Below are 57,671 nucleotides of genomic sequence, written 5' to 3'. Positions count from 1 at the left end.
TTTTTTAATGATAAAATACACCAATAATCAGAGTAACAATTATTGGTATTAAGATTGGAATAGCAACTATAAGTCCCCACTTACCAAACTTAATTTCCTCACCCTCAGATTTGAGAAATGCAATCCAACCTACAACTCCCATCAAAACCCAAATAAATCCAAAGGCAAGAAATATAACAAATACTGAATCGTCCATTTTTTTACCAAATTTTATTAAATTGTAACTAATTACTACTAATTAACTTTGCTAAACTTTCCCGAAACTGGCTAAAATCAAAAGTTTGAATAGTTTTTTGTTGTAAGTATTCTGGTTGGTAAATTACTGGATTAGAGCAATCACCTTGCAGGATTTGAATTAGATTATCGGCAATTTCTTCAACATTATCAGGATCGACCAAACATCCCAACTTCCCCTCAGCCAAGGGATCTATAGAACCATCTTGATTACCTGCCAATACAGGTTTACCACAAGCTAAAGCTTCTAGAAAAACAATCCCAAATCCTTCTCCTTTACTAGGCAGAGCAAAAACATCGCAGAGATTGTAATGATCGCACAATTCTTTATCTGGAACAAATCCGGCAATTGTCACACAATCTTGGAGATTTAAGTTGGTAACTAAAATTTTAATTCGAGGTATATCATCTCCTTTCCCTGCAAGAATAAAGTGAACATTAGGAAGATGCGATCGCACTTTAACTAAAGCATGAAGGATTTGGTCATAACCCTTGTATTTGGCCGTGCTTCCTAGTCGCGTTACTGTTAGAATTACAGGCTGTTCATCTGTTAAGTTATATCGTTTGAGTAAGTAGGTAGGTTTAGAATTTATTGGAAACTTACTAGCATCAAATGTATTAGGCAAAATAACTATTTTTTCTGAATCAATATTTGGATTTTGAAGCAAGCGCTGGCGAGTATAATTGCTAACACTAATGATTTTATCTGCTTTTTCTAAAGCAAATTTTGTTGCCTTATTTTCGATATCCCAAACTTCTAAGCCATGAGCGACGACCCAGTAAGGAGTTCCAGTAACAAATTTGACAATATAACAAACAATTGCATAGTTAACATGAGTGGAAATCACTATAACGGGATGTTGAAGAATAGCTAAAATAATTATTTTCGTGGCAAATAAAATTGGTTGCAATAATTTGGGTAAATCTCCAAAATAATGAAATATTGTTGAACTTAAAAACTGCAATTTATCTGGCTGTTTTAAACTATACTTATCATATTTGAGAAACACATTATAATCAGCTTCAGGATATATATCTTGTAAAGCTTTCAGCAAAAATTTTGAGTAAACTTGAATACCTCCCTTGAAATCAAATATATTCGGAAATATTAAGTAAAGACGAGGTTTAGCACTCATAGTGTTTTGGCATTTTCAATAATTTCAGGTTTTAATTGCGTGACAACATCTTTTCGAGAATTGATAGCCGCTGCTATAAAATAAAACTCAATAGTTGTAAAAGTATAATCTTCAGTAAACACATCTGGAATTTGAGACGCTAAAAACATAATAATTGGAACAGTAATTAAAGGATTAGCATATTTAACTTTCAATGCTATTCTCACTAAAAAATTAGTAAATAGCAATAATCCAGGAATTCCTTGCTCTGCTGACACATTTAAAAATATATTATGTGCGTGATAGCTTTTCTTTCCCCAAACTTTAACTCCTATCTGGTCTGGAAAAACTCCTATGCCTATACCAGTAAATGGTCTTTTAATAGTTTCATTAATAGCTGCCTGCCACATTTGAAACCTAGAAAAACCTGTTCCCATAAGAGTAGGAATTTTTTTTTGATTTGGATTGACCGAACTTGAATTTTCTAAGAATAGATTAGTTAATGGAAATATTTTACTATCTGCCAAACCAATTCTTCGTGTAGAAACTGGTGCAGTTACAATGAATAAAAACAACAAGCTGATTAGATAAATCATTTTTCTCAAACTAATAATTTTATATATCAGCAAAAGAAACATCCCAATTATAAAAATTACCCAACCATTCCCACTGGCAGATAATGCTAAGGGAATTATAAAAATGAATTCGCTTATATGTAATTCAATTTTAGAAATTTTATTCTGCTTTTCTAAAATCAGGCTTAAACATAATCCAATGGCGACTATGACCCCAAACTGATTAGGGTTTTGCATAATCGAACCAATCTCAGGATAAAAGCTAGGAAACTTTAATAATTTAAAAATCCAGTTATTAGGAAGTAAAACCTCTAAAAAACCCAAACCTGCAATTATCTGTAGGAAGTATAATATGCAACGGTAATAAAATGTTAAAGATGGTGCGGTTAGATTCTTAAAAGTTAATACTAAAAAAGCAAAAAATAATATGTAATAAGTTGAGTATTTTAGACTATAAATAATAGCAATATTTGGAAAGTTGCTCATTAATGAGGAAAGCCACATCCACAAATACATCAGACCTATAGATATCATAATTATTTTATGTTTTTTAACAACTTTTGGTATAGATTTTAAAGATAAACTAATGATTCCCAAACTAAATATAGGAAGTAATAAATAATGAATACCAATATTTACTCCTGGAAATTTAATTCGCCCTAAAATTGAAGAAAATAGTACGAGTAGAAAAAATATATTAATCATAGCTTTTTATTTAAAGATATTTTTTCACAGGAGAAAATTTATCTAATCCACTTTTGTAGGTTTCAGGATAGATTTTGAGATTTTTTTTCAAGCTATAATCCCAAACACGTACAGAATATTACCATAATACAGTCTTCGCCAATATCATCTTTTGAAGCTAGATTAATTTGGTATTTTTGCACAGCTAAATGTTCTTTTTCAGGTAGAATCCAAAAAAGTCGCAATGTATTCTGAATGTACGCTATCAAATATTTTTAATTAATCATCTGCCAAATTTTGAGAATGTTTTCACCACTTCCACCACCGGCAATGGTTTGTCCATCTGGACTAATGGCAACAGCATAAATATATCCAGAACCTGTCTCCAAAGTGCGAATTTCCGTTCCGGTGACTGGGTTCCAAAGTTTGATTGTCTTGTCACTACTGCCACTTACAAGGGTGATACCATTTGAACCTACGCTTCGCAAAAAGGCGACAGAATTAACTTTATCATTATGTCCTTTTAAGGTGTGGATTAACTTTCCTGTTTTCAGATTCCACAATTTAATTGTCTTGTCTTTACTGCCACTGGCAAGGATGACGCCATCGGGAGCAAAAGCGACTGAGAGAATCGACTCTGCATTTCCCTCTAAGGTGCGGATTAACTTTCCTGTCCCTAGATTCCACAATTTAATTGTTTTATCCCAGCTACCGCTGGCAAGGGTTTTACCATCAGGACTGAAAACTACAGATGCAACACCACTGGTATGTCCCTCTAAGGTGCGGATTAACTTTCCTGTCTCCAGATTCCACAGTTTGATTTTCATATCCTTACTAGCACTGCCACTGGCAAGGGTTTTGCCATCAGGACTGAAAGCTACAGAAGTAACTCCATCGCTATTTCCCTGTAAGGTGCGGATTAACTTTCCTGTTTCCACATTCCACAGTTTGATTGTCTTGTCCGCACTGCCACTAGCGAGGATTTTGCTATCAGGACTGAAAGCTATAGTCCAAATCCAATTAGAATGTCCTTCTAAAGTGCGGATTTCCTGTCCACCTGTCAGATTCCATAGCTTGATTGTCTTATCATCACTGGCACTGCCAAGGGTTGTACCATCAGGACTGAAAGCTACGGAATTCACGTCACTAGAATGCCCCTTGAAGGGTTTGGGTGAATAAGAATTTTCTGAGACGTTTTTTTGGGGCTGAATAGGCTGAGAAACAGGCTGAGAAATAGGTTGAGGAGCCTCGCTGACTATCTGGGGACGAGACTGAAAATACCAAACTCCCCCTAATCCCAACACTAAAATGCTAGAACCTAACAGCAGTTGACTTTTCAGATTGTTATTTGATTTTGGTGAAACTAGCACCTTGTTTGCTGGGGGAGCTGCAAATGTTGTTGTCAGTATAGTTGGGGGCACTGATGACAAGGATGGTATTTGAGGTGTCAAGTCATTGATGACTTCATCAGCCGATTGATAACGCTTTTGGATGTCTAATTGCAACAGCTTATCCAAAACTTCACCCAACTTTACAGATATAGAAATCCCGTCCCTACCTGAACTGGTTAAATGTTGCCGCCAAGATGCAACCCAACCATAACCCTGGTGTATCCACAGTTGAGATGGGCGAACCCCAGTCAGGAGATGAAAACAAGTAGCCCCCAAACTGAATAAATCACTGGCTGGGTAAGCTTTTCCCTCTTGCATCTGTTCAAGTGCAGTGTAACCGTGTGAGCCAATCACAGTGCCCATTCTAGTATGCACTGTTGCTGTCAACAGTTTGGAAGCTCCAAAATCAATGAGGATTAATCGCCCGTCACTTTGACGGCGAATAATATTCTGTGGCTTGATATCTCGGTGAATCACTCCCCGCAGATGGATAAACTTCAGTACTGGCAGTAAATCTAGCAAAAGTTGGCGAATCTCCGTTTCGTTATAGTTTGCCCGCGTTTCCGATTCTTTGAGCAAGTTTTGCCCATCGATAAACTGCTGCACCAAAAAGAGATAGCTATTTTGCTCAAAATAAGCCAATAAAGTTGGAATTTGTGGATGTTCTGCCAGTTCTTGCAGTCGGCTCGCTTCTTGTTTAAATAGTTCAACGGCCTTAGTTAGCGGCCCAGTTCCCTGAAGTTTTGGCGCAAATTGCTTAACAACACAGCATTCATTCAGTTTGTGTATATCTTTGGCTAGATAGGTTCTACCAAATCCACCCTCGTCTGATAAAACCTGAGTGGGACGATAGCGACCTCCTAACAGGGGTATCAATTCCGCTCTACAACTGTGGCAATAGTTGTTTTTATCAGGATTTAAGGGTTTTTGGCAATCGGGATTCACACAACAGAGCATACTGGGAATCCATTTCAGTTGGGGTATATATTCATCTTAAGTCATGCAGTATAATCTCTGTTGTTAGTAAATATCACTGAGACAACATACAAATCCTCAATTTCCTTACCTCATCAGGTATTGAACAATTTAGATAAATTGCAAAAAATTGTGTTTGAGCGATGCCTTTTGACGAATTGATGGGCGTCAGGCCTGCTTGTGTATTACATCTGTATGAGCAATTTAGTCAGGTTTACAAAAATATCTGGGCAAAATTCCGAAAAGCAGCAATTTAAGTTTGTAGCTCAGTATATACCTACGAAATTGAGATTTCCTCTAGTAGTCTAAATTGAAAATACAATTTTTCAGATTTGATTGTGGCAAACATTTGGGTATGTAAGATATACGAATTCATTTGATTACAGGCGATGCCTTTAGCAAGCCGCTAAAGTATATACGCTAAATTTCCCTTTACATTTACATAACTGCTGTGGCTAAAACAGCAACTAGTATTAATTTTGTCTTTCAGAAAGAGACAAAATTATCAGCAAAATTAGGAGCGTAATTATGCTATTAGACAACAAAAACTATCGTTGCAAATTAAGTCATGTTTTAATTGGTTGCGTGAGTTGTAGTTTGTTAATTACAAGTAATGTGCTGCCTATAAGTGCTTTGGTGAAATCTCAAAGTTCTCAAGATTTCATAATTGCTAAATCACCAGATGAGAGACAACCAGAAGCTGTAAAAAAAGGAATTGAGCAAATTCCTGCTTCTCAGGCATCAATATCTCCAAGACGGAAGATATCTATTGAGTCACCAGTACAAAAGGCTCCTCGTGTATCTTCTCATAGAGAAACTTCTCAGCGAACTTCCAGGGTTTCAGATAATAGCTCTACTCCTAGAGCATCTAGACGTAGGACTGCTAACTCAAATTCTAATCGTTCCAATGGTGGTAGCTCTGCATCTAGATCGTCTAGAGCTAGAATTGCTAACTCAAACGCCAATCGTTCTAATGGTGGCTCTGGGAGAGTTCGCAAGTCAAGTTATAATGTCGCTACAGGGAACCAAAATCTCAATAATTCAGCGATTTCTTCACCAGCAACACCAACTTACAAAGAGATTAACTTTGTAGATGTTGCATTAGGTATTCTGAGTAAAGGTGACTTTCAATCTGAAGGTAGATATTTTCATTTCTATGAGTTTGAGGGCAGAGAAAATCAATTAGTTCAAATTAGGCTGATTGGCAGTAATGATACACGCAGATCCAATAACTTGAGTTTAAAACCGTTGTTGTTTCTGCACGATCCTGATAACAATATCATTGTTAAAAAAGGCGCTTTGGATAAAAACAGTGGTGGTGATGATGCATTTATTTTTGCGCGACTGCCTAAGAATGGTATTTATAAGATTGCAGTTACTAGCCAAGATCCTGGAGATACAGGCCGCTATAGTTTGGCTCTCAGGAATGATAGAGCTAGCTATACTTTAGATGAATCAGATCAACTAACTGCCAAAAGCTCAACCTTGAAACAAAATGGAGGCGCTTATAATGTTTCTAATTTTCAAGGTAGAAAAAATCAGCTGATAAGTATTCGTGTTGATAGTGTTGATGAAGAGTTTTCTCCTTATGTAGCTTTGCTAAATTCTAAAGGACAGACGATCGCGATTGATAAAGACAAAGACAAAAGTGGTGTCTACAGTGCTTTAATTGACCGAGCTAGGTTGCCTGAAGATGATACATACTATATAGTTATTACTTCCAAAAATCCACAGGAACACGGTAAATATAGATTGACTATTTTCTGAAGTAATTACCAATTCTGGTATCGAGACTATTGCTATGAGTAGGATATAATCCGGAATGTTTTTTTATTTACCGTAATAGTCTCGATATCATTGCACAAAGTTAAGTTAAGGGTTATTGGTCTTTTAAGACGCGATAAATCGCCTCTCTATATGAGGGTTTTGTTGCTCATTCTGAACTGTCTTGATGACTGTGGGAATTGCTTGTTTTCCTCATCCTCCATAATTTATTTTTTGGAGTTCCCGAATTGAAAGGGACACAGCCTAACTGTGTCCCTAAAAGCTACTTCAAGATGTTAGGACTGGCGATAGCAGGCAAATTCCATTGAGAAAGTAGCCATACCAGAAGTAAGCGATCGCAATTCTGTAGAATACCCAAACATTCGTGCCAGCGGTACTTCTGCCCGAATCACCGTGTACCCCTGCATTGTCTCGGAACCCAACAACAAACCTCGACGAGAGGAAAAGTCACCCTGAACTCTTCCCATAAACTCGTTGGGTGTTTCCACCTCTACAAGCATGATGGGTTCCAGGACGTATGGTTTGGCTTTAGCGATCGCACCTTCAATTGCTTGATGAGATGCTGACCGGAAAGCCAATTCTGAAGAGTCAATTGGGTGATAAGAACCACCATCCAAAACGACTTTCACCCCAGTTACCGGATAGCCTTCCAGTTGTCCTGATTCCATCGCCTCACGGCAACCTTTCTCACAAGCCGGGATGTATTCTTTAGGAATCGCACCCCCAACTACCCGATTCTCAAAGACAAACGGCTCATCTGTAGGTTCAATCCACCCAGTAATATGGGCGTACTGACCGGGGCCGCCTGATTGTTTCTTGAATCGGTAGTCAAAGGTAGCTTGTTGTGCAATGGTTTCGCGGTACGCCACGGCGGGATTACCAACGTAGACCTCAGCATTATATTCTCGTTGAATGCGTTCGAGATAGATTTCTAAGTGGAGTTCGCCCATCCCAGAAATTAGAGTTGCGCCTGATTCGGGATCGATGCTCAACCGGAAGGTAGGATCTTCCCTTTGAAAGCGATTGAGTGCCTTGGAAAGGCGATCGCTATCTTCCTGTTTTTTGGGCGTAATCGCCAGCGTAATCACTGGTTCCGGCACAAACATTTTTTCTAGAGATACCAGTGGTTCCCCAGAACAGAATGTATCACCAGAAGCACAATCCACACCCAACAGAGCCACAATATCCCCAGCAACGGCAACTTTTACCTCTTCTCGCTTATTGGCGTGCATTCTCACCAAACGACCGATTTGCACTCGCTGTTCAGTCCGTGAGTTGTAGACGGTATCGCCGGGTTTGAGTGTCCCAGAGTAAATCCGGGTATAAGTCAATTGCCCAAAAGATTCAACGGTGAGTTTAAATGCCAATGCTACCAAGGAAGCATCGGGGTTAGGGTAGACACTCACCGACTCTGCGGTTTTGACCACTTCTCTATCTACGGGAGATGGTAGATACAGTGCAACTGCATCTAATAAGTTTTGCACTCCTTTATTTTTGAATGCCGAACCCAGCAGTACAGGTGTGAATTCTAGACTCAAGGTTGCCTGTCGAATGGTTTGCCAAATTAATGCTTTGGGAATTTCCTCACCCGCCAGTAGCATCTCGGTCATCGGTTCTGAGAACAGCGACAAAGTATCTAGCAGTTTCTCCCGTGCTTGTTGCGCCTCATCCCTAAGAGGTTCAGGAATTGGCTTTTTCACGCAGTTTTCCCCGTTTTCACCTTCAAAGTAGTTAGCAGTCATTTCTATCAGGTCAATGACTCCCTGGAATTGATCTTCACTGCCGATAGGGTACTGGAGCAACATTGCATTTAGTTGCAAGCGATCGCGTATTCCTTGTACTACACGAAATGGATCTGCTCCCGTCCGATCCATTTTGTTGATGAACGCCAAACGCGGCACACGGTAGCGCTTCATTTGCCGATCCACAGTAATGGACTGGGACTGCACACCCGCCACAGCACACAGCACCATCACTGCTCCATCCAATACCCGCAGGGCGCGTTCTACTTCAATTGTGAAATCTACGTGTCCAGGTGTATCAATCAAGTTAATTTGAGTATCGTGCCACTGACAGGTTGTAGCAGCGGAAGTGATGGTTATACCATGCAGCTTTTCTTCTGGCATAAAATCCATCGTTGCACCCTTACCGCCTCCCCGCACTTCCTCAATAGCGTGGATTCTGCCCGTGTAGAAGAGAATTCGCTCTGATAGCGTAGTTTTACCAGAGTCGATGTGGGCAGAGATACCAATATTTCGGATGCGTGTTCGGGGAATCATAAAATTTCCTTTTGTTTAAGCGACAAACAGCCACCACTTATGTGGTAATACGTTTTGTATTATATGTGTAGTATAAATAAAAGACAAGGCTGATAATACAGAAAAACCGTTGATTATTGCCCTAGCTGACGTTTAAAATAGGTATTCAAGCGGAGGAAATAAAAGCTTGAAATTGATATTGGTAGCTCCCGACTCTTTGTTGTGTGCAGCCTTTGAACAGCATTTTAATTATTTACCCAATGTAGAAATAGTGAATAACTATTTCGAGTGGTTGCCAGATTTTGATTGTATGGTCAGCCCTGCTAACTCTTTCGGCATGATGGATGGTGGCATTGATGCGGCAATTATCCGTTTTTTCGGTCGTTCCTTAATGGCAAAAGTCCAGCAGCACATTCTTGAGGATTATTTGGGCGAACAGCCTGTGGGAACATCTATGATTGTGAAAACAGGTCATCACAAACATCCTTTTTTGGCTCATACACCCACTATGCGAGTTCCCATGATTATTGCTGGGACAGATATTCCTCATATCGCAATGTGGGCGATGCTGTTAGCAGTTCGCCAGCATAATCAACACGCTGGGCAAAAAATTAACACCATTGCCTGTCCTGGATTGGGTACAGGAATAGGACGAGTGCCATACACTGAAGCTGCTAGACAGATGGCATTAGCTTACGATCATTTTCTCTATCCACCCAAATATCTCAATTGCATAGTTGCGGCTGAAAGACAACTTCAGATATGGGAAGGAGGAGATTTTAGGTAAAGCAGGAGTTACGAATTTAAAATCTGAAACCTGGTACGCTTCGCACATTCCCTCCTAATTTACGCCAACTGCTCCATTTGGGGATATCGCAAGTGGAGCAAGTGGCTTCCCTTAAATATATAAGAAAAAAATGACTGGTCAAATTAGCGATCAATTAATTTATAAAAGTCAAATATTCTGTATTGCAAGTGTTGATGGTGTGGGATTATTTGAGCCAACGCAACACGGTTTTTCTCCTCAATGGGGTACAACAGCTTGTTGGCGAGGCTATTGTTGTACTTATAAGGTAATAAAACAGACACTTTGCTTAAAAGAATTAATTATCTATCTCAGCCTCAAAGAAAAACTTATGATAAAACACGGTAGAGGTAGAGCAAAAGATTTTATAGGTGTCTTCCCTTCTCTTCGAGATACACCTGTAGGTCATCCTAGTGCTATTTATGACGATCTCAATCATCTCGTGGAATTTACAGGAAGCTTATTAGTAGTCAATAATTTTATTAATAACCTATATGTTCATCTTGGCTTTCAAGCTGCTTATAAATATGAGGAAGTTCATGAACTTATCTTTGAGAGTGGTTATCTGATGCAAAGTATTGACCGCTCTGAAGAAATGGCACAAATTCGCAAAAAGATTATTCCACCGTTTTATTTATATGACCAATGGCATCTTACATGGAAAGGTAAAAACGGTTCGTAAATAAAATAATCCAAAATCTAAAATTTAATGCCAAATAAACACTTCTATCACATTGACTTTGGGCAAGATGATTTAGGTTCATCGCCTCCCAGCATTGCTCTATTATCTGGCGATCCAGAGCGATCGCGCTTAATTGCCCAAACTTATTTACAAGATGTACGCGTGTTGTCAGAAAATCGCGGACTCAATAGCTATGTAGGATACTTACCGAATGGTCGCACCATCTTATCAGCTACAAGTGGTATGGGTGCGCCTTCATTAAGTATTGTTGTCAACGAGTTGATACAAGTAGGAATCCGGCAAATTATTCGCATTGGAACTTGCGGCTCGATTCAACCTTATATACCAGTTGGTAGCATTGTTATTAGCAGTGCAGCATTATGTCGTCAAGGTGCAGCAAATGACATTGCGCCTGTGGAATATCCAGCCGCAGCCGATCCTTTTCTCACAGTTGCTTTAGTTAAAGCCGCACGAGAATTAAAGGTTGAACATTATATCGGAATTACGGCATCAGTTGATACTTTTTACGAAGGACAAGAACGCACTGATTCAGCCAATCCAAATTTAATGCGATCGCTGCATGGCATTACAGAAGAATATCGGCGCTTGAATATCTTGAATTATGAGATGGAATGCGGCACGCTATTTAAGATGGCAGGAGTATATAATTTTGCCGCAGCGGCTATTTGCGGTGTAGTTGCTTCGCGTACTGAAAGTGAAAATATCATTTTAGAACAAAAAGACATTGCTGTTAAAAATGCGATCGCAACTGCTGTAAATACAGCAGCAACCTTTGAGTAAGTTAACAAATTTATCTTATCCAACTTCTTAGTATGTCAGATTTCGTCTGCTCTAAGTATTTTTATCATGTCTTTACCTAATCTTTAATTTATCAATCAGTAATTCTAGGTAAAATTTATTGAGTAAAATGCAAATTCATTTTCATTGAAACACATTAGATAAAAAACTTTATCGGTTAAATAAAACTACAAAAATTGGGCAAAAATATCTAGTTGTAAACAGATAAAAATTGAATTTCTATTTTAAATTAATAAATACTAAATTTTTATATTATAAATTTGTGCTTTTAATATCATGTTTTACAGCCGCCATGATGAGTTTAGCTATTAAGAGTAATCACAAAAATTGGAGAGCAGTATAACATGAAGAATGCTTGGAAGCGTTGGATTACGACCGTTAACCTTGTGATGTCTATGACGGTCTACGCCTACGCACTAATGCCGACGCTGATATTTTTAGCATTCTCTCATCGGGCAATAGCAGACGATCCAGGAGCGTGTTACATGATAACTCCTTCTGGTAAAATTGTTGGATTAGAAAGGATTTGTGGCAATATCATCGCCGCACCTTCAGATAACAAAGTTTTTCGAGTCTCAATCAAACGCCGTTTTGGTGGAACTCCTGTGATTGATGTCACCTTCAACGACAAAAAAACCTTTGAAATGATTGTAGATACAGGTGCTAGTGGAACCATTATCACTCAAGATATGGCGAATACACTTAATCTTCAGGCTACAGGTACAATGCAAGCCCAAATTGCTGATGGTAGTGAAGTAAAATTTTCAACCAGTAAGGTAAAATCTATTGCAGTAGGTGGAGTTACAGCCAATAATCTTCAAGTAGCGATCGCACCAAAAGCAAGCATCGGGCTACTAGGTCACGATTTCTTTGGCAACTATGACATCAGGATTTTGGAGAAAGAGGTGGAATTTCATCACCGCTAATGCTTGCAGCTTGTAACTTCTTGAGGTTTTTATCTTGAAATATTAAAAGGAATCTGAGCCAAGGTACTCAGCACTCCTGAAGCAGCTTAAGAGCGTTATAGAATAGAAATAAACCTGACATAACATTACGCTGATTCAGCAGAATTGCCCATGACCACTTCTAAACGCCAATACCACATTACTACTTTCGGTTGTCAGATGAATAAAGCTGACTCAGAGCGCATGGCTGGCGTTTTGGAAGACATGGGCTTTGAGTGGTGCCAAGACCCGAATCATGCAGATGTGATTCTCTACAATACCTGCACCATTCGGGATAATGCCGAACAAAAGGTATATTCCTATCTTGGCAGACAAGCAAAGCGCAAACACGAGCAGCCTGATTTAACTCTTATCGTTGCTGGTTGTGTTGCCCAGCAAGAAGGAGAAGCGCTGTTGCGGCGAGTGCCAGAACTAGATTTGGTAATGGGGCCACAACACGCCAATCGTCTCAAAGACTTGTTGGAGTCAGTATTTGAAGGCAATCAAGTTGTAGCAACCGAGGCAGTTCACATTATTGAAGATATTACCCAGCCGCGACGAGATAGTACAGTGACCGCTTGGGTAAATGTGATTTACGGCTGTAACGAACGTTGCACCTATTGCGTGGTTCCCAATGTGCGCGGTGTCGAACAATCTCGCACACCATCAGCTATCCGGGCTGAAATGGAAGAATTAGGACGGCAAGGTTACAAAGAAATTACTCTACTCGGTCAAAATATTGATGCTTACGGCAGAGATTTACCTGGAGTCACACCAGAAGGTCGGCATCTGCACAACTTTACAGATTTGCTTTATTACGTGCATGATGTACCGGGGATTGAAAGGCTAAGATTTGCTACTAGCCATCCCCGTTATTTTACTGAGAGATTAATTCAGGCTTGTGCTGAATTGCCCAAGGTGTGCGAACACTTCCACATTCCCTTTCAATCTGGAGATAATGAACTTTTAAAGGCGATGGCGCGGGGTTATACCCAGGAGAAATATCGCCGGATTATCGATACCATTCGTCGGTATATGCCAGATGCCTCGATTAGTGCCGATGTAATAGTTGGTTTTCCTGGAGAGACAGAAGCACAGTTTGAAAATACCCTAAAACTGGTGGAAGATATTGGCTTTGATATGTTGAATACAGCAGCATATTCACCGCGTCCGGGGACACCAGCCGCTTTGTGGGACAATCAACTGAGTGAAGAAATTAAAAGCGATCGCCTACAACGACTCAATCATCTGGGAAACTTGAAAGTAGCAGAGCGATCGCAACGTTACTTTGGACGCATTGAAGAAGTTTTAGTAGAAGACCAAAATCCTAAAGATTCAACCCAGGTGATGGGACGTACTGGCGGTAATCGTTTGACCTTTTTTAGCGGCAACATCAAAGAACTCAAAGGGCAGTTAGTGAAGGTAAAAATTACCGAAGTTAGACCTTTTAGTTTGACGGGTGAACCAGTTGAAGTGAGGCAAACTGTTTTGCAGTAAGAACCATTTGAAGATTATACCCCTGATTTATTTATGATGAAGTTACCGCAAACGATTCCAGTTCTTCTTTTTGGGGCTAGCTTGGCTGTAATTTCCCCTCAACATTGTGCTGCTTTCACTGTTCAACAAATAGCTATTCTTGCTCAAGCATCAAGCGATTTGCCAACGGTCAAATCGGCTGGACTGTCCCCCGATATGGATGTGCCTTGGTCAAAAACCGTAAAAATTGTTGACCCTTTTGAAGGGGAGTTTCTTGGGGTTTTCGACCGCAATTCTTTAGGTGGCTATTTGTACCGTGGGGGTTCAACGCAAGTTATTAGTTTGTGGACACCTTCGAGTATTCGAGTACTCGTAACAGTAAATTCGGGTCAAGCAATGTCTTCTTTCTACACCGCCGGTCGTGTCTATCCTAGACCTGACTATCTTAGATTTGTCACGACTAAAAAAGTCGATAAGCTTTTGCTCAAGGTCAGAGAAAAAGTTTTTCAATTAGACGGTCCAATCGGCACGTTTGTTGTCAGTCAAGAATTAGCCGCTGCTTTGAAAAATGCTCCAGATGAGAACTTAGATATCAGACTAGTCTTGGAAGGAGGTCAAACTGTTGATAGCGAAATTGGTAAAGGGACGGTAAAAGCTTGGCGAAGTGTTTATTAAACTCTTATATTTTTCAGCCAAGTATTTTCTCAAAAGTTGACTGATAAAACTTTTTTACAGATTTAATAAGAACGAACATTGTTAGAAGTAAGCCTGATTAATTCTTCAACATTGTTGGAGATTGTATTGCAAATAGTATTTAAAGGCAAGTCATTAGGATCAAAGCCAAAAGGTTCTTCGATTTCTGAGCCAATTTGTTCAATACTTAATAATGTAAAACTTACAAAAGCCATTACTATACCAGTCCACCAATTTAAAAAGCTCACAATTTCCAAAGGTAATATAAGACAAAAAATTAATAACAGTTGTCTGAGTTTAATAGTATATATCAAAGGCAGCGGTGTTTTTAAAATGCGTTCGCAACCACCTAAAATATCGACTAAATCATCTACACAATTATGTAAAGTAGTTAGTTGATAGACATTTAGACAATTTCGGTCATGCTGGTACTGCAAGTAATCTCCTATCCAATAAGCAATTTGTAGTGGAGGATGATCGCTATGTTGGAGGTGTAAATATTGTTTTTCAGACATTAATGATGCCAACTGACTGTCTAAAGGCACCGATCTTAGATGTAACTTCATTGCAACTGCAAAAGCAGTTACTAACCGAAGCATTGCTTCCTTTTCTAATTTATCTTGTGGTGTCTTCTCTTTAACTATTATCGCGATTCCCCGAGTTAAATTACGCGATGTATTAACTAAAGCTCCCCATAGTTGACGACCTTCCCAAAATCTATCATGGGCTGTATTCGTCCGAAATACTAATAGTAATGTAAAGCCAATATTAAAGCTTAAAACAGCATTGGTAAGAATATTACTAGAATCTGAAAATGCTATTGGTAATCCTAAATGATATAAAAATGATATAAAAGTACCATATATACTACAAAATATTACCCAAGGAAGAATAATAGAGATAATTGACCTTTCAAGCCGAAGAGCTACTTGAAGCCAGTTCAGCTTTTCGCCTTTATAAAGATGGTACTTTTCTTTTAAAGAGTTTTTAGAATTATTTTGAAAATAGTTAGGTTGTTTCATGTTGTTAAGGTTTCAGGATTACATCAATTAGCAAACTAACTTTTTTAGCTCAATATATCTTGTTTAAGCAAGATATATGCAAGATGTAGGTTTCCATATAGTCACTGTAGTGTAACTAAAATAAACATAAATTATAGTTTTAACATTGAAATTTATTTCTGTGAACCATCTTTAGATAGGGAAATTCAATATTGTCTTTTAATTCTTCACCACAAACCTGATTTTCTGCTTATATTGATTAAACGTTGTGGTATTTCACTGATTTATGAGATAATTAGACGAAATTTCCAGCTATTTATAGTAAATATTTACTTTTTCTCATCAGCAAACCGATGCCTACGACAGACTACACCTAAACATTTGGGTTAATAACAGTGTAGCGAATGCGTAACTCTCAAGCTACAAAAGGAGATAAACCCAATGAAATTTGATATTAAGCCAGGAAATTACCCGATTTTGGATGTCCGTTTTGAGAAAAAGCATTATTAGGCGAAGGGTTATGCAAATACTTTTTCAAAGGACAGAACTATGTCATTACTAGATGATTTAACCGAGACTTATTTTAATAAAGATTTAGCAACAGTATTTACACAAGTTGGCATTTAAAGTATCAAAGTTATCGAAATCAATAGGCAAATTCTCAAAAAAGTATCCTTGCTCAATAGTTACTAGAGTCTGCTGGAGGTAAAAGCGATCTTGCTATCAATAAAGCTGATAATATTAAAACTATTAAGGCGCGATCGCATTAGCTAGGCTAGGCAATCTTAACAGTGCTGACAGAAATAGAGGACTATTTGACGCGATCAAATTATTTCAATCAATTATTACTGGTTGCAGTACTGTTAATGGTGATAGATGAGTTTAATCTTTAAACTCCCCTCAATCAGATAGTGAGTTAAAAAATTTATAGTTTCTGTCCTGCATAAATCGATCGCACTTCGCCGTTACGTCGGACAACTGCTTCGCCATTACTGACATCTACTAGTGTCCAACCGCTTGAGCCGATACTTTCACCCATATTGATGCGGCGAGTCACACCATCAATTTTAAACAAAGCGGCAGATTTGTTGCCCAACTCCAGCAATCCCTCTAAGGTATTACTCGGAGCAACTGCGATCGCAGTTGCCGGATATACTTGTTCTTGGGTAATAGTTGGTTCTGACTCTGGTGCGAGTGCAGCACGCAATGGAACTACTGGTAATGCAGGCAGAGGTTTGGGTGTTTGGCGCACGGTAATGGGTGCAGTTTTGGCTGCCACCGGTTTGAGTTCGGCTCGTACAGCCGCAGCCATCATATTTACAGTTACAGGCTTGGCAGCTTGTCGCACTGTATTCAGGGCAGTTTTCACAACATTAGGTTGAGATACCCGTAACGCACTGGCAACTTGTGGTAAAAGTGTGGGAGTCCCCGGAATGGCTGGAAGGGCGTAGCGCATTGGTGACGGCGCTTGATAAACGGGGACATAGATGCGCTCAACAACGCTTCCAGAACGATTAGGGGCTGGTGGTGTATTATTAGCTAGAAGTGGAAGTGCTGGTAGATTACCAGTTGCTTGCTGGCGACCAAAGGCTATTTGGTTAGTATTTGCCTGACTGGAGAATCCTGGATTGAAAGATTTTTGATTGCTTTTTGCTCCTTGCTTGTCTATAACAGCCAGCGCTTGGAGCATATAGTCAACTAACTCTGCCTCAATTTCTGTTTTTACGGGCAACCGTGACTGCGATTGCGGCAATAGAAGCGCTGACTCAGGCAATTTGTTATTTAAAAGATATACGACTCCAGACTGCACCAAGTAGATCGTACTAGCGATCGCCACGCCTAAAGTTGTTCCGACAATCAGCAGTTTGCCCAAAACCGAACTAGTTTTTTGACGCTTTCTACTAACTGGTTTAACAGTAGAGGTGCCAAATACAACGGTACTCAATTGCTTGTGCCGATCTTGAGCAACTGACTGTACTCCTTGGTTTAAAGTAATCTGTGGGATCGTAACTGTTTGCAGAGGCACGTATTCTGGAGGCGATTGGCGTTGAGCTTGGGCGGAAACTCCAGCAACAGAGTGGCTCCATCTGTTCTGACTACTGTGCCTAACAGTTTGAGAAGGCAGATTACCACTAGCATCCAGAATGTAGTCGATATCGGCAAAGAGTTCATCCATTAAGCCATCAGCATAGTTTTCTATCGACCAAGGCTCGTTGGTGATTAAGTCTTCTGATGGTTCTGGTACTATGAGACGGGTGCTGGCTTCTTGTAACATAGACGTTCTGGGTTGTTGCTTGGACGAGGAAACGCCACCCCTACGCCTGAAAATTAGGATTATCAGAGGAGGCAGTAGGTCGAGGGCAGTTCTTACTGAAGGAAATAAGTATGAATAAAAACTTTATTCCTGGGTGATTACCCTGTTTAAAAAGAAGAATTGTATTGAGATGTATCGGGCAAGATACAAACAGAGGAGCCGCTTTGCCTCCGGTCTTGCGCCAATCCTATGCAGTTGTGCGTGGGTTACTCCTGCGTGGTTGTTGAGCGTAGTCGAAACACTGCCTCCTGAATAATGAAACATCCAATCCCCCATCTGATTGAGATAAGTTGATTGAGTGTTGGTATTAAACTCAACTTGCATCTGGGGATTGTTGATGATGCCACTATTAATCTTTATGTCATCTATCATACCAATCTCTCTCCCTACTACTATACTCAGTCTTTATCAAGCTTGTATTAAGCTAACGCTGGAAACTCAGACTGGCTCTTGGTTCTACGCAATTCTAGATATAATAATAAGGCGTTAATATCCGCTGGGTTTACACCACCTATACGTGCAGCTTGACCAAGGGTGAGTGGTTTTATGTGAGTCAGCTTTTCCCGTGCCTCTTTAGAAAGAGTATCAATTGTTGTGTAGTCTAAATCCCCAGGTAACTGGCGGTGCGCTTGGCGGGCAATTTGGTCAATTTGATTTTGTTGCCTTGCGAGATAGCCAGAATACTTGATGTCAATTTCTGCGCCTTCTTTCTCGACCCGGTTGAGGTTGGGGTTTCCTAGTCCGAACCTGTCGAGGTCAACGTAATGTAATCCTGGACGCCGCAACAAGTCGTTGAGGGTAATCGAACCTTTAATTGCTTGTTGGGTATCAGATGCGATCGCTATTCCAATTTCATCATGTTCTTTAACTCGTGTGGCTTGCAATCTTTGTTTTTCTGTGGTGATATTACCCTGTTTTTGAGTAAATATATCCCAGCGGCGATCGTCAATTAAACCAATCTCCCTTCCCAAGGGTGTCAGACGTTGGTCGGCATTGTCAGAACGCAATAGCAATCGGTACTCTGACCTACTGGTGAGCATCCGGTAAGGTTCTCGCAGGTCTTTTGTACACAGGTCATCAACTAGCGTCCCAATGTAACTTTGCTCGCGGGCAAAGACAATCATTTCTTGAGAGCAAACAAATCGAGCGGCATTAATTCCCGCCACCAGCCCTTGAGCAGCAGCTTCTTCGTAACCTGTGGTGCCGTTAATCTGCCCAGCACAAAACAGCCCCGCAATCTTTTTAGTCATTAGTGTGGGGTAACACTGAGTTGCTGGTAAATAGTCATATTCCACTGCATAAGCGGGACGCAGCATCACACATTTTTCCAAACCAGGGAGAGTCCGCAACATTTGCAGTTGCAAATTTTCTGGCAACCCTGTAGAAAACCCTTGGATATACAGTTCGGGTATATCCCTTCCTTCTGGTTCAATAAAGATTTGGTGGCTTTCCTTGTCGGCAAACCGGACAATCTTATCTTCGATACTGGGACAATAGCGCGGCCCTTTGGCTTCCACCCAACCACCATAAACTGGCGACAGGTGCAAATTTTCTTGAATCAGGCGATGGGTTTCGGGGGTTGTGCGGGTGATGTAGCAAGGCATCTGTTCCCGTTCTATCCACACATCTGGGTCAAAGCTAAACCAGCGCACATCTTCATCTCCTGGCTGGATGAGCATTTTACTATAATCTACCGATCGCTTATCTACTCGCGCTGGAGTTCCAGTTTTAAGTCTGCCGGTTTCAAATCCCAGGCGATTTAGGGTTTGTGTCAATCCTTCAGCCGCAAATTCCCCAGCACGTCCGGCTGGCATTGATTTGTTACCAACCCAAATTTTGCCTCCCAGGAAGGTGCCGGTTGTCAAGATGACTGCTTTACATTGGAATCCTACACCAAAATATGTTTCAACGCCGATGACTTCATCATTAGCGCCCAGCACCAAATCTGTTGCCATACTTTCGCGGATTGTCAAGTTTTCTTGATTCTCAACAACATTTTTCATCACCGCTGCATATTCGCGCTTGTCCGTCTGGGCGCGTAATGCCCAAACAGCAGGTCCCCGTGAAGAGTTGAGGATACGTTTTTGCAAGTAGGTGCGATCTGCTACTTTACCAATTTCGCCGCCGAGTGCATCTACCTCATGAGTCAACTGAGATTTAGCTGGGCCACCTACTGCTGGGTTACAAGGTTGCCAAGCGATTTTATCCAAGTTGAGCGTCAATAGCAGGGTACGACAACCGAGGCGTGCAGAGGCAAGAGCTGCTTCGCAACCGGAGTGACCTGCACCGACGACTATGACATCAAAAGCGTCTTGGAATTCAACGGAATTGTGCATGGTCATACTTACAGGATCGGCAAGCTTAGAGTTCTTTTCAATTTTAACTGTTCCAGTGGTTTCATGGATGTAACTTTCTGATAAAAAAGTTATCAAACTTACTAGTACTCAATTAAAAACAAGGTTCCATTTTTTAAGTTTAGTAATAAGTGAAAATTCTCATCTTTTTAAAATTTGTGACAACATTCCGGTTTTTCGCTCGCAGTTGTTGTTCAGAGCGTTAACCCAGCACAAATTAATTGACAGCTGGTATATATTAGATGTTTTATCGAATTTGAATTTAACGATAATTCAGTGTCGATAAACTATCTGCGACTTTAATTCATCAATAATCAATATTCCCAAAAAAAGTATTAACTTTATTCTCGATCGCTAATTAATTATTTAGAATGAAACTTACCCTCAAAAATCAAAGAAATCTTACTAGGTTTATTAGAAAGACAAGTTTCATCAGTATCGTTATATTGATGATTTTTGTATTAGTAGCTAGCAATGAGATTAGCCACCACAAAGTTGCTATAACTGCTCAACCATTACAAGAATGCTTGATTAATAATTCATTACCTTGTATAGATACCTCTAAAAATCCAAGCTCGGAACCATTTATTCCCGATCCCAAATTAGATGCTAAACAGCGTTTTTTATCTGCGATCGCTAGAAAATTACCTACAATTCCCCAGCTTGGTACTTATGAATATACTTTGCTACGAAGCTATGGTGCAGTATTCGTAAATCCCGATATTGGAATTAAACTACCACCAAAAAATATTTTTGTTAATGAACAAGAAACCCAAGAGTTTCAAGCTAGTTTAACAATGGGTCATGTTGATGGCACTAACGATTGTTATTTACAAAAATCGGCGGCTGATGCTTTAAATAAAGCGCGAGTCCAACAACAAATTCCGCTAAAATCTGGTTATGGCTCTGGTGATTGCACTCGCACTTTCAACACGAATTTAAGATTTTGGCACAAGTATGCTGACGATCGAGTTTTAGCAAAAGTTCAACAAGGTAAAGAAACAAAAATTCTCGGTTTAGTTGCCCCTCCCGGAACTTCACAACATCTCTGGGGATTAGCCATTGATTTACGCGTAGGTAGTAAAGAGCAAAGAAAAGCTCTTAATCAAAATGGTTGGTTTCAAACTGTAGAAAACGATGTTCCACATTGGACTTATGTGGGTTTATCTGAAGATAATTTATCTTTGTATGGTTTTAAAAAACAAGCTATTAGAGGCATTACTTATTGGATTACACCGCTTTAATTGTTCAATAGCATGAAAACTTGGGAATACTAAATTTAAATGTGTATTGTCAGGGATTTAGCTATGCCAAATGAAGCTGCTAACCAGGAGCAAGACTTTCTAATTGATTTATTGAGAGCAACTTATCAAAATCAGGAAGTATATCCAATTCTGCAACATAACCTAAGTAAACTCAACGATGATTTAGCTTTAAAGTTGCGAAAATGGGTAAGCGATCGCTTTGCTAAAGAACCTGCCATTGCTATTAATTTAGCTAGAGTTATTGTCAAACTAAGTACAATTATTCAAGAGTTTGAACAAGGGAATATTGCTAGTAATTTAGAAATTGCGATTGCAGGTTATGAAACAGTTTTACAAGTGTGTACCCGTGAAGCTTTTCCCAAAGAATGTGATATCGTTCAACAAGCTTTAGTAACAGCTTATCAGCAACGCCAGTATATTCTCTCCAGAACCATTGGGGAACTTCGGGAGCAGACTGTCCAAACCCAGAGTCAGATTAATACATTAACTGAGCAGTTACAAGAAGAATTACAACAAGCAAAATTACAAGTTAATGACTTAACAACAACAATTACGGAGTTAAAACAGGAAACGAGTAGTTCAGAGTCAGCGCCAGAAATAACGTCTTTAATTGCTGAGTTAAAAGAGTTAAAGCAGCGTCAGATTCGTGTAGAGCAGTTTACTTCCATGGCTCATACTTCACCTAATATTGGGCAGTTCAATACAGCTATTTTTTATGATATTGAAAATTTAACAATGGGTAGAAGCAACCCTAATCTAAATTTTTCTCTGAAACAAATTCAAACAAATCTAGAAAATACTAACTTAGTTAATAAAATTGCTATCCAATGTGCTTATGCCGACTGGAGTGATTCTCGATTAAGGCTACTCAAGAATGAAATTCAAGAACTTGGCATCGAAGCAATTCAAATTTTTGATTACAGCCATAAACGGAATGCAGCAGATATGCAACTAGCCATTGATGTTATGGAATTAGCCCAGAGTCGTCCTACGTTGCAAGTTTTCGTTATTGTATCAGGCGATGGTGCATTTGCCGCTTTAGCTAAAAAGCTCCATGAGTATGGAAAAACTGTAATTGGATGTGCTTACGAAGGACAAATTAATCGTATTCTCAAGTCTGTTTGCGATCGCTTTATACCTATACCTGCTCCCCAGGTAAAAATAGAGAATATTCCAACTAATGAAGTAATTAGCGAGAGTTCATTAAATGATGATGATATTTTAGTAGTAACGAAGAAAGCTTTAGAAGAATTGAAGCAGAATATTGAGCAATTAAGTCAGTTGAAACAAGGTGGTATTCCTATATCTCAAATTCACAAAATATTGAGAGAGAAAATTCCAGCCTTTGACCAAAAAAGAGAAAAGCATGTTGAAAAACTGACAATTTTTTTGAAAAAAATTATTGAAGAAACAAATATTTGTTTATCGATTGAGAACAATAAATTAATTTTGAGAGAAACGTTAACTATAGGCTCTAATGGCTCATCAAATAAAACTTTGAATAGTGATAGCTCTTATTTAATGACTAAAGTGCTTACTACAAACTCAGTTAATCGGTCATAATCCCGCTTGGCACTTTTTTATCCTTAGCTCCGTTCTTCAACTCTTGCAAAAGTACTTTTTACAAGAGTTGAAGAAAGAGTATGCTATTGACGACTGTTATTCATTAACAATCGTAAAGCCTTCATAATCAACGACTCCACTCACAGCATTTGGTAAATTAACGTTACCAAGTAAGGTGGCGGTTGCAAAGCCAGCGCCATTAGTACCTGTGGCACTACCTAAACCTAGACCTGATGCAGCAAGTTCATCTTGGTAGCCTGTGATCTCATAGACAGCGCCAGTTTCCAGCCAACCCAGCAATCTTTGAGAACCGAAGTTAGTAAATGACAACCCAGAATCTGCGTTGACATTCAGAGCTTGTCCTGAAGGAGTTCTTAGAGTAATCGGTGCAGATAGTTCACCAGTAAGCAAATCGACTTTGTAAAGCTGGTTTCCATCTCCATCATTAGTCCTGAAATCGCTAGCAAGAGCGCGAGTTCTACCAGGATTGAGATTGTCGATAGCTAATCCATCGGCAAATTTTCCAGGATTGGTAGGTTGAGTTCCTTGTCTTTGTGCAGTAGTAGTAGGTGCGCCAAAGCCGTCTACAAGGCTAACAGTTCCAGGGGTAGCTGTAGTAATTTTATAAAGAGAGCTTCCTACTGGCCCATTTGCGGGATTCGGATTCCCTGAAATGTTGTATAGAACAATTGGTTGAGCAGCTACTGAATAGTCACGTCCAAAGTCAGCACCTGACTCAAATCCAAAACGACGTAGGTCAGATGATGTACGGGTTGGTGAGGTCGTGGCTGGAGCAAAAGGCTGATCTACATTATTAACGACAGTAACAGTTGGATCGATTGGTGTTGTAGCACCAGTAACGCGTGCTTCGTTAACCGCACCTACCCTTCCGGTACGAGGGTTAGTTCCCAAACCTTCTAGATCGGCGGTAGTAGCAGTAGCTGGAAGATTGACTGTACCTACTCTTGTAGGAGTAATAGAACCTCCAGGTCCAGAAGGGATCAAAAAGCGGTAAACGTCAAGTTGCTTGCCATTACTAGCGTTTGAGTCGCGATCTTCTCCAATGGTATAGCCATAGAGAGCCATAAGAATTTTCCTTTTATTCAAGCTGTAAAACGTTTGGGAACACTCCAAATATGCAAACTGCTACCTGACTAAAAGCCAGTACGATACAAACAAAGCTAATTTTGCTAGGTTGAGATTTAAGATTAGTTTGCGTTATCTTACTTTGCTTATATAGCCGAGAAGTTTGCAAAACTGAAATACTAATTACTAAACTTTTGACTGTAAATAGGCTAAAAAAACTTAACTCAAGATTGTTGTAATTACTATTTGCTCAAGTTTTGAAATTAGGATATGTGAGAACTTGATGTCAGATGTAGAAATCTCAAAACTACATCTAGCTACACTTCCACACATTTTTTTGGAACCCATTATTTCCAATTTTGATTACAATGAACCGAGAATTAAGCATCTTTTATTCGCCCATTAAAAGTCAAAACCTAAGATTGTAATCTGTATTTGGAGTTATCTTAGCAAGAGTGTATTTGAATAATGTTAAGAATATTTTTCCTAATCATTAAGATTGAATAGCATCTTGGTTAAGGTTTAGTTTTTGCTGATTTTTTTGACTGGATTATATAATTTTTATATTTTTTCAAAAAAGGAAAATCATTGACTACATTAATCTGGAACTGCTACCGATTATCTATGTGAGGTAGCATAGAATAATTGCTTTAATAGCTATTAAACAATTTTTGTTCGCAAGCGATCACTTTTAAAAACCTCATTGTAAAATACCTAGAACGAAAATAATTAAATAAGAGTTTAAGGGCAAAAAGTATCATATTTTAACTTTTATATTTGACCCGATATTTCAGAAACTTAATAATTTTTGGAGAAGGACTAAATCAGACTTTTGTTCAAGCATAAATGCACAGCATAAAGCCGGAGACGTTTTTGTGACTCCGGGCTTTTCTTCATATATTGCAACCTAGATGCAATCAAATCGCTCCTCTAGTGTCAGCAAAATATTAATTAGAAAGTGGATTTATGATTACTTGACTTCGTTGGGTTCAAATTTAGTTACCTTACCTTTCCTAATGGCAACAATCACATCATAATGCGAACAGTAAGCGAATGTGACATCATTAGCTTTGTTATAAAGGTTAACTACATGACCTGCACCACCTACCTGGATACCGATTGGTTCCAAGTCACCAAAAAAGAAACGACGTAGTTGATCGCCACTACCAACTTGACCCTTACTCTTAGTAAGCAAATCTAATTTTTGTGCTACAGACATTTCTTCGGCTGCTGATGCTTGCACTAATGACGGATTGATCGCCTTTAATGGTACGTCCCAAACTGTGAAAAAACCAACCAAGGCTACACTTGTAAGTAAGGGTGCGAGTTTCATTTGTTACTTCTCTTCTTTGTTTTATCCTGAACATCCCAAGCATCTCAGGTGGCAGTGAGAGCTTATTGAAACTAAGCCACTATTTTCATGAATTTATCCTTTGAGAAAATTTAGTGAATTCTCAGCATTTTCTCAGCTAATCATGGTTGCTCAAAGTCACAGGAGAATTTAAGTATCTTCTCAACAAAACCTCATTTTGAAGGCTCTGAGGATAACTTAATATGATGAGCAATGCTTTCATTGCAGTGATTTTATTGTGACTAGAGCCAAAAGACCACATCGCCAAATCCATAGAATTTCAGGACAAACATATCTCTGGCTAGCAATGCTAATTTTTGGAGCATCTAGCGCTGTTACTCGGAAACTAACAGAAATTGGCGCTCAACATTTGATCGGCAACCGCAATCCGATTTCTTTATGTAATGTTTTATTCGTGGGAAACCTTTGCGCTTTGATACTTCTGATCCTAATCTATGGACGACAGTGGAACAAAGCTAATTTGAAACAACTCTCAAGGAAAGATTGGGTCAGTCTAACAGCAGTAGCTATTTTATCAGGAGCGTTAGCCCCTGGCTTAATTTTCCAGGCGCTGGCACTCACAGGGGTGAACAATGTCATCTTAGTGGGACGTTTGGAACCGCCTCTAACTTTGGCTTTATCAGTTTGGTTATTGAAAGAACGGGTAAATATTTGGGAATTTATTGGTGCGATCGCAGCTTTTGTTGGCGTTATCCTAACTATTATCCTTCAACCTCCAACAGAAACCATGATGAACATGGGAGGTTTCGGTTTAGGCATAGGGGAACTTTTAGCCGCAGCTGCATCTATAGCCATAGCCGCTTCTACGATTATTAGCAAGAAACACCTTTCGCAGATTCCTTTGGGAATCTATAGCATCTTTCGGACTGCACTTGGAACTGTAATCTTTTTCTTTATTGCTTTAGTCCTCTATGGCAAGGATCATTTCGCTGATGTTCTCTCACCATTCTTGTGGCAATGGATGTTTCTTTATGGCGGGTTGATTGTGGTGGTAGGCCAGTCTTTTTGGATTAAAGGCTTGAAAACTTCTACTGCATCTATGGCTTCCTTAGTTAGCTCATTTGGCCCAATTGTGGGAATTATCGCAGCCTATTCAATTTTGGGTGAAGCCCCTACCCGACCTCAATATATTGGCGGTAGCTTGATTTTAGTAGGTATATTCTTGAGCCAAGTTGGCACTAGGCGTCAGACTTCTAGCAGCAAGGTAAATTCTACTCCGGCACAGCAACAGGTAGAAACTGGCATGGGATTCAAAGGAATTTGAAGGATGAAAATTCTAGATCGCTAAAGATGTGATTTATCGCCGTCAAGACAAAAGACTGAATATTGTAGAGACGGCGATTCATCGCGTCTCTTACCTTAACCAAACAGTATTGCAAGTAAACCACCCATCCCAAATAAATGAAACCCTTGCGGTATATAAAAAATTACGAATTACAAATACAAATTACGAATTCTGCACAGCGGTAGTAGTATGTCAAAATAAAAGTACCCGATACATCAAGGTGAGCGATCGCTCCCAAAGCTAGATTAAAGGATTGACCTGAGCAATGGCAGACCCAACCAATCACAATCAAGCGGGAGAAGTAGCTCCCAGCACTGTTGACAAGCAAGCTCCCAGTGTAGCTGAAGAACACGCTCCCAGTACAGACTCATCCGAAGCCACAGATATTCCTACTGCCAACGCGCCAGATCCTAAAGCCGCAAACCCCGAAGATAATCCCAATGCTGCCAAACCAGCTGCTGCATCACCCAAGCGAGAAAAACCCGCCGCCGCAGCTAAAGCCGCAAAAGCAGAAAAACCCGCCGACGACGATGCAACAGAAGAAAAACCCGCCGCTAAAGCCCCTAAAAAGGAAAAAGCCCCAGCTGTTGAAAATAAGCCATTTGTAGAGTTCATTGAGCAAGACTACTTACCAGCTTTACAAAAAGCGATCGCTCAAAAAGGTGTGAAAGATTTACAGGTGTCTTTTGCCAAGCAGAAGATGCCAATCACTGGCTTTGAATCCGCCGAAGAATGCTGGCAAATTATTGGCAGTTGGTCAGAAATCGGTAAGCGTCAGTTTAACCTGTACTTCCCCGATGAAGATATTCAAGGCAAAAAAGGATTTTCTTGTAATGAAGGCAAAAAACCTAGCACTCTTGAGTCATTCTTAATCGATGAGCGCAAAATTACCCTCGATTTGTTGGTATATGGCTTAGTTCAGCGCTTGGACGGTCAAAAGTGGTTAGGTAGAAATTAGTCATTGGTCATTGGTCATTGGTCATTGGTCATTGGTCATTGGTCATTGGTTTTTAACAAATGACAAATAACAAAGCACAAAGAACAAATGACAAAAGACAAATGACTAATAACAATTAAAGCTCGTGGAAATGGTAAGTAACGGCTCCAGTATTGGGGTCGTTATCAATTTTTACATAACCTGATTTGTACATCTCTTTGAGAGTAGCTTCCACTTCAGCAAAGCTGGCTCCTGTAAACTTTACGCCTTGAGTGACAGTTAAAATACCACCTTTGCTTTCCGCCGCTTCAATCAGTTTCACCATCAGTTGGTTGCCTGTTGGTTGGTGGACTTGAGAAGCAACTACTGCTTGATTCAACGGCACACCAAAGGGAGATACACCCGCTTTTAATCTCAAGTTATGTTCGTATTCGTCAACCATATTGGGGATAAAGAATAAATCCACAAACTGCCCTACACCAAATACACCACCAGTCAACAGCCATAACAAACCAGTTCCGATCTTGCCATTGTAGAAACGCTGCAATCCTCCTACCCCGATAAATCCGACTGCACATAAGATATAAGAGACAAGAAGTCGGTCTTTTTGCTGCTGATTGTTTTCAAGATTCATCTTGTTTTCAACCTTTTGGATTTACTCTTGTTGTTTAAAATGTTTTTGTGGGACTGTTTTTTATACTAAGTGCTAATAGCTAGACTTACATCTTGCACCATTTGCTTTCTAACAACTTTCGTAATAGACACTGCTGTTCTGATTTGAAGTTGTGGGCATTGTCTAATCTAGAATTATTGATAAAGGTGCAAAAAATAACTAAATTACTTAGATTTACCAGTAATTATGCTACTCATGGATTGTTAATTTTAAGCTGTCTAATGTATTAATAGAACCCCATAAATTTATTGTAGTAACAACCACAGAAAATTACTGAAATAGTAGTGCTTTGAAAATCAAGAGGTAAGTGCTACTCCACTTCAACGAGATAATGCTGCTTGCTGAACTATATTTATTTGACTACCAATCCGCGATTTTTGATTCCGCAAATACGGAATGATTGTTGCAACTCTTAATGTTTTGCTTAGAAATTTCTCACCCGCACCTTGGTAGACTGAACTTTATACAATTGGATTATTGTGGGCTGTTACGGTTTGCCAGAGGATTTCTGGTGAGGCAGTCCGGTCTTCTCCCAAAAGAGAGACTAGCGCCAACGGGTTTCCCATGAGGAACTGCCGTTACCGTGGCGGTAGAGACGTAGGAACGTCACCCGAAAGGTCTACTTAAGATAATAAAGACGAAAGAGAAATCAAGACATGGTAGATTCCCTCAAAAAACCAGGCTTTGAAGAAATCCGGCCAGGGATTAAAGTCCCGGCAAAAGAAACCCTGTTAACACCTCGGTTTTATACTACCGATTTTGATGAAATGGCCCGGATGGATATCTCCGTCAACGAAGACGAGTTACAAGCCATTCTCGAAGAGTTCCGCACTGATTACAACCGCCACCACTTTGTTCGGGATGCCGAATTTGAACAATCCTGGGATCATATTGACGGGGAAACTCGCAAGTTGTTCGTTGAATTTCTAGAACGTTCTTGTACGGCAGAGTTTTCCGGCTTTTTGCTGTATAAAGAACTTGGTCGTCGCTTAAAAGGAAAAAGCCCTGTTTTGGCAGAGTGTTTTAACCTGATGTCACGGGATGAAGCGCGTCACGCTGGCTTTTTGAACAAAGCTTTGTCGGACTTTAATCTGTCCCTAGATTTAGGGTTTTTGACTAAGAGCCGCAGTTATACCTTCTTTAAACCGAAATTCATCTTCTACGCTACTTATCTTTCTGAGAAAATCGGTTATTGGCGTTACATCACCATTTATCGCCATTTAGAAGCACATCCTGAAGATCGGGTTTATCCAATCTTCCGGTTCTTTGAAAACTGGTGTCAAGATGAAAACCGTCACGGTGATTTCTTTGATGCGGTGATGAAATCTCAGCCGCAAATGTTGAATGATTGGAAAGCACGGCTGTGGAGTCGGTTCTTCCTATTATCGGTATTTGCAACTATGTATCTCAATGACATCCAACGCAAGGACTTTTATGCCACCCTGGGATTGGATGCACGGGAATACGATATCCATGTAATTAAGAAGACCAACGAAAACGCAGGTCGGGTATTCCCACTGATGCTGGATGTAGAGAATCCAGAGTTTTACGATCGCTTGGATGTTTGTATAAGCAATAATGAGAAGTTGGGTGCGATCGCTAACTCCAACACTCCCAAATTCCTGCAATTGTTCCAAAAACTGCCACTTTACATCTCCAACGGCTGGCAGTTATTGCGACTGTACCTGATGAAACCCATTGATACTGTTTCTGCTCAAGGGGCAGTTCGTTAATTCATAACAAATTTGCGAAAGCTTTGGTGGTTCTGCTGATTGCAGAGCCACTTTTTTTGTCGTTGCTAGGATGTCAAGTAATTAGTACTGCGATCGCTAATTTGTTAACAGGCAAAAATTGCAGATAGTTGGTTAGCTATAGTTTGGTAGTAGATACCTTGAGTTAAGCTGATTTTTCCATTCTGATTACATCTGGAGTCAATGTTTGATGCTTTGCTGCTTCTGCCTCGTAACATCTGAGAATCAGTAATGTCAGCTTATCTAAATCGCTGACAGAGGAAATAATTACTTTTGATGCGACATCTCCCAGAGAAGCTGTTACTTCCTGCACTTCAAAGTTTGAAGCTAGCGACTTTACTTCATCTACACTTAATCGAGTAACAAAACTTTTTTTCTGCGAAGATAGATACAGCCGCAGAAACCACCAAGTACTTTTGCCAACAAGATTGATACCAAAGTATGAAACAGTATCTTTGTATTGGAGTTGATAATTGTAACTCGTTGAGGTTTGCGTGATTGCTTTAATTTTTTCAAAAGCTTCGATTTCTTCAGCAGTTGTTACTACTTTTGATTCTTGAGGATCTGGTTGTATATCCCCTACTTCAATATCTACGTCTATTGGAGGTTCAACAGGCTGATCTATTACTGGAGTAAGTGAGCGAGTCATTAACTCTACTAAACTTCCCTGAATCGACTTTTTAACAATTGGTTTGAATTTATCAATAATTTTACCAGTAATTCGACCTTTAATTTCATAACTAGGAGCAACTGTACCAAGTTCAGTCACTAAAAAGCGAATAAATTCTTCAGAAGGAGAACGTAAAAGGTTTCCTAGAAGTTGAGTCATGCCTTTTACATAAACCATTTCTTCAGCATGGTTGGTAATAGCTGTAACCTCAAAATTATCACGGTGAAAAAATTTGAGGTTGTCAATATCTTTGGTATCATATTCCAGGATATTAAAAGTAAAAAATGGCTCCTTGTCCATGACATTTTTATCACGCAAGTCTGTAAAGAAACGATACTCAACCCCATTAGTGACGATAGCTACTTTTGTTGTCAAAAGTCCATTAAAATAGCGACTCAGTTGCCCATCATGTGCTTCAGCTTTTTGACCACGGGCTTTTGCCTCTACAAGCATAACTATATTATTGTTAATAGCTAAAGCGTAATCAACTTTTTCAAACTGCCCTGCTTTTTTAATAGCAAAATCTGCCACGTATTCCGGCATTACTTCACTAGGATCATAGACATCGTAGCCAAGAACACTCAAAAAAGGAACAATCAGTGCCATCTTAGTAGATTCTTCACCAACAACTTGGTCAGCCCGCTTACGCACTTGTTCAGATAGCTTGGTAATATCTTCAGTGAATCCCATCTTGCTTGCTCCTGGTAGATTAGTGAGTATTGATAGGTATTTTTTGTAAAAGGAGAGTGATGGTGACGTAGTACATTTGAATTGAAAATGTTAGTGCGATGCCTTTCTTATCACTCCTATAAAAGTATTCCCAAATAAGTACCAGCCTGTAACACTCATGACTTGTTCACAGGTGTAATGGCATCGGTAATGAATAAATAAATCAGAATAATTTTTTATGGAGCTTCAGCCTCTGCGAGATGCGCAATGGGCAGACCAAAATATTCCTGAGTCAATGAATTGTACTTTTTACTCAGCAATATTTTGGTGAGAAAGGTTTTCGTGAGTTTCTACGGATATAACAGAAGCCGACATTAGGATACACTGGCTTTTGAATACACCGGAAGTTCATCAGCGACTTAGTTTGTCGCTTCTGGTGACTTCCTTCCTAGTATCCTATTGCTTTTGGCTTTATGAAACTTACTCCAATCTACGGTAAGTCTCCCTGAAAAAGGTTTTTAGCATCTAAAACGACTGCCACTGTTTTGAGGCTATAGTCTTAGAATATTTACAAGCTTTACTTACGAATTAGCTCTCTCTAGATAAAAGTACCATTTATACTGTGTAAGCTGACATTTTACCTGTTTCATCCAGATTTGTGTAGCTTATTAACAAATCAACGGATTCATTAATATTAAGCCTGTTTTACTATTTAGTTTCTTAGCCCGACCTATTAGACAGCTAGAGTGTTCATTTCACTTTGTTCAATAGCTTTTAGCCCTTATCGCTCCCATGCTGACCCATCACCGCAAGCCCGTGTGCTTATCACTTATTTCCACTGACCTGCCGATCTGGTCTGTTGTCGAAACTGCCGCGACATTGTATCAAAAGGATACCGATCGGTTTCATTTACTGATGACCGCACCGCCTTTAATTAGCTGCCAAGTAGAGAGTGTCATAAGTCCAGAAGACACACTTCCTCAAAGCAAGAGCAAAGCTTACGCCCCTAATAGTCCCAGAATTTTGTGGCTGGAGATTTCCCCTTACCGAGTCATCATGACTATGCAAGGTAACGCTCAAGTGAGTTATCGTCACTTTTGGGAACAGGGTGTTTATGGCATTAGTCGCTATTGGTTGCCAACTGAGTCATTGCAACCTAACGATCCGATTCGTTTACGAAATTTTACTCGTAGCCTAACTCTCAACGGACATCCCTTGCCAGAGAATTTGCGGCTGGAATATGAATTGTGGGCAGAAAAAGTCCAATTAGGATGCTACATACTGAATTTGGAAATTAAACATTAATAGATGTGGGCACTAGGGAGTAGGGAGTAGGGAAAAGTTTTTATAATGCCCAATGCCCCATGCCCAATGCCCAATGCCCAATCCCTCTTAACCAAAATAACTGGGTTGGTTTCCTGGTTTCCATTTAATATTGCAACCAACACTCGGCTTTTGCTCACTTGTAACAGGTTTACCCGCTAGCACTGCTTCAATGGCTGCGCGTAAATCTGCACCTGTTACGGGTTTACCGTTACTGGGGCGGCTATCATCTAATTGTCCCCGATAAACAAGTTGGCGATCGCCATCAAATACAAAAAAATCTGGTGTACAAGCTGCTGTATAAGCCTTCGCTGTTTCCTGGCTTTCGTCGTAACATAAGGTAAAATTAAACCCTTGTTCTGTTGCAAATGCTTGTAACGACTCTGGCGCATCATCTGGGTAATTTTTTGCATCGTTAGCACTAATAGCAACGATCGCTAAATCACTTGTAAAATAATCTCTTCCTAACTGCACTAATTCGTTTTGGACGTGTTTTACAAACGGGCAATGCCGACAAATAAACATTACCAACAATGCTTTTTTATCTGCAAAGGTAGAAAGTGAAGTTGCTTTTCCAGATACTACTTCCGGTAGATTAAAATCTGGTGCTTTAGTGCCTAGAGGCAACATAGTTGAAGCAGTTAAAGCCATAGTTTACCCAATATTTTTACGCTGATAATTAACGGTTTTTGTTATCAGTATATTTTCACTCTAGCACTAAGTTTTCCATAAAATAAGAGACGGTAAATTTACCGTCTCTTATCATTTTTTGAGAGTTATTAAACAAATTAGTTTTTACAGATTTGCCAAAACGCCAACAATACCGTGTCCTGTGAATACTTCTAATGCTATCAGAGAGACAAAACCAATCATTGCTAAACGACCGTTGAGCATTTCTGCATAAGGAGTGAAACCAGTGCGATCGCCTTGTTCATCTACATATACTTTTGGCTCGATCGCAAAGTTGTTCAGTTTGCCTTGGTCGTCAATTATAGCAGTGCTTGTACGCATGAGTTTTTACCTGTCTTCTGTTTATGTAAATAACTGTAACAAAGTTATTAACATTTGTAAAGTATCTTCATCTAATCGAGTAGAAGTCCAAGCCAGAGAAGAGATATGATGATGAATCGAGTTCAAAGCCATGTCTAAGTACTCTGTCTAAGCAATCCCAGTCACCAATCCATTCCCCAACAGCTAATGCATCGATTTCGAGTAGAGGTTATTGCCAAAACACCAAACCCGCAGCAAGTGATTTATGCCGCGATGCACCAGGACTATACCGATGGGTTCGTGTTTGATGAGCGCGACTCCTGGCCCTCGGAATCACAAAGCGGCGAAGTAATTGTTAAGCGGCTTTTAGCAGGAGAGAGGGGACACTATGGGCCTTTAGAGCATCCCCAGATTGTTTTTAATTGTGGCTACTTTCCCCACAGTGTGATGCAGCAGGCGCGGACTCATCGGGTAGGAGTATCATTTGATGTACAATCTTTTAGGTACACAGGCAACCAATTTATTGACGTGGTAGAAGGTAAGAAAGACATAGAAGATGTTTTTTATCTACGTCCCGTTGGTTATTACACTGATAGACAAGGTAAAAAGTATTACTATTCACCAGAGCAACGAACAGCAGATTTGGAGTGGTGTCTAGAAGCCGCTAAACGATATAAAGCTGATTTTGAGGCGGGAATGTCTGAAGAACACGCTAGAGGCAAAGTACCTTTTGATTATCGCCAGCATTTTGTAGTTAGTTTCAATCTCAGGTCTTTCTTGCATTTTTGTGACCTGAGAAATAAGAAAGATGCTCAACTGGAAATTCAAAAGTTGTGTGAAATGATGTGGCCTCATTTTGAAGATTGGGCACCTGCGATCGCACAATGGTATGAAAAACAGCGTCTAGGTAAAGCCAGGTTAGCACCTTAGATAATGGCTGAAAGTTGACACAATTTGCGGTAGGATAATGCGAAGCGATGATCCTCGGATTTACTGGGTTTGATTTAGGGCGATCGCATCTATATTTTTTGATGAACAAAGCTGTCGATGTTAGCACTAAAAAATTAATCAGCCTTGCACCAAATAATTGGGCAAAATGGGTGACAGGAATTTCCGACATTGTTACAGGCGAAATCTTAAATACAGAATTCCAATGGATTAGCCGGCAAAGCGATGTTGTAATTCAGGCTGAAAGTCCCCAATACGGTAAATTTCTCATTCTCAATGAGTTACAATTGCGCTACACATCAGAAATGCCGCGTCGGATGCGTGCTTATGCTGCTTTTGCGGAAGAGAAATATAAACTACAAACCTACCCTGTACTGATTAACATTCTCAAAATCAGCAACAGCGAAATACCTACAAGCTTTGCATCCAATTTTATCGGGTTAAGGGCTACCGCGTAATCAACCTTTGGGAGGTTGATGTAAATATTGCTTTTGAGACACCGTTACCGTCGCTGCTTCCCTTTGTACCAATTCTCAAAGGCGGAGAAAACGAGTCTACAATTAGGGAAGCATTGCGAATGCTGCGTGCTGATGAGCAATTAAATCAACTTGAGACAGTTCTAGCATTTTTTGCAACCTTTGTATTAGAAAGTACTTTAGTTCAGGAAATCATGAGGTGGGATATGACAGTCTTAAGAGAGTCACCTTGGTATCAAGAAATTTTACGTGAGGGACTAGCACGAGGACAAGCAGAAGGAGAAGCAAGAGGAGAAGCAAGAGGAGAAGCAAGAGGAGAAGTACGTGGAATAATCTCTAGCATCGAAACAAGTTTAGAGGCGAAATTTGGCAGCGATGGTTTGGAGTTGATGTCGCAAATTTCGCAAATTTCTAACTTAGAGCAATTGAAAGAGATTTTACGCAAGATTGTTGTAGCAAATACAATTCAAGAGTTAAGGAATGTTTTGTAGGATAAAGCAAGCGATCGCACTTTTATTTTTGGGTATGATTTAGAGCGATCGCACAATGGTAAGCAAAGCAGGATCTAAGTAAGGCAAGATTAGTTTCTTGTCACTTAGACTTTAGCTAGAGTTACAATCTCTAGTTGATCTTGATATTTACCCTGTCTTGCTTCATAACTAATAGCGCAGGGTTCGCCTTCTAAAAATAGCAATTGCACCACTCCTTCCCCCGCGTAAATGCGACAGTCTGCGCTGGAAGAATTAGAAAATTCTAAAGTTAAATGACCTCGCCATGCAGCCTCAGCAGGCGTTAGGTTTGCTATTATGCCACAACGTGCATACGTAGATTTTCCAATACAAATTACAGTAATATTTTCAGGAACCTCTAGTTTTTCTAGAGCAACCCCAAGTCCATAGGAATGAGCAGGTAAAATAAAATAACTGCCATTAGCATCGGTATGCAGTGCTGTTGGCTCCAGATTTTGAGGATTAAAGTTTTTGGGATCGACCACAGTTCCGGGAATGTGACGAAAAATGCGGAACTCGGCCGAAGAAAGGCGTATATCGTAGCCATAAGAAGATAAACCGTAGCTAATTACATGTTTAACTGCTACCGATCCATCTTTTTGCACTTTTCGGATTAAACTTGGCTCAAAGGGTGAAATTAAACCCTGTTGAGCCATTTCAGTAATCCAGATATCGTTTTTAATCACAACTTCACAGCTAATTCAAACGGAATTACTAGGATATCCTGAATTGAGTCTTTTGTTTAAGGTCGATAACTCCGACGGATTTCGGTAATTTGATCTGCTACATCGAGGAGGTATTTCGGCATCTCTGGCCCTGTGAGAATAATATCGACGTGGGGAGGGCGTTTTGCCAAAAACGCTAAAACTTCTGTTTCAGAAATTAAACCAAAGTTAATCGCTAAACTTAATTCATCTAACACCACGAGAGAATACTTACTCTCACACACAACTTGTTGTGTATACTGCCACAGCTTTTGTAAGGCTTGATTTTCTGTATCGTCTAAATGTGGTGTATCGATACAACGAGGCAAATCACAGCGAATCCAATCTAAATTTTGTCCTAATTGTATAGGTCGATCTTGTCCTTGGCGGATACCTCCTTTCAGAAACTGTACTATTAATACTGGCGTTCCTTGTCCAGCTATTCTCAGTGATTGAGCCATCACACTCGTGAAAAAGTTACGATGTGAGCTAGTGAAAACTTGCACTAGACCTTCAACTGGATATGGTAGAGTAAGGGTTGAATTGATACTTTGAGTTTCTAGCTGGGCAACCATAAAGTTAAGTTCAAAAAACTACAATAAGTAAAGGGTTATTACTGGCGATGAAACGGATAAATTTGCCTGTATAATCAATCTGTTTTTCACAGGTGTGGTGGATTTGGCAAATTGCATTCTTAGTCAACACTAGGTTTGTATTGAAGTCAAGAGTTCTGCTTAATTTACAGCAGATTTCAGGTAAATGAAGTACATAGACAAAACCCGAAAGCCTGTAGAGACGCATATAACGTTTCTAGATGTAGTTTATAAAACCGCTAACTGCTGTAAGTTTTCGTCTTTTCTCTGTAATGAGTTGTAAAAATGAAAACATAAAATTTCTAGTTCCAATTATTTAAAAAAGCTAGGCACAACGCCTAAAAATCGCTAAATATTAAATTTGTCGGTTGTTTGGGCAAAACAGACTTAGCTAGTAGGGAATTTGACAGGATGAGGAGTAAATCGTTGTGAGATTGGTGATTCTGGGAGGTTCAGGATCGGGAAAAAGCACTCAAGCACAAAGGCTTTGCAGATACTTTGATATTCCTCTGATTTCCACAGGTGAGATTTTACGAGAAGCAATATCTGGCAATCAGCCCCTACCGGAATTTCGATGGTTGGAAGCCGATCCCCGGACTTCTCTTTCGGTTTACGCTAGCTTGAGTGAACTTGGCTACCACGCACGGCCCTACATGCAAAAAGGGGAGTTAGTTCCAGACGAAACGATCGTTGAATTGATCCGAATACGCCTCAGACAACCAGATATTAATTGCGATTGGGTGTTAGAAGGCTATCCCCGTACTGCCTTCCAAGCTGAAGAATTAGATTTTTTGTTGGATGATTTAGGGCAAAAGCTAGATTGGGCAATTTATCTCCAAGTCCCGGAAGCAGTTATGGTTAGTCGATCCTTGGGGCGATCGCTACCAGATGACCAACCAGAAATCGTCCAGCGCCGTGTAGAATTATTCTACGATCGCACCATTCCCATCCTAGAATATTACGACCGTCGTCGCTGTTTATTGACTATCAACGGCGACCAATCACCAGAGATGGTGCAGCAAAATATTTTGACTCTGCTTTCAGTTCCTTAGAAGAGGAAGGGGAGAAATCAATTCAAAATTCAAAATTCAAAATTCAAACATTTTAGAACTTCTGCTTCCTGCCTCCTCTTTCCCAATGCCCTGTTTGGCCAATGCCCTGTTTGACCAATGCCTAATAACACTAAGGTAATCTTAAGGCAGTATTGTAAAACTTGAGGCAATTCCAATGGCTTGGCAGCGTCCTGATGGTCGGATTCCCTACGAACTACGTCCGATTAGCTTTCACCCCAGTTTCACCCGCTTTGCCCCCGGTTCTGTTCTCGCAAGATGCGGTGATACTCAGGTACTTTGTACTGTTAGCTTTAATAAGGGAGTTCCGAAGTTTCTCGAAGGAACTGGTAAAGGCTGGTTAACTGCTGAGTACCGAATGCTACCATCTGCTACCCAAAAACGCCAAGAAAGGGAATTATTGAAATTATCTGGACGGACGCAAGAAATTCAACGTCTAATTGGACGTAGCTTACGCGCCGCAGTGGATTTTGAGGCACTGGGAGAACGCACGCTGACTGTAGATGCTGATGTGTTGCAAGCAGATGCCGGAACTCGAACAACAGCCATTACAGGCTCGTTTGTGGCGTTGGCTCATGCAATTTCCAAATTGTTGCAAGAAGGTGTGTTGGAGCGATCGCCTTTGTGTGGACAGGTAGCAGCAGTTTCCGTAGGATTACTGGAGAAAGAGCCATTTTTGGATCTAAATTATATCGAAGATGTGGCTGCAACAGTAGATTTTAACGTGGTGATGAATCAACATCTGGGAATCATTGAAGTCCAAGGAACAGCCGAAGAAGGCAGCTTTAGCCGCACTCAGTTGGATCAACTGCTAGATGTCGCCCAAAAAGGAATTCAGGAATTGTTGATTGCCCAACGTGAAGCGATTCCTGACTGGGAAAAGTTGTTTGCGATCGATTAGTTCTATTAATTTTTAATAAGAATTAATAAATGTATGCTTTGTGGCGTGAATCAACAAAGTATCAAGTAACTGGATGTAAATAAAAATAATCATTAGAGTGGTTAGTAGTTGGTACGACTCACTACTGACAACTTACGGTAAAAGGTGATAAGGAGGGTCTATATTTTCCAGCTTACTTAATCCACGATGTTAAATGTTTCAAAAGTTAAAAAGGGGGATTGTAATAAGTTCGGTATTGTATTGCCAGAAGCCAGCAATATGATGATGAAGCCATGAACAAAACTGTTGAAGTTCTACCGGATCAGCCGGCGCTGGTTGCACGAGCGCTAGAATTAATTCTGTCCAAGTTAGAAACTGCCATTGAGCAGCGGGGGCAGTTTACTATCGCCTTATCTGGCGGCAGTACACCTAAACCGTTATACGAAGCGATCGCTACTCAAAAACTGCCTTGGGATAAAATTCATATATTCTGGGGAGATGAGCGTTATGTACCACCAGATCGCCCCGATAGCAATGAACTGATGGCGCGTCGTGCGTGGCTAGATCGTGTTGACATCCCAGCGGCTAACATTCACCCCGTACCAACTTTAGAAGCCAATCCAGAACTGGCTGCTGCCAAATATGAACAACATCTCAAAGAATTTTTCCATTCTTCTGGGGTCGAGTTTCCCCCCTTGGATGTAGTATTACTAGGAATGGGTGATGATGCACATACTGCATCTTTGTTTCCCCACACAGAGGCTCTGAAAGTACGCGATCGCCTTGTGACTGTGGGTAATAAAGACGGAAACCCCAGGATAAGTTTCACCTACCCCTTCATCAACTCTGCTCGTAGCGTGATTTTTCTGGTTGCTGGTGCTAATAAACGACCAGCTTTAGCGCAAGTTTTTGCACCTGTAGCCGATGACTTTACTTACCCATCCCGTTTAATTCAGCCCCAAGGAGAACTTTGGTGGCTGCTGGATGGAGCAGCAGGTTTGGAACTTCAACACTAAACTTGGGAATTGGGCATTGGGAAAGAGGAGGCAGGAGGCAGAAGTTGTACAATGTTTGAATTTTGAATTTTGAATTTTGAATTTTGAATTGATTTCTCCCCTGCCCCTCTGCTCCCCTTCCCCGTGTAAGAGTGTCCAATTTATTGTTCCATTAGCAGTAATTGCTAGAATCTAAAGCTAGGGCCGCCCTCTGCTTGCCAGTCCTAACTATATTTATGATGATCTTGAACAAAGGCTAAATATCGATGATCGTCTGCCCTAATTGCAATCATCCCAACCCTGACGGCGCTGTCCAATGTGAAGCTTGTTATACACCATTACCTGCGACTACTAATTGTCCCAGTTGTGGGGCAACTGTGCAGGCAGATGCTGCATTCTGTGGTCAGTGTGGCTATAACCTTCACTCCGCAGGTGTTCCACACGTTCATCCCGCAGTAGCTACAACAGTTACTCCCGATATTCCCGTGGAAGTGCCAGCGTTAGTTACACCCGATCCACTGTTAGAACTTTTACAACCAGATGCTTTGGGAATGGGTAAATCTACTAACTCCCATCCTCCGGAATCATCTTTACCACCAACAGAGATGGCAGTTCCCCCAGAACCTGTGCCACAGATACCTGTTGCAGAAAGCAGTCCTCCAGAACCGGTGTCAACCGTTGTCGCTCAACCCGTAGTCTTTGGACAAAGTAGTATTCCGACTCCACCACCTGTGGAGCCAGCACCAGCCTCCCAAGCCGAAGCAAAAGAGCCAGCAGCACCAGCACCAACTGCAACTGCTGCCAGAACGCAATTGCAGCAGGTTACAGCGCGGTTAATCCACGTTCAAAGCGATCGCTTAATTGAATTGCCGCAAAATTTCTCTGTGATTCATATCGGCAAGCCTAATGACCGGATTCCTCCAGATATAGATGTTTCAGGATTTCCTAATTCCGAAATTGTCTCGCGGATTCATGCAGATATTCGCGTCGAGGGAGATGCCCATTATGTAGAGGATGTAGGAAGTTCTAATGGCACTTACATTAATAATTTGCCACTTTTACCAGGGAACCGTCATCGCTTGCGACCAGGCGATCGCATCAGCTTGGGTAAAGGAGACTTAATGACATTCCTGTTTCAACTTGCTTAACTGATTATCACTCAATTGTGACATCGGTCTAAGTATTTTATGCCCATCCTCCGGCATCCATTTTGGAGGATAAACACTTGAACCGTATCATACAAGCGACGGATGGCTATGTTGTTCTTGATAGCGCCATAGTTTACAGCCGTCGCTTTGAAGTGCGAATTGTTGCATTCCTCAGCAACCCTAATACCTCAATAATTACACTAGGATAGATGAAAATATACTCTCAATATTAAATTGAAGGAATAATCTATAATCTAAAATCCAAAATTGAATGCCCCACGAATTAATCGGGGGATAATCTTAATTCCAAAATCTAAAATCTAAAATCTAAAATCTAAAATTGAGTAACCTATGAGGAAATCAAACAAAAATTTTGAACCCTTGCTGACTAAAGAAGCCCCGTTAGTTGTTGAGCGTATGGGGCTAACCTGGCTAGTTGGAGCAGCGATCGCAACTGCTTTGTTGTGGCAAGTACCAGGAGGAGATTATATCTTATACCCATTTACAATTCTGGCAACTTGGTTTCATGAAATGGGTCACGGTTTAATGGCACTGCTATTAGGGGGACAATTTCAGAAGTTGCAGATTTTTAGCAATGGTTCTGGTGTCGCAACTTACGGCATCCGGTCGTCATTGGGGCCAATTATCCCAGCAATAATTGCCGCAGCCGGGCCAATGGGGCCGCCTCTTGCCGGTGCAGCTTTAATTCTGGCTTCCCGCAGTTTTAGAGCAGCTACCCTCTGTTTGAAAATTTTAGGAAGTTTTTTGCTGTTGTCCACATTAATTTGGGTGCGTTCCTGGTTTGGATTAGTAGCAATTCCTTTACTGGGTTTAATAATCTTAGGTATTGCCCTAAGAGCACCTCGCTGGGCGCAAGGGTTTGTGATTCAATTTCTGGGCGTACAAGCTTGTGTAAGTACGTACCATCAACTTGATTATCTATTTAGTAGTTCTGCTGGGCCTCTTGGAATTTCTGATACAGCGCAAATGCAGCGATATTTGCTTTTACCTTACTGGTTTTGGGGCGGGTTAATGGCGATCGCATCTCTGGTGATTTTGATCCAAAGTCTCCGCGTTGCTTATCGTTCAGAGTAATGGGTAAAAAGCACCATCAAAAGGCAATTGAATCTTTAGCTAAAAGAATTACTGAACGAACATCAAGAAAAGATTAGACTGGAATCAGAAAAGAGTTTTGCTGACGAAGGTCTAATTAAGCATTGGGAAAAAGAGATTCGTGCTTTTGACAAGGCAATCCAACAAGCGCGTAAAAGATTGGGACAATAAATATGCAGATTAGCGATCGCCCTCTTGCAATAACCAATTCAACCCTTAGTACCTTGATTGCTGAATTAGGTATAGAATGCCTGAAAGTACAAGCCTTAATTAACCAGCTACAGTTAACTAGTTTGACTGCGAACCAACAAGCTGAAATTCTAGCAGAACTCCTAGCTGCTGCGGTTCATCTGTATAATCATTGTGACGAAGATTTTCAGACGCTAATTACTGAAGAAATGGAAAATTTGCCTGATGATGAGGATTAAAGAAGAATTCCGAAGTCAGGAGTCAGAATTAAGAGTTTTTATCAGTATAATAGCCTGGATATTGTTAAAAAACTCGCCGCTAATAACTCTTGCCTTCGCGGTTTGATACTCTAAACATGTCCACCCAACCCATAATTCAAAGCATATACACCGATGGTGCTTGCACCGGTAATCCTGGCCCTGGCGGTTGGGGTGTTGTCGTCTACTTCAGCGACGGCTCAATCCACGAAATGGGCGATGCATCCCCTCATACCACTAATAATAAAATGGAGATGCAAGCTGCGATCGCCGCCCTTCAATTTCTGCAAACATCTCAACAAGCTCAACCCATCACGCTTCATACCGATAGCGAATACCTGATTAACTGTGTTACCAAGTGGGTGAAAGGCTGGAAAAACAAAGGCTGGAAAAAGTCAGATGGTAAACCCGTCCAAAACCAAGACCTTTTAGAAACCTTAGATGAACTCAATACCCAACAAGTAAAATGGCAATACGTTCGGGGACATTCTGGTAACATAGGTAACGAACGTTGTGATGCGATCGCTCGCACTTATGCCAGTGGTAAAATTCCTTCACTACAACAATTATCTTTTACAGATTTTCATAAATCTTTACCTTCCCAAAATCAACTAAATGTAGCAAAAGTAGCTGATTATGAAAAAAACTCTCGAATAACTAACCAAAATCCCCAACAAATCAGTACTTTTGCACCAGAAATAACCTTTATGGAACCATCAACTGGGCCAACTGCGGCCGTGACCGATGAAAAACCGCTAGAAATGAGGGTTTCGCAACTCCGCAGCTTGGTCGAAACTCTGCGTATAGCTGACGAAATTTCTGAAAAAGGCTACTTAATCACCAGTTCTGAGTTAGCAGACTTGATGGATGTCCACGCCAGTGCCGTCACCAGTCGTGGAGATCAATGGCGCTGGCGAAATTGGATAGTGTCACGGGTACGCCGTGAAGGAAATCAAATTCTTTGGGAATTGGAACGCGGGGATCAAGTAGGAGGTGAAGAGGAGTAGGAAGTGAGGAGTGAGGAGTTAGGAGTGAGGAGTTAAAAATTCATAACTCATAACTCATAACTCAGCACTATACTTGCGTCCTCGCCACTCGCGCGGGGTGCCGAATGCAGATAAAAAGATTCGTAGCACAGCTAAGGGATCGGCTAAAGGGGAAAGCCAAAATAACCAGCTACCTTTAGCGTTTGTGCGATCGTAAGAAGGTGCGATCGCTATTAGCATCGCAAAGCGAATCACTAATAGGAATAAATTCAGTCCCAGCAGCAGGAGTGCGGGAGTGGGTAGAGACGCGATTAATCGCGTCTGTAGCAAGTAGGAGAGTGGGGGAGAAATCAACAAAAAAGTCAGGACAATTAAAAAGGGTAGACCTTGAACAGATGCGAGTAGCCATAAATCTCCCCACAACTGAGAGCGAGAAGTTGCATCTTTAAGATCGAGACTCCGCCCCCATTCTTTCCACGTCTCCATCGCCCCTTCATACATCCTTACCTTTAATACCTTTGCGCCATCTAAAAAGCCCACCTTATAACCTTGGATAGCGATATTGCGTGCCAACGTGACATCATCACAAAAAGAATTACTCGCGCTGCTATAACCACCTACAGCAGCTAAAACGGAGCGACGACACAAAAAACACTGCCCATTTGCCATTACCCGTTCTGGTTGCTCTGTATTGATCCCCGCTGGATCGAATCGGTAAAGCAAAGTCATCAACAAAGCCGGTTGTAGCCAGCATTCCCCAGGATATTTGAGGATGAATTGGGGTGAAAGAGAAACCAAATCGTAGCCCTGTGCTTCGGCCGTCTTTAACAACCCAGCAACTAAACCAGGATGCGGTTGGATATCAGCATCCAGCCCCAAGAACCACTGACTAGCCTCTGAACTATATAGAAAACCGTTATGCAATGCCCAAGGACGCCCCACCCAACCAGAGGGTAAGGGATCATCTGTCATCAGGCGAAAGCGGGGATCTTTCTGCTGTGAGGCTTTAACTAAATCGGGGGTGCCATCACTGGATTTACTGTCTACAACCATAATTTCCCGAACTTCATAGCTTTGCTGACTTAAACCAGCCAACAGAGGGCTAATGCGAAGCGCCTCGTTCAGTGTGGGAACGACGACGCTAACCTTACCCAAAAGCTCAGGTGTCGGTTGTTGGGGTTCTATTGGAGGATGGCGTCTTGGCCCTTTTAATAGGCGCGAAAACAGAATCGCCGTTGCTGGTACTTGGATAAGTAGCAATAAAAGAGAGATAGCGTTTTCTACTATCAAAGCGTTGTCATTAGTCATTAGTCATTAGTCATTGGCTATGGGGCATTGGGCATTGGGCATGGGATTGGATATAGGAGCAGAGGGGAAAGACTTAGTGCAACTTCACCTCTGCTCCTCTGCTCCTCTGCTCCCTCTGCCTCCCCACTCCCGACTCCCTAATTACTAAACTTATTTCAAGGCAACTTCAACCTTTGCTACTGATACTTCTTTGGTTACTGGTTCAACAGTAACTTGAGCCGATGTGGTTGAACTCCTTGACCACAGCACCATAGCCGGAATTACACCTAGCAATAAGCCAAGTAACACAGGGATAAAGAATCCAGCGGCCAAACCGAGTCCAGCGGCGAATGCAAAGTTAGTTAAATAAACGACTAAAGGCAAATTTAGTTGCGATCGCTCTAATTGAATCGAGGTATTTCTCCACAATAATCCTGTCACACTCATAAACAGAGCGCTAGTACCAAACCAACCTACATAGTTCTGGTAAGGTGTTCCAAAGAAATCTCCTGGTTGTTTCCAATACCAGAAGGGCAGAGAAGTTTGACTCATAGCAGGTTCAAGGGCAAAGTCCCAGCAAGTGAAGAGCAAAGCACCAACGGCGATCGCAGCAATATGGCGACCCCAACTGGGTTTTTGAGCCACTTTCAAACCAGTTCTCGCAATTAAGTAAGACGACAGCCCAACATAAAACCAAGATAAAGGAATTGTGAAAGGAACTAGCCCTCCAATTTTATAACCCAAGCCACTCAAGTAGCTATAATCGCCAAATGGAAACCCTGTACTAGTTCCCAGTAGTTCGCTCCCCAAAGAGATAAACATAGCTGGTAGCATAAATGCTAACCAAGCTCCGAATCCCAAAGTCCGGTAGGCATAAATAGAGACAGCTACTGTCCCTAAGATGATATCAACTACACCGCCGCCAGCCATACTTAACTGTACGGCAGTTTCTCCTACCTGCGATAAGTTGAAAATTATTTCGGCATTAGGTACTACCAGTAGCATCCCTACCAGTCCAAAGGCTTTTGACGCGATATGACCAATGAGGCATACGCGTTCAGCAATAATAAATTGTTTCATGATAATTCCTTAACAAGATGTGACACGCGGTGACTCGGCTGCTAACAGTTTACAAATCTTTAACTACTTTGTACCGCAATTCTCGACAAACTTGTTTGGCTTTCTGGTAAATAGCATAAAAGTCTATTGATTGAAGCTATAAAAATATGATGCTAAACTTTCTAGTTTAAGTCATAAATTCAAAATCTACATAATTTTATCTGTAAGAACTTCTGGTTTGCGATCTCACTAATACCCGTATCGTAAACAACTCCTTTGATACTGGGATATGCTTAAGGAAGGACAACGATCGTAAACTAAGCAAATCCTCAAGCAAAATAAAGTCTTGAGTTAGTAAACTTATTTATGCGATAAGACCTTAACCCTGTACTAGAAATATAAACCCATGTCAATTTTGAAAAGAGTTCCTTGGGTGTCCCTAGCACTAGTACTGCTGAGTTACAGTACTTTGGGCTGGGTAATATCAGAAACACGTGCTCCTATATTTGTGTGGGTGGCAACTGTAATTGCTATCTTGCTTTTAATCATAACGTTGACCGCTCCTTGGCCAAAGATGACATATTACTACAATATTTTTCTGCAATCAAATACCAGGGCTTTTGCTGTTGCCGTTTTAGCAGCTTTCTTATTCTTTATTATGATTGCCTGGTTTCGGATATTTCTTGATACTTTACTCATTATTTCAGCGACTATATTAGTCAGGATAGACTTTCAAAGAGCGGGTCTTAGAAAAGGGTTAGCTTTTTTGACTGCCTCTATCTTTTCATTGGGAGGTTTAGCTTTGGGTGCGCTAATCTACAAGTTTATATATTCCCATATTCTGTTAACGTGATGAACTATACCCGAAAAAGTAAGCCATACTTGGGTTGGGTTGCGCCAATCCTTTAGAAGCAGCATTATTTACCTACCTACAATTTCCTGTGTAGCTCAAATTCCCAATTTCTGAAAAAGTCGGGAATTTTGTTCAATACTTACTTGGGTTCAAAATGCAGGCTGTTCAAACAGCAGTAGAGATAGGAAAAAATCCATAATAAAAATGGATACCCAACTAGTAACAACTGCTTTTGTTGCTGATTCTCCTACTTCCTTTGCTCCCCCTTTAGTAGTTAAACCCCAACTACAGCCAATGACAGCAACCAGCACTCCAAAAATAAACCCTTTTAGCAAAATAATAAACAAATCTGACGGTTCTAAAAAATTTCTGACTGATTCTAAAAATGTTTCGGGAATAATTTGGTAGAACTTTGATGCGGCAAAAACTCCGCCAATGATGCCTGTAACTAAAGCCAAAATCGTCATCAAAGGCACCATCAAACAACAAGCAATTACTCTAGGAAGTACTAGATAATCAATTGGATCGGTTTTGAGCATATAAAGTGCATCAATTTGTTCGGTGACTCGCATTGCACCTATTTCCGCTGCAAAAGCAGAACCTACTTGTCCCGCCATAATACTAGCTGTCAAAATTGGAGCTAATTCTCTACAAAAAGCTAAGGCAAAAGCACCTCCCACTGCATCAACAGCGCCAAATCGTACTAATTCTCTCGCTGTTTGAATAGTAAAAATCATTCCGGCAAAACCGCTGACAAGGAGAACTGGAGAGATAGAACCTGGCCCAGCGGTAACAAGATGTTGCAAAATCTTGCGATAGTAGGTTTTCCCTTGGAGTAAATGTAGCCACACTTGACCAAAGAGCAGTATTGCTGCAAAACAGCGTGTAATCCCAGATTGCTCAAATTTTGTTTTTGGTTGCAATTTTATCGTCCTTACGACTGACTTTTTTTGCACATTTGTTGTTATGTCAATTTTCCAAAATTAGACTACAGATACAAATGGTGGGAACCCAGCCAGATGTAATCTGACTTTCTCAATTGAATAGACGCACTAAGTGCGGTTTACCACAGGATATTACAAATTGGTATTAGGGTATGGTACATGAACAAACGCACTACTACTGCAAGGCGGAATTCAAAATTTAAAACTTGTACTGAGCTTGTCGAAGTATTCACGCATTCAAACAGGTATACAGTATAACTGCTTCATTTATTTGGAATGTGTGGTTTATGTCAGCCGTGTTGTACTAGATGTTGATCCTCAAAGTAAAAAAGGCGTTTGGGTATGGTTCAATTGAGCTTAGTAAACTTTAACGGAAAATAGCACATAAAGCATTGTGAGCTTTTTTGCTGTTGCTCTCATGCTTTGTGTGCTATGGAGTTGCGATCTCTGGTCTGTCAAACTTAGGAAAAGTAATTGAATCAACTCAAAAGGTCGAAAAATTTAATAATATTTCCAAATAATGTTAAAAAATTTTTATGAGCAGGATTAAATACATAATATTTATGTTGCTATTAATACTACCTTTCTCTGTGGTATATCCGGCTTTTGCATCTGTATGCCGTAATTACTCTGTCTACGACGGTCTACGCCACCAGATTTGCATTCTCAGTATCAGCCGAAGTGCCAAAAATTATTGGGAATACAAAGCAATTGTTAGCGTAGATGGCATAAAAAGACCTACAGAGGTTTACAATTGTCGCGAACGAGTCAAGGTTCAACAAACTGGGACTGTTTTGCCTTTTGAGCAAAAAGATCCTGGTGAGATGATATGCAGCTTTTTTAATTCTTCTCGACGGTAAACACGCGCCAGATAATGAAGACGGTAAAACCTAAATAGATGAATACTGTTAGCCATTCTTGCCAGCTACCAAATGCATTGTTCATTAGCAAAAGCCGGAAAATTAATATTTATCAATCCTACACGCTGATGCTACCAGTAGGTTGCTGGATTTTAAAAGTTATAAATCACTAATCAACCTCGCCTTACGGAGAAAGAATTGCAGCACAGTTTCTTCACGGGAAATAATATCAACCCTACCCTCCATACCCAATTGAATATGACACTGGTTTTTCCCTTGACCTAAAACCAGAGTTTCCGGTTCAATAGTGACTTCATAAAAAGCACCAGGCGCAGTAGCTTTTGGGCTAGTAGTTCCATTCATCGATGTATTTGTGCCATTCTTTTGAGGAGCGATCGCATCTGGAGAAATCATCTGCACTTGACCATTCAGAGTACCATAATCTGGGTAAGGACAAGCGCTGACCCGCATTTGGACTTTTTGACCAATTTTTAACTTACTTTGATCTTCAGATGCCACGGCAGCTTTCAAAATTTGAGGTGCATCAGTGGGGACAATTTGCAATACTTCCTCGCCAGCACGCACAGTTTGACCTGGGTTTCGCAGATTGAGTTGGGAAATGATACCATCGGCGGTAGCTGCGATCGCAGTTTGAGCTAAATCTATTTGGGCTTGTTTGAGTTCGCTAGTATCATGCTCTAACTGCTTTTCAATTTCAATTCGTTGGTTAACTAGGGTTTGGCGTTCTTTTTCTAATGTTGCTTTGTTGCTTTCCCCTCCGGCTTTTTCTTGAGCGATTCGCTCAGTAGCAACAGTTACAGCTGCATTACTTGGATTTACGGCAACTTGGGCGCGTTGTCTTCTGGCAATGGCAGCAGATACTGCTTGTTGTAACCGTTCAATTGTCTGTTTTTGTGCTTCCACTGCTGCTGCTTGGGCCTTTACCGCTTGCTCTTGCTGTCTGGCAGATAATTGTGCTTCTTCAAATTGATCCTGAGATAGCGCCCCTTGGTTAGCTACAGTCTCATATCGTTTCTGTTTTGACTGAGCTGCACCTAATGCAGCTTCAGTCGCATGGAGATTTGCTTGTGTTGTTTTTAACTGTGCTTCCCCAGCCAGCAATTCTTTCTCAGCAATTTTGACGTTGGCATCAGCTTCTTGGAGTTCGGAAACAGTGGTAAGATTTTTATCTTGATATTCCCGACGGCGACCACTCAATTCCGCTTCGGCGCCAGTAATAATCCGGTTAAGGCGGTCAGTTTCGGCTTGAATCTGGCTATTAAGGGAACTAATCTGGGCATTAATTTGCACTAGTTGTAACTTAGATTGTTGAATACTAGTTTGCAATTGGCTTTTTTTGGTTTGCAGACGGGAGTCATCGATAGTTGCGATCGCATCTCCTTTTTTGATAAGTTGATTTTCTTTGACATAAATGTGCATAACCTGGCCTTCAGTCGCCGCTTGCACAATTCGCAATTCACCCGCCGGACGCACAACCGCCTGTGCTTGGACTGTAACTTTATACTTACAAATTGCCGCAAGTGGCACAGCTAATCCAAGAACGCAGAGAATAAACATACCGCCCCATGTTGTCCAACGAGTAATGGGTGGGAGAAATTCGTTTGTTTGAATTGGGGGGAGAAAATTTGTATTGCTAACCATGATCTCTTACAAATTACGAATTATCTTAATTAACAGTGGCAGTCTTGCCATTATGATGAGCCGGAGAAGATATCAGTGCCAACCTATTATGAGAGAGAAAAATATCATCCAAGAAATCTAAATGTTCGCCAGGTAAAGAGCGCAATTCTTCTGGTGTCCCTTGGATTTTTAAGCGTCCTTGTTCTAAAAATACAATTAAATCTGCTCTCTGTATTACCTTGGGACGGTGACTAATTAAAATAGTCGTTTGATTGTGACGATGAGATAGAAGTCTATCTAGTACTTGTCTTTCGCTTACTGGATCGAGTGCCCCTGTGGATTCATCTAAAATTAAGATTGGTGGCTGAGTAACTATGGCTCTGGCGATGGCTAATCTTTGGCGTTGTCCACCAGAAAGATTTGCCCCAAATTCTCCTAAAACAGTTTGATATTTATCAGGTAATTTGCTAATAAATTCATCTGCACCTGCAATTTGACAAGCTTTGACAATTTCTTCAAAACTAATATGAGGATAGCTAAACTGGAAGTTATCAATAATCGAACGACTCCAAAAGTGGGGTTCTTGGGGAACTAATACCACTTGTTGACGCAAACATTCTAAAGATAAATCTTGCTGATTATAAAAACCATAACGAATATTGCCAGACTCGACTTTATATAAGCCAGTCAGCAATTTTGCCAGGGTACTTTTACCACAGCCAGATTTGCCAATTAAAGCAATAACTTTACCGCCAGGAATAGTTAAGGAAAAATCTTGTAGAAGGTCAACTCTACCTGCGTGATGAAAGTTCAGTTCAGTGCAAGTAATATCTGCATTTCCAGGAATTTCTGCCCAAGGCTTTTTAAAATCATTTTCGGATTCTGGGGTAGCATCAATCACTTCTGTCATCCGTTGCAGGACTATTTGGGCTGTGATAAACTCATCTACTAAGCCGATGGCAGCACCTAAGAAGCCGAGAAAGTTGCCACTCATGCCGTTATATGCCATTAATTGACCGATTGTTAAGTTGTGATTAATGACTAAATAGCTACCCATCCAAAGGATGCCAATACTAATGAAGGTGGAAAGAATGCCAGTAACCGTACTGCTATAGAGTCCCAGTTTCATCATACTCCAGCCCAAATTGGCGAGGCGACCATAATTCCCTTGGTATTCTGACCAAGCTTGAGGAGTGGCTTGGGTAGTTTTTAATACTTGGATACCGCGAAATGTTTCTACTAAAAAGCCTTGGTTTTCTGTACCAGAAACAATTAAATTTCGGGTTTTCTGGCGCATCGCGGGTAAGAAAAGCAGGTTAACACCCGTGACAATAATAAATGCAACTATGGAAGCTAGAGTTAGTTCCCAACTGTAAAAGAGCATCAAACCCAAGGAAATTACCGCAATAAAGAATTGACTGGGTAATCCCAGGACAATTTGGGAAACTAAATTATTAATGGCTTTGACATCGGCAATGCGGCTGACAACTTCCCCACTGCGTCGTCCTTCAAAATATGATAGGGGTAAATGTAAGAGTTTGCGTCCGTATTCTAGAATTAATCCTAATTGCAATCTTTGACCGAAGTGACCGATAAGGTGAGATTGAACTAAACTAATGGCGCTTCTAATTAAGTTCATGGCGATAACGCCAATGGCCACAGTCGTTAGTAGTTGGGTATCACCTCGGACTAAGACATCATCGGTGAGCAGTTGCATCATAAAAGGAGATGCCAAAGAAAGCAATCCAATGGCGATGTTAATGGCGATCGCTTGAGCGAGAATAGAACGATAAGGCCAAACCCGTTGCAGATATCTTCCCAAACCGCCAATTTTATCTGACTCTTGTTGATAAAAACGACTGTCGTCTGGAGTCAGCAGTAACATGACGCCATTATTCCAACCCGCCATTAACTCTTTACGGGTAAGATAACGAATACCAACACCAGGGTCGGCGATGACATATTTTTTGGCTTTTTGTCCGTATAATACAACCCAATGGTAGCCTTTCCAGTGGATAATTGCTGGTAAGGGAGCTTGATCTAATTGGTCTATTAATTGAGGACTGGCTTTAACTTGGCGGGCATTGAATCCTAGTACTTCTGCACCCCGCTTTAATCCCAGCAAGGATGTTCCTCTAGAACCTGTGCCTACGGCTTCTCGGACGCGGTTGAGGGTAAATGTGCGTCCGTAGTGTTTGGCAATGGTTGCAAGACTTGCAGCACCGCAGTCTTCTTCGCTATGTTGTAGAACTATCTGGTATTTCATTTTCAAGACCAATAGCAAGGGAGAAAGAGATATCGGGGCAAAAGCCCCGATAGGCCAGGGATGCAGTTGAAGCTTAGACGAAAAGCTTTAGCTTCAACTGCGCTATTTTGAGAGGACAGGTGAAACATCTCTGCATATCACTCTTTACGACCTCTTTAAGTATTTATGCATTTGTAGCAGAACTATTTTGAAAAATCTGGCAAATCCTTATGCATAAAAAAATCGGGGCACTTGCCCCGACCTTATATTGTATTCAGCTTCTTAGCCCAGATTTTTGAGTAGTGACTCTTTGATACGAACTTATCCCACTAATAATATCTGTGCTGCAAAGCTTAGGCTTATTGAAAACTCAAAACTCAAGGTTTTCAGGCACATTTTACAAAAAGAAGTAGGGATTTTTAGAATAGTGGGATCGGTTCTACGGAATAGAGATCGATATCATATGGATTGTCAGTACTTAAGTCGTTTTGAAACTCATATACTCCATCAGTCAAATTGTATTTTTTTAATTTTATATAGTCAATTCTAACGTCAGCATCAAATTCAATGGTTAATCCATCTCCACTGTACGCAGTCCATATCCGATCGGAGTCAGGTGCTAGCGTGCCTGTTAGTGTACCATCGATAGCGTAGGGGATATCATATACCGTTTTGTTTTTAATTTCAAAAACTCTGTAACCGCCACCAATTGTTTCAGCCGCTTGTTCGTCAAATTCTTCAATCAAACTAAAAGATTCTAGACAGCTTTGATTAATTAACATGGTTTTTCTCTCTTTGTTAATTAGGTGATGCAGAGATAATTAGGTAACTTTTAAGAAGTTGCAGTTCAGACCTTTGATAGCTTAGGTGACGCGCTAAAAAGTCATTGCGCTTGCCATCACCCATATATTAATAATTGTCGTAATTAATCCGGCTAAATAGGATTGAGGATTACGTCATTGCAAGATTGGAACCACTTAGAGCCACCAAAACCTCCAGTAACGTAGTTTCTGCTAAATTCTGGGACACTTCCGTTCCAGCCTGGTGGAACACTCAAATTAAGAATTCCTCCAGAGCGGATTCCACCTCTAGGGACATCAGCCCATTGCCCGATAACCGTATCGCCAATTCTTGTTCCCTTGTATACATTAGTCCAGGTTCTACCATCATCAGCGCTCATTCCCAGCCACCAAATTTCATTGCCAATTTGCCTAACGTAATAGGTGCCTCCGTCATCCGAATGCCAAATTCCATTGAAGTCGCTAGAGGCAATACATAGAGCTTGTGCTGGCTGGTTTAGCACTAACGGCATGGTTACAACTGAAGTCGGAATCACTGACAGGGCTATAAGTGTTGATAATCCCAAACCGAGTTTTTTAACTTTCTCTTTTTTTGGCAAAGGTATTTTTGTTGCATTACTGTTGGGATCTATATTCTTAGATATTACATCACCATTGGCATCGTAAGTATCAGTTATAGTTGAGGTCATAAATTTGTGTTCCTTGATAAATAACTGAGTGAGAAAATCTAGTCGAGTCACTTGACCCGACTAGATTGAGCGTTTTACTTGTTAGCTGAAATTTTTGAGCAGTGACTCTTTGATCTCAACTAAGACAAGACAATATAACCTCGAAAATTCAAATCAATAAATCCACTTGAGATTTGCACATTAGGCTACCCTATAGAGTTCGATATCATAGGGATTGCCAGGAGTATTTAGATTGTCTTGAAACTCATACACTCCTCCATCGGCTAAATTATATTTTTTGTATAGCTCATAGCCATCTCGACCGTCAGAGTCAAATTCAATAATTCCTCCACTGTAAGCAGTCCATATACGATCGGAGCCAGGTTCTGGATACTGTGTTCGTGTACCATCGACAGCGTAGGGGATATTGTATCCCGTTTTGTTTTTAACTTCAAAAACTTCGTAACCACCACTAATTGTTTCAGCAGCTTGTTCGTCAAGTTCTTCAATTAAACCAAAAGATTCTAGGCAGCTTTGATTATTTAACATGGTTTTTCTCTCTTTGTTAATTAGGTCATGCAGAGATAATTAGGTAACTTTTAAGAAGTTGCATATTTGTGGAATGAATTTGCGGCTGTAACTATCGAAATTTTGTTCTGTATTTGACGAACTTATTTAATGATTCCGCTATTCCCCAAAGAAAGCATCTTTTTAAATGAACTTCTCTGCATATCACTCTCTACGATGACTTTTAGTCTTTATGCACTGAGATCGGAAAATTTTTGAAAAATCTGTAAAATCCTTACGCAGTAAGGAATTAGCTTTTGGCTATATTGTTGTATAATTGAAATCGGCTATGTTTCAAACAGCGGCAAGTATTCCATGCAACCCCGACAGGGCATTGTTGAAATCTTTTCTACCTTTGTGCAATTTGATGTAGATCAATTTAGTGGTTGGGCAACAGATGCCAAACTGCGACGCAGTATGAAAGTTTGCCTGGAGTCGTCAACTGAGAAATCAGATAGCTTTTGGGCACTTTACTGGTATAAAGTTTGGCAGACTCAATCTAGTGCTGTGGCACTTGCACATATTTCTGCTTACTTACAAGAGGTTTGCTATTGGACTGCCAAAAAATTCGCCCTCAACTTTCCCACGCAGTCGTCTGTAGCAGACTGTTTTCAGATGGCGATCGCTCATATTAACAAAATCCTCAAAACTTTCAACCCTCAATACAGTTCGCATTTAAAAGCTTACGCACAATTAACTTTTGAATCGATTATCAAAGATGCAGTGCGCTTACAACGGGAAGCAGACATTTGCTCAGACTGGGCATTATTGCACAAACTCAGCCGCAAACGACTAGTGCAGTCATTAGAAAATGCCGGATTTAACAAAGAAAGCATCGAGAGTTATATTTTAGCCTGGGAATGCTTTAAGGAACTGTACACAGGTGACAATACAAAAATTCGTCAACTTGCCAAGCCAGATGCTCAGACTTGGCAGGCTATTAGTCATCTTTATAATGCAGAACGTTTCAGTCGATTGAGTTTACCCACTGCCGCAGTCAATCAGCAAACCATAGAAACCTGGGTATTATCTGCTGCTAAAGCTGCCCGTAATTTCCTTTATCCTAAGTTTGTTTCCGCAGACGCTCCCCTCAAAGAAGATGAAGGTAATTTATTAGATATACTGCCTGTAGATTTGCAAACATCTTTACTAACGGAAATTATTGAGCAGGAAGAAGCTGTGAATATGCGATCGCAGCAAGCTCAGTTAAACCAAGTTTTGCACAAAGCGATCGCTGCACTCGATGCTGAGTCCCAAAAAGTACTACAAGCTTACTACGTTCAACAACTGACTCAACAAGAAATTGCTGCCCAATTAGAAATGAAGCAATATACTGTTTCTCGTCGCCTGAGCAGTATTAAAAAGTCATTGCTCCTGACTCTCACACAATGGAGTCAAAACACCTTGCATATTTCCCCGAAATCAGACGTAGTAGATGCCATGAACACAAGTTTAGAGGAATGGCTGAAAGTCCAATATAGCCATACCCAGATTCAATAGACATCTTGCAAAAGTAACTTTTGCCTTGATGTTGGGGTGCATGTTAAAGGTTACTGAGTAAGGAAAAATTTTATACCTTTACCCTTTACCCTTTACCCTTTTCCCTTTTTCCCACAATGCCTCCCCTCTACCTAAATATGGTCTTTATATAAAGCCATTCTCAAATTATTTATGTTGAACCCACCTGCCCCATTCGCCATTGACTCGCAATATTTATACCTGGAAATTACCCAATCTCCAGAAGTGCAAGAACAACCATACTCAACACCTGGTGCTTGTCAACGCGGGTGGATAAATCAAAAATGCTTGCAAGCATTTTTGCCTTGGTTCAAAGAGGAAATTGCTCCCAGCGCCAAGGTTTATCCTAATAGTGCGGTATTACCGAGTTTTTGGGAAGTAGTCAATGGCACAGCTATCACTTTCGATCGCGATCGCCTGGTATTAATTCCCACCTTGGCGATGGATGACGACGAGTTGCGCGTACCGCAAGAATGGGTAGATATACCAGAGTGGGTTGCTGATTATTACATAGCAGTACAGGTTAATCCTGATGATGGCTGGATAAAGATTTTTGGCTATACAACCCATCAAATTCTGAAAAAAAAAGGGGTTTATGATGCTGGCGATCGCACTTACAGCTTGGAAAGTGAAGATTTAATTCCAGATATTAATGTGCTGTGGGTTACACGCCAACTCAATCGGTTAGAAGCCTTACGTACCGAGATTGCACCTTTAGATCCGATTGCTAAAACCCAGGCAGAAAACCTTTTAGAAAGATTGGGCGATCACAATGTAAAATTCCCACGTTTAGCAGTTCCATTTTCACTCTGGGGTGCGCTCTTGGCACATAGCGGTTGGCGAAAAAAGTTGTATGAACTGCGTCAGGGTTTAGTCATACAGCGATCGATTCCGCAATGGTTGCAGACAGGAGTAGCCAATTTAGCTCAACAATGGGGATGGGAAAAAAGAGAATTCGTTGTGGTACCTGCCGGAATGCGGAGTGCAGAACCAGTTCTCGGTTTGTCTCGGCAAATAATAGTTGCAGAGCAAACATACGAGTTACGCATTTTCCCAAAAAGCGCTTCTGAGGATTATGTTTGGCGTTTTGAATTGCGAAGTACAACTCTCGATGGTCAAATTCCGGCTGGGTTTAAGCTTCGATTACTAACGGAAGATTTACAAGCCTTTGAAAATAATCAAGATACGGCAACAACTGCTGTAGATATGTTGTATTTAGAAGTAATTTTGGAACTAGGAGAAGGATTGGTTTGGGAAATAGAACCCACTCCTGAAGACTATGACCGAGAGATTTTGCGGTTTTAAGTTTGAACCTTCAAAAATCTTCACGTTCAGCCTGTATTACTTGCTCTTACACTGAATTTCACAACACACAAGTCAAATTACCCCCCTCAATCTCCCCTTGTAAAGCAGGGCTGTTTCATTCCCCAAAGAGCTTTAAAAATCAAGGGTTCTAGCAATTAAAAATTGGTTATTTTGTTACCAGCGTGCCGAGAAAATGAACTATTTTACTGTTGTTTAAGTGCTTAAAAGTTCATCTCATCGTCACCCTTACTTACAATTTTTTTGCTAACCATCTTGACAAATCCAGTTTGAAATGGAATGAAACAGCCCTGCCTTTACAAGGCTTGTCATTACCAACATCTTTTAAACTGACTGGGTGATAAAATCA

51 protein-coding genes and 1 pseudogene are annotated in these 57,671 nt (G+C 40.6%); 27 read left to right on the top strand and 25 right to left on the bottom strand.

Annotation, left to right across the window (positions count from 1 at the left end; genetic code table 11):
* Positions 1-4: 4 nt before the first annotated feature.
* From RM368_RS04505 to RM368_RS04490, 4 genes are all read right to left on the bottom strand, one after another.
* Complete coding sequence (locus RM368_RS04505; RefSeq protein ID WP_322688365.1) at positions 5-196, bottom strand: hypothetical protein; 192 nt, start codon at positions 194-196, stop codon at positions 5-7.
* A gap of 28 nt (positions 197-224) precedes the next feature.
* Positions 225-1,370, bottom strand: a complete 1,146-nt coding sequence (locus RM368_RS04500) for a glycosyltransferase family 4 protein (RefSeq protein WP_322692940.1) — start codon at positions 1,368-1,370, stop codon at positions 225-227.
* Complete coding sequence (locus RM368_RS04495) at positions 1,367-2,629, bottom strand: O-antigen ligase family protein (RefSeq protein WP_322692939.1); 1,263 nt, start codon at positions 2,627-2,629, stop codon at positions 1,367-1,369. Before RM368_RS04495 ends, RM368_RS04500 begins: the two co-directional genes overlap by 4 nt.
* A gap of 254 nt (positions 2,630-2,883) precedes the next feature.
* The gene (locus tag RM368_RS04490) at positions 2,884-4,956 is read right to left on the bottom strand and encodes a serine/threonine-protein kinase (protein ID WP_322692938.1); all 2,073 of its coding nucleotides are present in this window, start codon (positions 4,954-4,956) and stop codon (positions 2,884-2,886) included.
* A 546-nt stretch (positions 4,957-5,502) separates the two neighbouring features.
* On the opposite strand from RM368_RS04490, the gene RM368_RS04485 reads away from it, so the two are divergent.
* Complete coding sequence (locus RM368_RS04485; RefSeq protein WP_322692937.1) at positions 5,503-6,741, top strand: peptidase; 1,239 nt, start codon at positions 5,503-5,505, stop codon at positions 6,739-6,741.
* Between the two features lie 293 nt (positions 6,742-7,034).
* Here the strand turns inward: RM368_RS04485 and fusA are convergent, their stop codons facing one another.
* A complete protein-coding gene (gene fusA / locus RM368_RS04480; protein ID WP_322692936.1) occupies positions 7,035-9,038 on the bottom strand; it encodes an elongation factor G in 2,004 nt (667 codons plus the stop codon).
* A gap of 166 nt (positions 9,039-9,204) precedes the next feature.
* On the opposite strand from fusA, the gene RM368_RS04475 reads away from it, so the two are divergent.
* The 6 genes from RM368_RS04475 to RM368_RS04450 all read left to right on the top strand — a co-directional run bounded on the left by RM368_RS04475 (position 9,205) and on the right by RM368_RS04450 (position 14,418).
* Positions 9,205-9,804 (top strand): macro domain-containing protein, encoded by a 600-nt coding sequence (locus RM368_RS04475; protein WP_322692935.1) that lies wholly within the window; start codon positions 9,205-9,207, stop codon positions 9,802-9,804.
* A 130-nt stretch (positions 9,805-9,934) separates the two neighbouring features.
* Entirely contained in the window at positions 9,935-10,504 is a 570-nt protein-coding gene (locus RM368_RS04470; protein ID WP_322692934.1) for a hypothetical protein, read from the top strand.
* 27 nt (positions 10,505-10,531) lie between these two features.
* On the top strand, positions 10,532-11,305 hold the full coding sequence (locus tag RM368_RS04465) for a nucleoside phosphorylase (protein WP_322692933.1): 774 nt from the start codon (positions 10,532-10,534) through the stop codon (positions 11,303-11,305).
* A gap of 362 nt (positions 11,306-11,667) precedes the next feature.
* A complete protein-coding gene (locus tag RM368_RS04460) occupies positions 11,668-12,249 on the top strand; it encodes a retropepsin-like aspartic protease (RefSeq protein WP_322692932.1) in 582 nt (193 codons plus the stop codon).
* A gap of 150 nt (positions 12,250-12,399) precedes the next feature.
* Entirely contained in the window at positions 12,400-13,764 is a 1,365-nt protein-coding gene (gene miaB, locus RM368_RS04455; protein WP_322692931.1) for a tRNA (N6-isopentenyl adenosine(37)-C2)-methylthiotransferase MiaB, read from the top strand.
* A gap of 33 nt (positions 13,765-13,797) precedes the next feature.
* Entirely contained in the window at positions 13,798-14,418 is a 621-nt protein-coding gene (locus tag RM368_RS04450; RefSeq protein WP_322692930.1) for a hypothetical protein, read from the top strand.
* A 62-nt stretch (positions 14,419-14,480) separates the two neighbouring features.
* Here RM368_RS04450 and RM368_RS04445 read toward each other — a convergent pair whose 3' ends face one another.
* From RM368_RS04445 to mnmG, 4 genes are all read right to left on the bottom strand, one after another.
* Positions 14,481-15,458, bottom strand: coding sequence for a bestrophin family protein (locus tag RM368_RS04445; protein ID WP_322692929.1), 978 nt, complete (start codon positions 15,456-15,458; stop codon positions 14,481-14,483).
* 904 nt (positions 15,459-16,362) lie between these two features.
* On the bottom strand, positions 16,363-17,712 hold the full coding sequence (locus RM368_RS04440) for a hypothetical protein (protein ID WP_322692928.1): 1,350 nt from the start codon (positions 17,710-17,712) through the stop codon (positions 16,363-16,365).
* A 123-nt stretch (positions 17,713-17,835) separates the two neighbouring features.
* Positions 17,836-18,123 (bottom strand): hypothetical protein, encoded by a 288-nt coding sequence (locus RM368_RS04435; protein WP_322692927.1) that lies wholly within the window; start codon positions 18,121-18,123, stop codon positions 17,836-17,838.
* 47 nt (positions 18,124-18,170) lie between these two features.
* Positions 18,171-20,093 carry a tRNA uridine-5-carboxymethylaminomethyl(34) synthesis enzyme MnmG gene (mnmG, locus tag RM368_RS04430; protein WP_322693027.1) on the bottom strand — a complete coding sequence of 641 codons (1,923 nt, stop codon included), beginning with the start codon at positions 20,091-20,093 and terminating at the stop codon, positions 18,171-18,173.
* 383 nt (positions 20,094-20,476) lie between these two features.
* On the opposite strand from mnmG, the gene RM368_RS04425 reads away from it, so the two are divergent.
* Positions 20,477-21,349 (top strand): D-alanyl-D-alanine carboxypeptidase family protein, encoded by an 873-nt coding sequence (locus RM368_RS04425; RefSeq protein WP_322692926.1) that lies wholly within the window; start codon positions 20,477-20,479, stop codon positions 21,347-21,349.
* Positions 21,350-21,412: 63 nt separating this feature from the next.
* Complete coding sequence (locus RM368_RS04420) at positions 21,413-22,933, top strand: NYN domain-containing protein (RefSeq protein WP_322692925.1); 1,521 nt, start codon at positions 21,413-21,415, stop codon at positions 22,931-22,933.
* Positions 22,934-23,029: 96 nt separating this feature from the next.
* On the opposite strand, the gene RM368_RS04415 is transcribed toward RM368_RS04420, so the two are convergent.
* Together RM368_RS04415 and RM368_RS04410 are read right to left on the bottom strand one after the other, a co-directional pair.
* Complete coding sequence (locus RM368_RS04415) at positions 23,030-24,019, bottom strand: water stress protein WSP1 (RefSeq protein WP_322692924.1); 990 nt, start codon at positions 24,017-24,019, stop codon at positions 23,030-23,032.
* Positions 24,020-24,989: 970 nt separating this feature from the next.
* On the bottom strand, positions 24,990-25,352 hold the full coding sequence (locus RM368_RS04410) for a hypothetical protein (RefSeq protein WP_322692923.1): 363 nt from the start codon (positions 25,350-25,352) through the stop codon (positions 24,990-24,992).
* A gap of 256 nt (positions 25,353-25,608) precedes the next feature.
* On the opposite strand from RM368_RS04410, the gene RM368_RS04405 reads away from it, so the two are divergent.
* Complete coding sequence (locus RM368_RS04405; RefSeq protein ID WP_322692922.1) at positions 25,609-26,655, top strand: DMT family transporter; 1,047 nt, start codon at positions 25,609-25,611, stop codon at positions 26,653-26,655.
* A gap of 286 nt (positions 26,656-26,941) precedes the next feature.
* Positions 26,942-27,634, top strand: a complete 693-nt coding sequence (locus tag RM368_RS04400; RefSeq protein WP_322692921.1) for a DUF2996 domain-containing protein — start codon at positions 26,942-26,944, stop codon at positions 27,632-27,634.
* A gap of 115 nt (positions 27,635-27,749) precedes the next feature.
* Here RM368_RS04400 and RM368_RS04395 read toward each other — a convergent pair whose 3' ends face one another.
* The gene (locus RM368_RS04395; protein ID WP_322692920.1) at positions 27,750-28,247 is read right to left on the bottom strand and encodes a TM2 domain-containing protein; all 498 of its coding nucleotides are present in this window, start codon (positions 28,245-28,247) and stop codon (positions 27,750-27,752) included.
* A gap of 695 nt (positions 28,248-28,942) precedes the next feature.
* Between RM368_RS04395 and acsF the strand changes: the two genes are divergently transcribed.
* Complete coding sequence (gene acsF, locus RM368_RS04390; protein ID WP_322692919.1) at positions 28,943-30,019, top strand: magnesium-protoporphyrin IX monomethyl ester (oxidative) cyclase; 1,077 nt, start codon at positions 28,943-28,945, stop codon at positions 30,017-30,019.
* 163 nt (positions 30,020-30,182) lie between these two features.
* Here the strand turns inward: acsF and RM368_RS04385 are convergent, their stop codons facing one another.
* Positions 30,183-31,397: a type I restriction endonuclease gene (locus tag RM368_RS04385; protein WP_322692918.1), complete on the bottom strand. Its 1,215-nt coding sequence runs from the start codon at positions 31,395-31,397 to the stop codon at positions 30,183-30,185.
* A 771-nt stretch (positions 31,398-32,168) separates the two neighbouring features.
* On the opposite strand from RM368_RS04385, the gene RM368_RS04380 reads away from it, so the two are divergent.
* Positions 32,169-32,681: a hypothetical protein gene (locus RM368_RS04380; RefSeq protein ID WP_322692917.1), complete on the top strand. Its 513-nt coding sequence runs from the start codon at positions 32,169-32,171 to the stop codon at positions 32,679-32,681.
* An 87-nt stretch (positions 32,682-32,768) separates the two neighbouring features.
* Here the strand turns inward: RM368_RS04380 and RM368_RS04375 are convergent, their stop codons facing one another.
* A complete protein-coding gene (locus RM368_RS04375; protein WP_322692916.1) occupies positions 32,769-33,350 on the bottom strand; it encodes a thioredoxin family protein in 582 nt (193 codons plus the stop codon).
* 144 nt (positions 33,351-33,494) lie between these two features.
* Positions 33,495-33,710: a chlorophyll a/b-binding protein gene (locus RM368_RS04370; RefSeq protein ID WP_322692915.1), complete on the bottom strand. Its 216-nt coding sequence runs from the start codon at positions 33,708-33,710 to the stop codon at positions 33,495-33,497.
* Positions 33,711-33,896: 186 nt separating this feature from the next.
* Here RM368_RS04370 and thyX point away from each other — a divergent pair, with 186 nt between their 5' ends.
* Positions 33,897-34,619, top strand: coding sequence for an FAD-dependent thymidylate synthase (gene thyX, locus RM368_RS04365; RefSeq protein WP_322692914.1), 723 nt, complete (start codon positions 33,897-33,899; stop codon positions 34,617-34,619).
* Positions 34,620-34,720: 101 nt separating this feature from the next.
* A pseudogene (locus tag RM368_RS04360) lies at positions 34,721-35,604 on the top strand (Rpn family recombination-promoting nuclease/putative transposase).
* A 104-nt stretch (positions 35,605-35,708) separates the two neighbouring features.
* Here the strand turns inward: RM368_RS04360 and dcd are convergent.
* Entirely contained in the window at positions 35,709-36,278 is a 570-nt protein-coding gene (gene dcd / locus RM368_RS04355; protein WP_322693026.1) for a dCTP deaminase, read from the bottom strand.
* Positions 36,279-36,364: 86 nt separating this feature from the next.
* A complete protein-coding gene (locus RM368_RS04350) occupies positions 36,365-36,901 on the bottom strand; it encodes a P-loop NTPase family protein (RefSeq protein WP_322692913.1) in 537 nt (178 codons plus the stop codon).
* 446 nt (positions 36,902-37,347) lie between these two features.
* On the opposite strand from RM368_RS04350, the gene RM368_RS04345 reads away from it, so the two are divergent.
* The 8 genes from RM368_RS04345 to rnhA all read left to right on the top strand — a co-directional run bounded on the left by RM368_RS04345 (position 37,348) and on the right by rnhA (position 43,578).
* Entirely contained in the window at positions 37,348-37,971 is a 624-nt protein-coding gene (locus RM368_RS04345) for an adenylate kinase family protein (protein ID WP_289798524.1), read from the top strand.
* A gap of 175 nt (positions 37,972-38,146) precedes the next feature.
* Positions 38,147-38,890, top strand: coding sequence for a ribonuclease PH (rph, locus tag RM368_RS04340; RefSeq protein WP_322692912.1), 744 nt, complete (start codon positions 38,147-38,149; stop codon positions 38,888-38,890).
* Between the two features lie 272 nt (positions 38,891-39,162).
* Complete coding sequence (gene pgl / locus RM368_RS04335; RefSeq protein WP_322692911.1) at positions 39,163-39,885, top strand: 6-phosphogluconolactonase; 723 nt, start codon at positions 39,163-39,165, stop codon at positions 39,883-39,885.
* A gap of 245 nt (positions 39,886-40,130) precedes the next feature.
* On the top strand, positions 40,131-41,012 hold the full coding sequence (locus RM368_RS04330) for an FHA domain-containing protein (protein WP_322692910.1): 882 nt from the start codon (positions 40,131-40,133) through the stop codon (positions 41,010-41,012).
* 77 nt (positions 41,013-41,089) lie between these two features.
* A complete protein-coding gene (locus RM368_RS04325; RefSeq protein WP_322673753.1) occupies positions 41,090-41,221 on the top strand; it encodes a hypothetical protein in 132 nt (43 codons plus the stop codon).
* 142 nt (positions 41,222-41,363) lie between these two features.
* Positions 41,364-42,107 carry a M50 family metallopeptidase gene (locus RM368_RS04320; protein WP_322692909.1) on the top strand — a complete coding sequence of 248 codons (744 nt, stop codon included), beginning with the start codon at positions 41,364-41,366 and terminating at the stop codon, positions 42,105-42,107.
* 191 nt (positions 42,108-42,298) lie between these two features.
* Positions 42,299-42,553, top strand: a complete 255-nt coding sequence (locus RM368_RS04315) for a hypothetical protein (protein ID WP_322692908.1) — start codon at positions 42,299-42,301, stop codon at positions 42,551-42,553.
* Between the two features lie 116 nt (positions 42,554-42,669).
* The gene (rnhA, locus tag RM368_RS04310; protein ID WP_322692907.1) at positions 42,670-43,578 is read left to right on the top strand and encodes a ribonuclease HI; all 909 of its coding nucleotides are present in this window, start codon (positions 42,670-42,672) and stop codon (positions 43,576-43,578) included.
* A gap of 54 nt (positions 43,579-43,632) precedes the next feature.
* On the opposite strand, the gene cruG is transcribed toward rnhA, so the two are convergent.
* Both cruG and cruF read right to left on the bottom strand, forming a co-directional pair.
* Positions 43,633-44,865, bottom strand: coding sequence for a 2'-O-glycosyltransferase CruG (gene cruG, locus RM368_RS04305; RefSeq protein WP_322692906.1), 1,233 nt, complete (start codon positions 44,863-44,865; stop codon positions 43,633-43,635).
* 150 nt (positions 44,866-45,015) lie between these two features.
* On the bottom strand, positions 45,016-45,924 hold the full coding sequence (cruF, locus tag RM368_RS04300) for a gamma-carotene 1'-hydroxylase CruF (protein WP_322692905.1): 909 nt from the start codon (positions 45,922-45,924) through the stop codon (positions 45,016-45,018).
* A 385-nt stretch (positions 45,925-46,309) separates the two neighbouring features.
* Between cruF and RM368_RS04295 the strand changes: the two genes are divergently transcribed.
* Positions 46,310-46,756 (top strand): hypothetical protein, encoded by a 447-nt coding sequence (locus tag RM368_RS04295; protein ID WP_322692904.1) that lies wholly within the window; start codon positions 46,310-46,312, stop codon positions 46,754-46,756.
* A 149-nt stretch (positions 46,757-46,905) separates the two neighbouring features.
* Here the strand turns inward: RM368_RS04295 and RM368_RS04290 are convergent, their stop codons facing one another.
* The gene (locus RM368_RS04290) at positions 46,906-47,679 is read right to left on the bottom strand and encodes an MlaE family lipid ABC transporter permease subunit (RefSeq protein WP_322692903.1); all 774 of its coding nucleotides are present in this window, start codon (positions 47,677-47,679) and stop codon (positions 46,906-46,908) included.
* A gap of 584 nt (positions 47,680-48,263) precedes the next feature.
* Here RM368_RS04290 and RM368_RS04285 point away from each other — a divergent pair.
* Positions 48,264-48,560, top strand: coding sequence for a hypothetical protein (locus RM368_RS04285; RefSeq protein WP_322692902.1), 297 nt, complete (start codon positions 48,264-48,266; stop codon positions 48,558-48,560).
* Between the two features lie 159 nt (positions 48,561-48,719).
* On the opposite strand, the gene RM368_RS04280 is transcribed toward RM368_RS04285, so the two are convergent.
* The 5 genes from RM368_RS04280 to RM368_RS04260 form a co-directional block, all read right to left on the bottom strand.
* Entirely contained in the window at positions 48,720-50,222 is a 1,503-nt protein-coding gene (locus RM368_RS04280; RefSeq protein WP_322692901.1) for an HlyD family efflux transporter periplasmic adaptor subunit, read from the bottom strand.
* 25 nt (positions 50,223-50,247) lie between these two features.
* A complete protein-coding gene (locus tag RM368_RS04275; RefSeq protein ID WP_322692900.1) occupies positions 50,248-52,467 on the bottom strand; it encodes a peptidase domain-containing ABC transporter in 2,220 nt (739 codons plus the stop codon).
* 398 nt (positions 52,468-52,865) lie between these two features.
* Positions 52,866-53,228, bottom strand: coding sequence for a hypothetical protein (locus RM368_RS04270; RefSeq protein ID WP_322692899.1), 363 nt, complete (start codon positions 53,226-53,228; stop codon positions 52,866-52,868).
* Positions 53,229-53,380: 152 nt separating this feature from the next.
* Complete coding sequence (locus tag RM368_RS04265; protein WP_322692898.1) at positions 53,381-53,935, bottom strand: hypothetical protein; 555 nt, start codon at positions 53,933-53,935, stop codon at positions 53,381-53,383.
* A 180-nt stretch (positions 53,936-54,115) separates the two neighbouring features.
* The gene (locus tag RM368_RS04260; protein WP_322692897.1) at positions 54,116-54,463 is read right to left on the bottom strand and encodes a hypothetical protein; all 348 of its coding nucleotides are present in this window, start codon (positions 54,461-54,463) and stop codon (positions 54,116-54,118) included.
* A gap of 333 nt (positions 54,464-54,796) precedes the next feature.
* On the opposite strand from RM368_RS04260, the gene RM368_RS04255 reads away from it, so the two are divergent.
* Together RM368_RS04255 and RM368_RS04250 are read left to right on the top strand one after the other, a co-directional pair.
* The gene (locus RM368_RS04255; RefSeq protein ID WP_322692896.1) at positions 54,797-55,981 is read left to right on the top strand and encodes a sigma-70 family RNA polymerase sigma factor; all 1,185 of its coding nucleotides are present in this window, start codon (positions 54,797-54,799) and stop codon (positions 55,979-55,981) included.
* Between the two features lie 171 nt (positions 55,982-56,152).
* Positions 56,153-57,304, top strand: coding sequence for a DUF1822 family protein (locus RM368_RS04250; RefSeq protein ID WP_322692895.1), 1,152 nt, complete (start codon positions 56,153-56,155; stop codon positions 57,302-57,304).
* The last annotated feature ends 367 nt before the right edge of the window (positions 57,305-57,671 follow it).

It is taken from the genome of Nostoc sp. DedSLP03, assembly GCF_034530815.1.
Classification (GTDB): domain Bacteria; phylum Cyanobacteriota; class Cyanobacteriia; order Cyanobacteriales; family Nostocaceae; genus Nostoc.
Note: the sequence above shows the minus strand (reverse complement) of the source record. Positions and strands in the feature narration are given on the sequence as shown.

Coding starts and splice junctions, on each gene's coding strand:
- RM368_RS04380 (WP_322692917.1), top strand. CDS start 32,169: ATGCTGACCCATCACCGCAAGCCCGTGTGCTTATCACTTATTTCCACT.
- RM368_RS04285 (WP_322692902.1), top strand. CDS start 48,264: ATGTTGCTATTAATACTACCTTTCTCTGTGGTATATCCGGCTTTTGCA.
- fusA (WP_322692936.1), bottom strand. CDS start 9,038: ATGATTCCCCGAACACGCATCCGAAATATTGGTATCTCTGCCCACATC.
- RM368_RS04425 (WP_322692926.1), top strand. CDS start 20,477: ATGAAACTTACCCTCAAAAATCAAAGAAATCTTACTAGGTTTATTAGA.
- rph (WP_322692912.1), top strand. CDS start 38,147: ATGGCTTGGCAGCGTCCTGATGGTCGGATTCCCTACGAACTACGTCCG.
- RM368_RS04385 (WP_322692918.1), bottom strand. CDS start 31,397: ATGGGATTCACTGAAGATATTACCAAGCTATCTGAACAAGTGCGTAAG.
- RM368_RS04500 (WP_322692940.1), bottom strand. CDS start 1,370: ATGAGTGCTAAACCTCGTCTTTACTTAATATTTCCGAATATATTTGAT.
- cruF (WP_322692905.1), bottom strand. CDS start 45,924: ATGAAACAATTTATTATTGCTGAACGCGTATGCCTCATTGGTCATATC.
- RM368_RS04320 (WP_322692909.1), top strand. CDS start 41,364: ATGAGGAAATCAAACAAAAATTTTGAACCCTTGCTGACTAAAGAAGCC.
- RM368_RS04295 (WP_322692904.1), top strand. CDS start 46,310: ATGTCAATTTTGAAAAGAGTTCCTTGGGTGTCCCTAGCACTAGTACTG.
- RM368_RS04445 (WP_322692929.1), bottom strand. CDS start 15,458: ATGAAACAACCTAACTATTTTCAAAATAATTCTAAAAACTCTTTAAAA.
- RM368_RS04400 (WP_322692921.1), top strand. CDS start 26,942: ATGGCAGACCCAACCAATCACAATCAAGCGGGAGAAGTAGCTCCCAGC.
- miaB (WP_322692931.1), top strand. CDS start 12,400: ATGACCACTTCTAAACGCCAATACCACATTACTACTTTCGGTTGTCAG.
- RM368_RS04420 (WP_322692925.1), top strand. CDS start 21,413: ATGCCAAATGAAGCTGCTAACCAGGAGCAAGACTTTCTAATTGATTTA.
- RM368_RS04370 (WP_322692915.1), bottom strand. CDS start 33,710: ATGCGTACAAGCACTGCTATAATTGACGACCAAGGCAAACTGAACAAC.
- RM368_RS04350 (WP_322692913.1), bottom strand. CDS start 36,901: ATGGTTGCCCAGCTAGAAACTCAAAGTATCAATTCAACCCTTACTCTA.
- RM368_RS04490 (WP_322692938.1), bottom strand. CDS start 4,956: ATGCTCTGTTGTGTGAATCCCGATTGCCAAAAACCCTTAAATCCTGAT.
- RM368_RS04395 (WP_322692920.1), bottom strand. CDS start 28,247: ATGAATCTTGAAAACAATCAGCAGCAAAAAGACCGACTTCTTGTCTCT.
- RM368_RS04255 (WP_322692896.1), top strand. CDS start 54,797: ATGCAACCCCGACAGGGCATTGTTGAAATCTTTTCTACCTTTGTGCAA.
- RM368_RS04415 (WP_322692924.1), bottom strand. CDS start 24,019: ATGGCTCTCTATGGCTATACCATTGGAGAAGATCGCGACTCAAACGCT.
- RM368_RS04495 (WP_322692939.1), bottom strand. CDS start 2,629: ATGATTAATATATTTTTTCTACTCGTACTATTTTCTTCAATTTTAGGG.
- RM368_RS04465 (WP_322692933.1), top strand. CDS start 10,532: ATGCCAAATAAACACTTCTATCACATTGACTTTGGGCAAGATGATTTA.
- acsF (WP_322692919.1), top strand. CDS start 28,943: ATGGTAGATTCCCTCAAAAAACCAGGCTTTGAAGAAATCCGGCCAGGG.
- RM368_RS04435 (WP_322692927.1), bottom strand. CDS start 18,123: ATGATAGATGACATAAAGATTAATAGTGGCATCATCAACAATCCCCAG.
- RM368_RS04260 (WP_322692897.1), bottom strand. CDS start 54,463: ATGTTAAATAATCAAAGCTGCCTAGAATCTTTTGGTTTAATTGAAGAA.
- RM368_RS04250 (WP_322692895.1), top strand. CDS start 56,153: ATGTTGAACCCACCTGCCCCATTCGCCATTGACTCGCAATATTTATAC.
- RM368_RS04470 (WP_322692934.1), top strand. CDS start 9,935: ATGACTGGTCAAATTAGCGATCAATTAATTTATAAAAGTCAAATATTC.
- RM368_RS04280 (WP_322692901.1), bottom strand. CDS start 50,222: ATGGTTAGCAATACAAATTTTCTCCCCCCAATTCAAACAAACGAATTT.
- dcd (WP_322693026.1), bottom strand. CDS start 36,278: ATGGCTCAACAGGGTTTAATTTCACCCTTTGAGCCAAGTTTAATCCGA.
- RM368_RS04315 (WP_322692908.1), top strand. CDS start 42,299: ATGCAGATTAGCGATCGCCCTCTTGCAATAACCAATTCAACCCTTAGT.
- RM368_RS04450 (WP_322692930.1), top strand. CDS start 13,798: ATGATGAAGTTACCGCAAACGATTCCAGTTCTTCTTTTTGGGGCTAGC.
- RM368_RS04505 (WP_322688365.1), bottom strand. CDS start 196: ATGGACGATTCAGTATTTGTTATATTTCTTGCCTTTGGATTTATTTGG.
- RM368_RS04375 (WP_322692916.1), bottom strand. CDS start 33,350: ATGGCTTTAACTGCTTCAACTATGTTGCCTCTAGGCACTAAAGCACCA.
- mnmG (WP_322693027.1), bottom strand. CDS start 20,093: ATGACCATGCACAATTCCGTTGAATTCCAAGACGCTTTTGATGTCATA.
- RM368_RS04265 (WP_322692898.1), bottom strand. CDS start 53,935: ATGACCTCAACTATAACTGATACTTACGATGCCAATGGTGATGTAATA.
- RM368_RS04485 (WP_322692937.1), top strand. CDS start 5,503: ATGCTATTAGACAACAAAAACTATCGTTGCAAATTAAGTCATGTTTTA.
- RM368_RS04440 (WP_322692928.1), bottom strand. CDS start 17,712: ATGTTACAAGAAGCCAGCACCCGTCTCATAGTACCAGAACCATCAGAA.
- cruG (WP_322692906.1), bottom strand. CDS start 44,865: ATGACTAATGACAACGCTTTGATAGTAGAAAACGCTATCTCTCTTTTA.
- RM368_RS04275 (WP_322692900.1), bottom strand. CDS start 52,467: ATGAAATACCAGATAGTTCTACAACATAGCGAAGAAGACTGCGGTGCT.
- rnhA (WP_322692907.1), top strand. CDS start 42,670: ATGTCCACCCAACCCATAATTCAAAGCATATACACCGATGGTGCTTGC.
- RM368_RS04410 (WP_322692923.1), bottom strand. CDS start 25,352: ATGAAACTCGCACCCTTACTTACAAGTGTAGCCTTGGTTGGTTTTTTC.
- RM368_RS04330 (WP_322692910.1), top strand. CDS start 40,131: ATGATCGTCTGCCCTAATTGCAATCATCCCAACCCTGACGGCGCTGTC.
- RM368_RS04270 (WP_322692899.1), bottom strand. CDS start 53,228: ATGTTAATTAATCAAAGCTGTCTAGAATCTTTTAGTTTGATTGAAGAA.
- pgl (WP_322692911.1), top strand. CDS start 39,163: ATGAACAAAACTGTTGAAGTTCTACCGGATCAGCCGGCGCTGGTTGCA.
- RM368_RS04460 (WP_322692932.1), top strand. CDS start 11,668: ATGAAGAATGCTTGGAAGCGTTGGATTACGACCGTTAACCTTGTGATG.
- thyX (WP_322692914.1), top strand. CDS start 33,897: ATGCATCGATTTCGAGTAGAGGTTATTGCCAAAACACCAAACCCGCAG.